The organism is Collinsella aerofaciens (genome assembly GCF_005844325.1).
Lineage (GTDB): Bacteria > Actinomycetota > Coriobacteriia > Coriobacteriales > Coriobacteriaceae > Collinsella > Collinsella aerofaciens_G.
In genome coordinates this window covers 57672-115342 of record NZ_SPFY01000003.1, presented here as the reverse complement: position 1 = coordinate 115342, position 57671 = coordinate 57672, and the positions used below count along the sequence as shown (strand labels likewise).

Genomic DNA, 57671 nt, shown 5'->3' with positions numbered 1-57671 from the left:
CGCAGAACAGCTGGGCATCGGCGTTTTGGAACACGAAGCCCACGCGCTGGTGGAACTTCTGAGCAGCAGCAGAATCCTTCAGATACGCCGCATCGACCACGTGCCCGTCAAACAGGTATGCCCCTGCGTCCGCGAGTTCAAGGCCGTTAATAAGACGCATAATCGTCGTCTTGCCGCAGCCGTTGGGACCGAGCAGGGCAACGAGTTCACCACGATCGACCTGCAGCGACACGCCATCGACAACCGTATGCCCCGCATAGGAGAACACCACGTCGCGCAGCTCGATGAGCGGAACGACCTCGGCGCCGCCCACACCGTTCGTGCCCGCCGCACTATTCATATCGATCGTCAAAACGTCGCCCTTCCCCATTTGCATCCCCAGTCGGAACCAGCAGCGCCTACAGCACGGCGCACAACACTGTCAGCAGCGCCACGCCGGCCGCATAGGCCGCATCGCGCCAGCCAAACCTGGCGCGCGCGGGAGCCGGATACGCACCGGCAAAGCCGCGGCAAAGCATAGCCTCGTCCATCGCGCGGCTGCATTTCATCGCCTTGATAAAGGTCATGCCCATGATACCCGCGATCGAATCGGTACGCGAAAATCCCTCGGGCGCACGGCCAACGCTGCGCAGCATGACCGATTCGCACAGATCGTGCGCCGTACGACCCAGCACCTCGATGTGCTTGAGCGCCATATCAAACGTAAAGATAACTTCGTCGGGTAGATGCAGCATCTTGAGCGCCGCCGACATGCGGCTCCACGTGAGGGTCCACGAAGCGCCCAGCACCAGCGACACATTAATGAAGGTCTTGAGCGCAATCTTGAGCATGGCGCCCGTAGCGGAAGCACCCAGCAGCAGGGCAGGCAGCGCCAAAACCACTGCGAGCCCCGCGGCGCCAAGCGCCGGCACAAAGGTCGCGCGCAGCCCGCGTATGGGACGCACGGCAACGAGCACCAGCGCAATGGCCGCCATCAACATGAGGTACAGCGGGCTTTGTGTCAGGCACACGCACAGGACGCAAACGAATATCCCCACCAGGCGCACCGGAGCCGAAACGCAAGAAAGGGCGCGGTCGACCATCGACCCGCCCTCGTGCGCGCCTCCACCCAGGCGAACCCGCTCAAGCAGGCTCGCCAGGTGCAGGACGTTCTTTTGCATCACGCGATGACGAGCGCCCGTGGGCTCGTATCGCTCCTCGGCCGCAAGCCAGCTAGGCAGCTCGACCATCGCCATGGGCTCCGCTTTCCTTGACCGTCAGCGAGATCAGACGGAATGCGATGGTGAGCACCGCCACGCCAATCACGCCGGACAAGATATACATGGCAGCCTGACCGGCAAAGCCGAGACCCTGCTCCTCGGAATAGGCCTGCAGGTAATCACCCGTAGGCAGAGCGTCGGCAAAGGTCGGGGTGTCGAGACCGACCGAAGCCTGCAGGCTGTCGTCGCCAGCCTCCTGAACGGCGGTCGCGGCGCCCTCGGCGTCCCACTCACCCCAGGCGTCACCCGTGGCCAGCAGGCCCAGCGGCGTGGCCACGACAAGCACGGCAACCAAGATGAGCGTGGGGACCAGCGAGGTCTTCTTTGCAGCAGCGCCCTCGGCAGCAAGCTGTCCATCGGCGGCTTCGGGGCCGACGATAACGCTCGGCGCCGTCTTCTTGATAAAGCCGTAGATCGCGGCAGTCGCCACGCCCTCGACCACGCCGGCTACCAACATATGCGGGATCATCATGGCCGGAATGGCAATGGACAGCGGGAAGGGGCAGTACAGCGGAGCGCCCGAAGCATTCGTGAAAAGCATCGGCTGAATACCAAACTCGATTGCTGCGCACAGGGCCGCCAGGCACAGGCCGACCCAGCCGCTTACGATGGCCGAAACCGAGGTGCCCCAGCTCTTGTCGTGCAAACGGCTGTTAAGCGCGCGGAACACGATGGCTGCGGCAAACGGCAACACGAAGGCCATGTTAAAGCAGTTAGCGCCAAAGGACAGGATGCCGCCGTCGCCAAACAGCAGCGCTTGCAGCGCCAGCGCGACCGAAACCGCGATGGCAGCGGCCTCGGGACCCAGCAGCAGTGCGATGAGCGCACCGCCGACGGCGTGACCCGTGGTGCCGCCGGGCAGCGGCACGTTGAACATCATGAGCAAAAAGGAGAACGCGGCGCAGATGCCCAGAAAAGCCATGTGCTCGCGATCGAGCGTGGCGCGCACCTTCTTGATGCAGTGAACCCAAACGGGCACCATCGCCACCGCCATGACGGCATCGGTCTGCGGGGACAGATAATTATCTGGAATGTGCATGTATGCCTCCCGATTGTCGGCACGCAATCGCAGCACCGTTTGAATCACCTTGATAGTGTTACGTATTGATAGATTCGTAACACGCCGCCGGCTATCATAGCAAACGGCGCACTGCCAACAAAGCAGTGCGCCGTTTTGCAATACATTCGTCACAGACGCAAGCGATCTTAGCCGCGGACCTCGCCGTTTACGCCCTTGCACACCTTGGTGACGATCTTCTGGTGCGCCTTCTCGACCTCTTCGCTGGTGAGCGTGTGATCGTCGGAGCGATACGTAAGCGCAAAGGCCATGGACTTCTTGCCCTTGCCAATGCGGACCGGATCGCGGTAGACATCGAACAGGCGCACGCCCTCGAGCAGCTTGCCGCCGGCACTGGTAATACGGCGCTCGAGGTCCTCGCAGGTCACGGAGTTGTCGACCACGATTGCAAGGTCGTGCTCAACAGCCGGGTACTGCGAGAACTCACGGTAGTTCTCCTGGTTGCGGGCACCCTTGATCAGCTTGTCCAGATCGAGCTCAAAGGCAACGACGACCTCATCTATGCCGCAGGCCTCGCGCGCCTCGGGGTGAATCTCGCCGACCCAGCCCAGCACGGTACCGCCCGAGAGTACCTCGGCAGCACGACCCGGTTGCAGGAAGGCATAGCTCTCGCCCTCGGCGGGACGGAAGCGCACCTTCTCGATGCGCAGCTGAGCGAGCAACTCCTCGACAATGCCCTTACCAAAGAAGAAGCGCAGCTTGCGATACTTCATGTTCCAGGACTGCTCACTCCACTGGCCCGAGAGCACACCCGCCACGGACTTGGTCTCCTTGGGCAGGCTAGCGTTCTCGCGGCCGTGGAACAGGCTGCCGACCTCGTACAGGTGCACGTTGGGCGTGCCGTGGGCCTCGTTGTAGGCCACAGACTGCAGCAGACCCGGCAGCAGCGAGCGGCGCATCTCGGTCTGCTCGGCCACCAGCGGGTTCATGAGCACCACGGGGCAGCCACGGCCCTCGGTGGACATACCGATCTTCTCAAGGTCGCCCGGGGCGGCAAAGCCGAAAGTCGTGGTCTCGTTGAGGCCGCAGGCGCGCAGGATCTCGCCGACCTTACGGGTGAGTTTCTGCTCGCGGGTCAGGCCGCCAATATGGTTCTTGGCAGCCGGGATGGTCGCCGTCACACGGCCCATGCCCCATAGGCGCAGGACCTCCTCGATCAGATCGATCTCGCGCGGCAGGTCGGGACGGAAGCTCGGCGGGGTAACCATAAAGTCCTCGCCGTCGCGCTCGACGGTGCAGCCCAGGCGAGTGAGCGAACGCTCGATAAACTCGGGCTCGATGTCGGCACCGCAAATGGCGTGCACGCGGGCCAGGCGCAGCTTGATGCTGTCGATGGTCTTGGGCGCGGGGAACACGTCGACGTAGCCGGGAGCGACCTCGCCGCCGGCGATCTCCTCGATCAGCGCGCAGGTAACGTTGGCGACATCCACGCAGCCGGTCTCATCGACCTGGCGCTCAAAACGGATGGAGGCATCGGAGATCAGCGACAGATCGCGGCTGGTGTGCGAGGTGCGACCGGCGTTGAAGCAAGCACTCTCGACCATCACGTCGACGGTGTCGTCCTCGATCTCGGAATCCATGCCGCCCATAACGCCGGCCAACGCCACGGGGCGCTCGCCGTCGGTGATAAGGCCCATGCCGGCGTCGAGCGTGCGCTCCTCGCCGTCGAGCGTCGTGAACTTCTCGTCCTGCTGGGCGGCGCGAACCACCACGCGGCGATGACCGTCGCGCTCGGCAAAGGTGTCCAGGTCAAAGGCGTGCAGCGGCTGACCGGTGAGCATCATCACATAGTTGGTGATGTCGACGATGTTGTTGTGCGGACGCACGCCCAGGGCGTTGAGGCGCTTGACCATCCAGTCGGGCGACGGGCCGACCTTGACGTTGCGCACGATGCGGGCAACGTAGCGGTCGCACAGGCCCTCGTCAGCGATCTCGACGGAAAGCTCGTCGTCGGTCGCGCGGCCGGCCTCGGCCTTAATGGCGGGCAGCTCAACGTGGAAATCGCGGTCGAAGATGGCGCCGGTCTCGCGGGCCATGCCGATCATGGACAGGCAGTCGGGGCGGTTGGGCGTAATCTCGCAGTCGAGCACGGTATCACTCGAGCCCACGTACTCGGCAAACGGCATGCCGCAGGGCGTATCCTCGGGCAGGATCATGATGCCGGAGTGGTCGCCGCCCAAGCCGAGCTCGCGCGCGGAGCAGTTCATGCCCATGGACACGACGCCGCGAAGCTTGCTCTTCTTGATCTTGACGTCGCCGGGAAGCACGGCGCCAATCATGGCCGCGACGATGTGGTCGCCGGCCTCGAAGTTCTGCGCGCCGCAGACGATCTGCAGCGGAGCGGGGTTGCCGTCGGCGTCGAGGTTCTTGTCACCCACGTCGACCGAGCACACATACATGTGGTCGCTATCGGGGTGCGGGGTCTTGGTGAGCACCTTGGCGGTCACCACGTGGTCGAAGGACTCGCCCACGGTGTCGATCGCCTCGACCTCGGTGCCGGTACGGATATATTCGTCCGAAAGGGTCTTGGGATCCTCCGGAATATCGATCATGGTCTTGAGCCAGTCGTAAGAAACGCGCATCTAACTGGTCTCCTTTCATAAATGCGGCTTTGAGCCGGAAACTGCAACTAAGAAGAAAGCGTTCTAGAACTGGTTCAAGAACCTCATGTCACCAGTCATCAACGTGCGCAGGTCGGGCAGGTCGTAGCGCAGTGCCGCGACGCGCTCGGCGCCAATACCAAAGGCGAAGCCGGTGTACTTCTCGGGGTCGATGCCGCAGTTGATCAGGACGTTGGGGTCGACCATGCCGCAGCCCAGGATCTCGATCCAGCCGCTGTGCTTGCAGAAGTTGCAGCCCTTGCCGCCGCACACGTGGCAGCTCACGTCCACCTCGCAGGAAGGCTCGGTGAAGGGGAAGAAGTGCGGGCGATAGCGCGTCTTGCGATCCTCGCCAAACATGCACTTAACAAAGTAGTCGAGCGTGCCCTTAAGATCGCCAAAGGTGATACCCTCGTCGACGACCAGGCCCTCGATCTGGTTGAACTGCGGCAGGTGGCAGGCGTCGGCCGTGTCGGGACGATAGACGGTGCCCGGGCAGATCATGTAGATGGGCGGCTTCTGCGACTCCATGGTGTGGATCTGCACGCCCGAGGTCTGGGTGCGCAGCAGCACGTCGGACTCGCCGTGGGCGTGAGCCTCGGGGTGTGCGACGCTGCCGGGGTTGTTGTCGACCACGTAGAAGGTGTCGCGGGCCGAGCGGCTCGGGTGATCCATGGGGGCGTTGAGCGCGGTGAAGTTGTAGTAGGAGGTTTCGACCATGGGACCGGACTCGACGGTGTAGCCGATGCCGCAGAAGATGTCCTCGGCCTCCTCGATGATCTGCTTGATCAGGTGCTGGTGACCGATCTGCGGACGGATGCCCGGCAGCGTGATATCGACGGCCTCGCGCTCAAGTGCGTGCTTGAGGGCGGCGGCCTTCATCTCGGTGGTGCGCTCGTCGAGCATGCCCTCGATCAGCTGGCGCATCTCGTTGGCGCGCTTGCCCATCACGGGACGATCCTCGGGGGCGAGCTTGCCCATCATACGCATCAGGCCGGTAATACGACCCTTGCGGCCGAGCAGCTCAACGCGCGCAGCCTCGAGCTTGGCGGCGTCGTCGGCGCCTGCGACGAGCTCCTTGGCCTCTTCCTCGAGTTTGACCAGATCATCAATCAGACTCATGTCTTCCCTTTCGTCTCTCGCGCATTCGCCTGCCGGGACGACCGATGCCGCTTGGCGCTGCGAAAACGCGGCCCGGTTCGGTAACAAAAAACCGCCCTCGGGCATGTGCATTGCCCAAGGACGGTTGAATTCCGCGGTACCACCTTGTTTGACCCGGCGGATGTCTGGCCCGCCGCGCCCACTCTGCGCCCCTTGTCGCGAGGCTCACGGCTTCCCTACTGGGGCTTCGCCGCCGCTGGCCGCGCGCCCGTTGAGGTCGCTGCTCGGGAGTGAACGCTTGGCCCTTGCCACCGCAGGAAGGCTTGCAGCCCATGACCTTCCCTCTCTTGCCGGCGACGCGGCGGGCAAACCCTCTCCGTCAACGCATTGGGCTATAGGATAACACATTCTGCGAGCATATCGCCGCGTTCCGTTTTGTTCGCACTGGGTACAAGACGGGTAGCTGTGCAAACTGGCCGCACGCCTACCCGTGGCGTCCGGTCTGCGAGATCAAGGATATAGGTATGGGAAAGAAACTCGATAAGAAGGCCAAGGCCGCCGTGGCCAAGGCCTCTAAGAGCGCCAAGGCGGGCAAGGGCATCAAGAAGCTCCGCAAGCTCGAAGGCAAACTGTGGACCCGCGAGTACCTGCTCAAGATTGCCGAGTTCGATGGCGCGACGATTGCCCCCGCCAACGGCGCCGCGGCCCGCGCCGATGCTATGGGCACCCTTGCCGGCGAACATCACAAGCTCCTGACCAGCAAAAAGTCCGTTGAGCTCGTGCGCTCTCTCGCGCGCGAGACGGTCGCGGGCGAAAAGATCGACGACCCGCAGCTGCTCGACGAGATTCGCGTGCTCGGCCGCGACCAGCGCGAAGCGAGCGTCATTCCCACCGAGGAGGCCGAGGCCTGGACCAGGCTCACCTGCAAGGCCGACGCCGTGTGGCACAAGGCCAAGACGGCCAATGACTGGGCAAGCTTTGAGCCCTATGTGGACAAGATTGTGGGCCAGCTCAAGCATCAGGCCGAGCTTATGGACCCCAAGCGCGACCCATACGACGTTTGGCTCAACCAGTACGAGCGCGGTCTTTCCGCCAAGAGCTTCGATGCGTTTTGTGACGAGGTCAAGGCAACGGTCGTGCCACTCGTGCACGCCATCGGCGAGCGCGGCCAGCAGCCCGCTGCCGACTTTTTGCACGCCCGCGTGCCCGAGGCCGCCCAGCGCGCCATGAGCTTCGACCTTATGAAGCTCGTCGGCCTGAACCTGAACGACACCACGCTTGCCTTTACCGAGCACCCGTTTAGCGAGGGCTTTGCCGTGGGTGACGCGCGCATCGCGACACACATCTACGAGGACGATTGCATCTCCAACGTCTACAGCATCATCCACGAAGCGGGACACGCCATGTACGAGCTGGGCGTCAATCCCGCCTATGCGCGCACCTGTCTTGAGGGCGGCACCTCCATGGGCATCCACGAGAGCCAGAGCCGCTTTTTCGAGAACACCGTAGGTCGCAGCCGCGCCTTTATGGGACCGCTGCTCGAGGTGCTGCGCCGCCACGCACCCGAGGTCTACGGCGACGTCGACGAGGACACGCTCTACCACGCCGTGAACATCGCGCAGCCTTCGCTGATCCGCACCGAGGCCGACGAGCTCACCTATCCGCTGCACGTTATGGTGCGCTACGAGATCGAGCGCATGCTGTTTGCCGGCGAGGCCACGGCCAAGGATATCCCTGCGCTTTGGAACCGCTTCATGGATGAGTACCTGGGCATTCCCGTTCCCGACGACACGCACGGCTGCCTACAGGATACGCACTGGAGCGGCGGCTCGTTTGGCTACTTCCCCACCTATGCGCTGGGCAGCGCCTACGACGCCATGTTTGTGCCGGCCATGTGCCGCGACGGTGTCGACCTCAACGGCGCCTGTGCGAGCGGCGACCTGACACCCGTCCGCGCCTGGCTGGGCGAGCACATTTGGCAGTGGGGCCGCGCCAAGGACGCGCCGGAGCTCATCAAGGGCGCGTGCGGCATGGCGTTCGATGCCCGCTACTACTGCAGCTACCTGCAGGACAAGTTCACCACGCTCTACGAGCTGTAAGGCATAACCGACACGTCAACGCAAAGGGGACGCCGCGGAACCAATCCGCGGCGTCCCCTTTCCACCTAGTTGTTTAAGAACGTCCCCAATGACTACCTTACAGAGCTTCCAGCGCGGCGGCGATGCGCTTCATGGCGGCATCGGCGGATGCTTGGTCGGGCGCCTCGGCCAGCACGCGGATAACCGACTCGGTTCCGCTCTTGCGCACGAGCACGCGGCCCTCGCCTGCCAGCGCAACCTCGGCCTCGGCGATGGCGTTCTGCACGCCCATGTTCTCGAGCGCGGCGTCCTTGTCCGCCACGCGCACGGCCACCTGCGCCTGCGGCAGCAGCTTGCACGGAGCCGTGAGCTGCGAGAGCGTCTCGCGCTCGGCACGAATCACTTCCATCACGCGCAGCGAGGTCATAATGCCGTCGCCCGTGCGCTCGATATCGCCAAAGATCGTATGGCCCGTCTGCTCGCCGCCCAGGCTGTAGCCCCCCTCGCGCATCTTGGCATACACGTGACGGTCGCCCACGCCGCTGGTCACGGCGCTCAGGCCGGCAAGCTCCAACGACTTGATCAGGCCAAAGTTGCTGGCAATCGTCGGCACCACGGTACCGCCCGAAAGGCGACCGTGCTTGTTCAGATACACGCCGCACACGTACAGGATCTGGTCGCCGTCTACCACGCGACCGCGCTCATCCACGGCCAGGCAGCGGTCGGCATCGCCATCGTAGGCAAAACCCACGTCCAGGCCCTGCTCCACCACATGGCGCTGCAGACGCTCCATATGCGTGGAGCCGCAGTCGACGTTGATGTTAAAGCCATCGGGCGCGGCGTTGATCACGCGCACGTCGGCGCCCAGCGCGCCGAACACCGGCTTGGCCACCGAGGAAGCCGAGCCGTTGGCGCAGTCGATACCGATCTTGACGCCCTGCAGCGAAAAGTTCGCACTTGCAATGAGCGAAGCAATGTAGCGGTTGCGGCCCTGCATGTAGTCCACCGTGGCACCGATGTGGTTGCCCGTGGCCAGCGGCACCTCGCTCTTGCCATCGATGTAGTCCTCGATGAGCTCCAGTACGTCCTCGTCCATCTTAAAGCCGTCGCTGTTGACGAGCTTAATGCCGTTATCGCAAAACGGGTTGTGGCTCGCGCTGATCATGATGCCGCAATCGAAGCAGCCTTCCACGGTCTGGTGCGCTACGCCCGGCGTGGGGATCACGTGCAGCATATAGGCGTCCGCACCGCTCGCGACCAGGCCGCTCACCAGCGCCGCCTCGAACATGTAACTCGAGCGACGCGTGTCCTTGCCCACGATCACGCGCGCCTTAGCACTGCGGTTGACGCCGTAATACCAGCCCACAAAACGGCCAATCTTATAAGCGTGCTCTACCGTCAGCCCAACGTTGGCCTCACCGCGAAAGCCGTCGGTGCCAAAGTACTTCATGCGCTCTCCTTACAAAATAGGGGCGAACAGATTGCCTGTCCGCCCCAAAATGGTACTCGATTATCTGCGCTACCAGAAAAACCCTACGCCGACGCGCTGTCGCGAGCCGCCTGGCATGTAGGAGTCTGACGCAGCGTAAGCGGCTTGTCCCCCGCCTCGGCCGACGTGGTCAGCGTATACGTGATCGTCGTCGTCTCGCCAGCATGCAGGTCAACGGTGCCCGAATAGAAGGGGATTCCATGCCACGTAGCGGCGCCAAGACCAAACTGGGTGCCCTCGACGGTCAGATCAGTAATGTTGCCGCCCGTCGGGGCAAACAACGAGACATTCAGACGCTCGTCGTCACGCGCGGCATCGGGTGCGCTCGCCGCAACGTAGTCGGGCAGCTTGCCAGCCTCCTCCTGCGTCATGATGTTCGTCAGGGTAACGGTGATGCGATAGGAGCACGTGCCGTCACCGTTCTTGATGCCCTGGCCAATCTGCGTATCGGCGTTCAGGTACCAGTCGAGCTTGGAGAAGCTCAGGTTGTTAAAGTAAACGCCGGCAACGGGATCGGCACTCGGGTCATCCGGATCGGGCAGCGAAGCGTCAATGCCCGTCTCTTTGATGGCATTCTGCTCATCATCGTTTCTCATCCACGCGATCAGGCGGCCCTCTTCGGCACCGCGCTCAACGGCGCTGACAAGCTTCGTAACATCGACATCGCCGATACCGCCAAGGATCTTGTCGAAGGCAGCGCTGGCGACGGATGCAAAGATGCCGTCAGACTCCTCGACCGGATAGTTCCAGTACACATCGTGCATGAGAACCTTTGCGGCGTTGGTGCCGTCGACAACCGTTCCGTCGGGCAGCGAGACATTACCGACCAGGCCCAGCAGATACTGCAGGAACACCGGGTCGATACCGATGACGCCATCAACGTCCTGTCCATACTGGGACTTCCACAGCGCGGCGACACGCTGCGAGTTGCGGGGCCAATCAGGCGAATAGGTATTGCCCGAGTTGTACAGGTTACTGTGGTTGCCGAACAGCGCCTCATCCTCTTCGTCGACGCTCTCGACTGCCTCTTCCTCGCTGAGTCCAATGCGGGGAACAAACTCGCCAATCGACATCTGGCCGTCAGTGACCGAAATCAGGCCCTGCGAACCGCCAAAGCCGCCGCAAGCACGAATCTCGACGTTGTTCATGGCGTACATAAGGTAGTTGCGCGTCTGGCCGTTGGCGCCGAGCATCTGGGGAAGGACGGGGGCGACCTTCTCCGCCGCGTCAACCGCACCGTTGAGGGTGGCAAAGCCGTCCTTGGCCTTATCGACCAGCTCGGTCACCTGGGAAATATGAGTATCGCCAATGCCCTGGACCTTCTCGTTGGCGCTCTTGAACACCTTCGAGCTGCTGGAAAGCGAATCGGCGACCGCCTGCAGCGCGGACACGTTAATCATGCCGTCCTGGAACAGCTTGCCGGGCGTAGCCTGCGAAAGGTTATCGGCCATGGGAACCAGCGCATTGCTCGAGACATCGGACAGGGCGTCAATCATGGTGCGGGCCGCATTGATATCGCTGCCATACACCGGGATAAACGAAGCCGCCGCCCACAGCGGGCTCGAGGTCTCCGCCTTCATGCTGTTACAGAGCTCATCGATCTTCTTCGCGTCGTCAGGCAGCGTCGAAAAATCGCCCGACGTGACCTTGCCCTTAAGGCCACCGACGATCTCGACAGCCTCCTTCGCTTCGCTCTTTACGGTCTTTGCCGAGTTAAGCAGCATAAAGCCGCCTGTGCCAAGCACAACGAGAAGCACTGCGACTACAGCGGCAATAATGGCGCCGGTGTGACGCTTTTTGCGCTCGCCCTTGCGATGGCGATGACGGACCAGACCGTCAGAGATCGAACTCGACGAAGCATCGCTACCGTAGTTCAAGCCAAAATCGTAATAATCTTCCTTGGAACCCGAGCCCGCAAACTCGGCACCGCTATCATCCAGGCGGGCGAACGTGCCAGTCTCGGAGGCGCCGGTGTAAATCGTGCCAAGGTTACCCGTAAGCCCCGCGCCACCGGCAGGGGGAGTATTGTTGGCGGCCTTGCCGGCATTAACGTTGCCGGCAGCATTCGCGGCGTTGGCAGCACCTGCGTTGTTCGCAGGCACCGAAGGAGCCCCGCTCGGCTGCGACGCGGAGGTTGCACCGCCCGCAAAGACATTCCCTTTTGCACGGCCGGTCTTTTTTGCCTTTTGAGACTGCTCGTACAGAGCGGTAAACATCGCCGTCTCGCCCGGGGACACGCGCTTACCGGAACTGCCCTGTCCAGCGCCGCCCGGCGTGCCGGCCTTACCAGCCCCGTTCGGACGCGGCGGAACTGCAGGACGGCCGCTATCGCTGCCCTTAAAGTGATTACCAGCCATAAAGAAATCCTCGCAATTGAGTCGCAATGAAAATGTCCATAACGTTACTAGTTTATGGCATTTTGAGCATCGACAGCTAAACTCCAGACACGGACATCAATTGGCGAAAATGCGGCACAACACCTTTTCCGTCTTGGCGTCGGCGCCAGCTACACCGTGAGGAACATCATCACGATGATCATGGCAAAGCCGATAAGGTCGGTCGGCAAAAACACCGTGCCCAGCATAACGGCGCTGGTGATGGTCGCCGAAACCGGCTCCACAGTTCCGATGAGGCTCGCACGCACCGAGCCGATGTCCTTAACGCCCTGCATATAGAGCATGTAAGCAAAAAACGAGCCGATAACCACGAACACCGCAAGCGCCTCGACGCCGGCGGCGTCGAGCGCCGGCATATGCGCCCAAGGCTGCACGAAGACGCACGAGACCACGCCCGCCGTGAGCATTGCCGAGCCCGTGACGATGGGGCTGCCGTATTCGGGCAGGATCTTGGCGGGAATCACCGCCATACACGCGGCGCTGACCGCACACATAAGACCTGCTGCCAGGCCAAGCGGCGAGATATTCAGGCTGGTGGGGTCGCCGCCGGTGGTGATTAAAAAAGTACCGCCGAGGGCCAGACCAATGCCGATCGCCTCGCGAACGCGCGGCCTGCGGCGATCGACCACGCAGGTGTAGCCCATGATGATGATCAGCTGCAGGCACTGGAGCACCGTCGCGGTTCCGGCATTGGTCAGGCGCACGGCCGAAAGATAGCAAAACTGGTTGAACAGCAGGCCAAAGGCGGTAAAGAGCAGCAGCTGCTTGCAATCGGCGGGTGTGGTCCAGAGCTTAATCAGGCGCTCGCGGTCGCGCGTAACAACCACGGCCATAAAGAGTAGACCGGCGAGAATCTGACGCACGCTCATAAGCCACAAGGTATCGACGTGGTAGGTATCGAACAGAAAACTCGCGCTGGTGCCCGAGAAGCCCCAAAACGAACCGCCCACCAGCGTAGCCAAGACGCCCGTGATCATCTTGCGCGTCGAAGCGCTGTTCAGACGCCCGCGCCAGGCGCGGCGGGTGCTACGGCTGAGCTCGTCGGTGCCCTCGGGCACATCAATGTTCGATATATCGGTCATCGGCACCGAAGCCCCTGCGCCTTCGACCTGCTCGACACACTCTTTGCTCATTCCACTCCCCCGAAACAGTCTGGAAACAATTCGGCTTACCTTACCACGGCGAAGTCGCCAGCTGGAGGCTTGTCCGCTTATCGGTAGGACAATTCCGCAGGCGTCTTTCCATAGCTCGATACCGCAATGGCCTTGCATTATGCGACAGCCAAATCGCGGCAGCAGGCTCTTTTGAAATGGATACGACAAAGCCCCCGAATTCCACAATGTAAGCGATTTTTAAAAATGTTCTTGCCACCGAGTTCAGGCTCCGTTATATTATCCCTTGCGCGCTTGCGCATCCTTGATCGGGCGTTTAGCTCAGGGGGAGAGCGCTTCCCTGACACGGAAGAGGTCAGAAGTTCAAATCTTCTAACGCCCACCAAATGTTCGCAGCTCAGAGGCTATGTCCTCTGGGCTGTTTTGTTTTATGTCGCCAAATCCGCTGGCTGCTCCAACCGCCCAAGCAACCACCCTGCCCATGCACAAAACCGCGTCAATAGCCACCGAGGCCGAGGCCAACGCGTCTCGAACCCATCCAAGCCGCAACTCCTCAGCAAAACGCCGCGATGTCTGCGCCCTGCGGTATCCTTGAGCCACTTACACCTGCAGCACCAAGGAGCCACCATGCGCACCGAGCTCGATGTCCCCTTTTCACACAAAGAAGAAGCCAAGGCGCTGGGCGCCAAATGGGACCGGACCAAGAAGATCTGGTATGTGCCCAGTGGCGTCAACCCCGAACCCTTTGCCGAGTGGCTGCCCGGTGTTGACCGATCCGACCCCTCAGCACCGTATATATATCTAGTACTGGGCAAGCACGAGTGCTGGAAGTGTCACAAAGAAACCTCGGTCGCGGCCTTCGGCATTCCCTATCGAGCCGATAACGACGAGAGCATCGCCATCGCGCACGCGCCCAACGAAGCCGGGCACATTGCCATCGACACGGCCAACGCCAACGCACTCGCCATCGTGCCCGCTCTTGGCTGCGTACCGGGCGAGATCCGCGACTACCTTCATAAGCGCTGCGGCTACAAGCCCGTAGGCGCGCGAGCCTCCAAAGCCCCGTCGCTCGGCAACACGTGCACCAGTTGCGACGCGCTGCAAGGCAGCCGCTATCTGTTCGAGGAGCCCTCGTCCCCGTTTGCCCTCACTGCCATCAACAAGCTGCCGGCACTGGAGTTTATACGCGTCGAAGTTGCCGGCGTCTTTGGCGTCCCGGTCACGCGTACCGACTTTGACCAGGCGCTCTTTACCTGGGCACGCGACCATCACGCCGAGTTCCACAAGCAACTCGGTGAGGGGATTTATTTGTAGAGGCAAAAGACACTCACAGCCAACTCCTCCGCATCACCTATCCCTCGTCGCCGGCGTCGTACACGATATCGAGGCCACAAACAGGGCATTTCTCCGGATACACCGGCATATGAACGCCTGTCCGTTTTCTCACTTCGTCGCTGAGTCTGTCGCGCGCATCGATAAACCGAATGTCGAGACACGGTATTTGCGAGCCGCAGCAAGGGCAGGTGACGACAAACGACGCGCAATCAACCTCTACGCTCGGAAACATATTGTTGTCTATAAGGGCACACGGCAGTTTTCCGTACTTCCCCATCGCAATATCGCCTCGCCAGCTCATATACGCTCCCCTCTCGCTATACAAATCAGGAAGAGCATGCACCGGCGGGCGTGCGCGAGATTGCATCGCCACGCGATCCGATCAAACAACACGATCGTCAAAGAATGCCAAAGCCAAATACGCTAATACGGCAGAAGCCCCGCCTTTTCACGCTTCTTTTCCGAGCGATCGAACTCAATGCGATGGGCCTCAAGAAACACCGTATCGGGTCGCCACTGACGCTCATCCGGCTGCCTTAGCGTCGCACCCGCAAAGGAAGCGTAGTCGGTCTTATCCAGCAGGTACGATCCGCACAGCCGATATTCGCCGCAAACAGGCTCAAACGAAATCAGGTGAGCATCAAATAGGGAATGAAGATCGCGCCGAAGCAGAATACCGTTGCTGGCAACCTGCGATTTGGGTCCCGAGTAATTCTCGATATGTGCAGCCTCCAGAGCTTCACTGACGCCGCAGTCCGACACCGCGCAACGGCCATCATAGGCGGCAACGAGCTGCTTGCGGAACCATTGCTGCCCCAATCGCTCGCGCCTTAACGCATAGCGGACCTTTTCGTCGTCGGTCGCACCCTGTCCGGCAAACTCAATATCGACGGGTATGTGCTTCAGATAACTCATGTCGGGCGCAAAACGAGGGTCCGGTCCGCCTTTATGAACAGGACCGTGCAGAACAAACCATCCATTTTCGGGCTCGAACCGCTCAACAAACGCAAGGCCGAGCACCTTATAGCCCACCTCGGTTGCAAATATGACTCCGACTGGGACGCCACATTCCATGCAGTTGAGCATTTTACGGTTGTAATTCTGGTCTCGAGAACCAACGGCTCCTGGCGCTTGGACCGAATACTTAATGACCCACGTACCGTCATCCAAATAGAGCGGAGGCACATCGGTGTAGAAGCTCTTTTTAGAGTTATGGACCGAAAGCGCAAAGATCTTATTGGGATCTTGCTTCACCCGATCCTGGCCCGGCCAGAAGATCCCTGAATCCCGCGTTACGGGAAAGAAGTCCGAGCCAATTCTCAAACGGTACTGATACTGAGGACTATCTTCCTTGGTGTGGTGCGGAAGGCTGGTCCAAACGCCGCCGCGCTGTTCCTCACCCAGAAACCACTCCCATGCCTCAACGTATTCGGAAGGCACGAGACTGCAGGCGCGGTCATAGCTTGGTCCATCCATCAACGGAACAGCAAGGTCAATGTCGTTCATCGCCAGCACCTACAACCATACGAACGCGAGTCATGCCCCTCAATAATATGGCCGAGAGTCAATTATTACGAGATCTCATTCCGCGATCGGCACATCGTTGATGCTCTCGGTTTGCCGCTGGCGCGCTTGTACCCCGCTACCCCACTTCCCTGTATACTGATGTAGCACGTGTTTCATCCGGGCTTGTTGGGCCGGGTCGTTCATGGGAGGTTCTTGTGGCTGTTTCGAATCCGCCTAAGGGAAGCGTTTCTTCTTCGTCCATCAAGCCGGTTACGCGCAAGGCTGTGCGTTGCCAGCGCGAGGTCGCTTGGCTTGTCACGCAGGCGGCGGGCAGGCTTGTGGCGACCACTCAGGACGTCAATGCGCCTACGCCGAGCTTTGTGTTAGCGGCGGCGCTGGATTTTGTGCGCCAATTGGAGGTTGCCGCGCAGGATGCCAACGGCCACCTCGACTACCAGAACGTTATGGCGCCCGACCTGCAAACGTTCTGCCACATGGCCAAGTTGCCTGCCGCGCCCAATGCGCTTTCGGACGCAGGCTACATGTTTACGCTCTCGGGCGCGGACCTTATCCGCGACATCTATGCATACTGCAGCGAGCTCGCCGAGCGCCACGTCTTTGACGCGGCAGAAGTCAAACCGGGAAATGTCATCAAGCTGGTTCTTAGGCTGTTCCTGATAGACGGGTTCGGGGCCATGCCGGCGTAAGCCGAGTCTTTAGCATCACCGTCGACTGGGCAACAACCGCTTTACCTTAATGGACGCCAATCGAGGGTCGATTATTGGGTCGCCTCGTCCACTAACGCATCTATCCCACGCGCTCCGACAGTCGATACTTGCGGTTGCGGCTCGTCGCCGGCGCCGTGGGCTCAAGCTCGCCTTGAGCAATGAGCGCGTTGACGCGCGACCTAACCTGGGAAATTGTGAGCCCTGTGTGCTCTGCCAGCTCGCGCGTCCCCAGCTCGCCGTAGTGTTTGAGTGCCGTCACAATTAAGCCCCCGCCATGATCGACCGGCTCGATCTTTGAACGGTAAAGTACGACCTTGAACCGATCGAATCCCGGGCAGAACAGGGGCCCGGCCAGACCATGCGCGCGCATGGCATCGATCATCATCGGGATGCCCGAGCCATTGCCCTCAGCCGGCGAACCTGCGCCATCCGGCAGCGGGACAATCGACATGAGCTTCACAAGCGTCGCGTTACGGCATCGGGAGCTGCCGTCAAACAAGTTCTCGCGAGTCTTTCCCCCGTAAAGGCCGCCAGGATTTGTCACCTCGACACGATCATCAAAGACGTCGACGGCAATCGATTGTCCACAGAACCGATCCCCGTATTCTCGATGGATTACGGCGTTGGCGATTGCCTCGCGCAGAACCTCCTCGGGAATCTCAAGCGAGTCGACACGCGAGACGCCTTGGACGGTCGAGGTTCGCCGCAAATTCTTGGCGACGGCTGCGACGGCATCCGAGATCATCTCGCCCAACGTTCCCTCACAGATTGTGCGGTCCATGAACCTCAGCGACCCCGCCATGCCCTTCTGAGTTCCCGCATGGACAGCCACGTCAATGAAGAGCTTGGGATAGAACTGCTGAGGGTAGGTGCCCACAACTAGGAGTCCAGCCTTGGTGACATTGCCCTGGGAATCAAGGATATTTAGGCGCTCCAGCTTCGTTTGTTTGTCCGGCGCGCCGCGCATTGCCCGGGGCGTCAACGAGAAAGCCCGATCTATCGTACGGTCGACCAGCGTCTCGTCGAGATTGTCCGCGCCCGCACCCGCCACCGCGTCCCGATCGCTCGGAGTCGCTCGACCGTATGACGCCAATGCGAGCACCTCGGTCGATGAAAGCGGCACATCTTTGTCATCGATGCGCTTGTAGCTGCCGCCCTGGGCGCCCCGCTCTATGACATAGCAGGGCTTGCTCGACGGATCGAGCTCCTCAATCGTAATGACGAGAACGATGACGTCCTGAAGCTCCACTCGCTCGATCGTGTATTTAGGCGGATTGGCCAGCTTTCCTCGACCGCCCGCATCACCCATGCCTGACACAAATTGGTTGAGCACTTTCTCGGTCTCGAAGTTCTCAACCGGGACAAAACCTGCGCGCTCACTCACTCCGAGCACGATGATTCCGCCGGCAGTGTTCGCGAATGCGCTCACCGTTTCCCACACATCGCGGGAAAGCGTCGTGGCGCTCTCCTTCACTTCGACGTTAAGATCATCCGAGCCCATACGCCTTAAAGACTCAAGCAGACCGGTCAGCTCGTTTTCGTTCATCTGCACGTCCTTTCGCTCGGTCCTGCGGAGAATGCCGCGGATAGATTTCCCTCGTCTCTCAGTTATCTCTCGAAATTATCTCTCATCTATCTCTCTATCTCTCGGCTTAGAGATAGAGAGATAGATGAGAGATGGAATGTCTACCATTTGCTTCATTTATACATATTTTTGCTGGTAGAACAATTGGTATTGAGACAATACCATGATTGCCTGTCTCTTTGCTGCTCAGTTATCTCTCATATTTTTCTCTCATCTTCCTGTCATCTCTCATATTAGAGACGAATGAGGGACGAGAGATACGCGAGTGATGGACGAGCGAGGATTTTCGGACGGTCGGATATCGAGAGTGGATATTTGGACGGTTTTTGGGGCTTTTGCGGCAAATTCCGTCCAAATATCCACTCTCGTTCGATAGGTATCCGGAAATCCTCGCTCGTCCGTCCGAATATCCACTCTCGTTTGGCGAGTGTCCAATTTTCCACGCTCGTGCGGCGGGCACGCGAGCCCTTCGCCCAATCCGCTGGCATCGTCTCCAGTTCGCCGCAGGGTCGCGGCCCCATATGGGTATACTCTCGAGGATTCGACTCGATTCGCCCCCGCTGGGGCGTCAAAGGAGACTGCATATGCCCACCACCTCAACCGACCCGCGCGCCGCAGCCGCTGCACTGCTGGTGCCCGGCACTACCTGCCACGGCTTTGCCGTCGAGCGCCGCGAGACCGTGCCCGAGCTCGACTCGGACGCTTACGTGCTGCGACACACTGCCTCGGGCGCTCGTCTGCTGTACCTGGCGTGCGACGACGAAAACAAGGCCTTTGCCATTGGCTTTAAGACGCCGCCGGCCGATTCCACCGGCGTGTTCCATATTCTTGAGCACTCGGTGCTGTGCGGATCGGCCAAGTTTCCCGTCAAGGAGCCGTTTGTCGACCTGATCAAGAGCTCCATGCAGACGTTCCTCAACGCCATGACCTACCCCGACAAGACCATCTACCCCGTTGCCACCACCAACGAGCAGGATCTGTACAACCTGATGGACGTGTACCTGGACGCGGTGTTCAACCCGGCCATCTATACCAAGCCCACCATTTTTGAGCAGGAGGGCTGGCACTACGAACTGGACCTGCCGGAGGGCGACGGCGACAGCAGCGCCGCGAGCCTGCACGAGGGCACGCTGCGTTATAACGGCGTGGTGTTCAACGAGATGAAGGGCGCGCTGTCCGATCCCATGAGCGTGCTGGACGATGCCGTCAACGCCGCGCTCTATCCCGACACCGCCTATGCGCACGAGAGCGGCGGCGACCCGCGCGCGATTCCCGCGCTCACCTACGAGCAGTTCCTGGACACGCACGCGCGACACTACAATCCCTCCAACTCCTACATCACGCTCTACGGCGACCTGGACGTGGACCGCGCACTGGCCTTTTTGGACGAGCGCTATCTGTCGCAGCCGAGTGCCGCGAGCCGCCGCATGGACGCTGCCGTTGCCGCCGGCGAGGACCCGTCCACGCTGGCGCCCAATCCGTTGGACGCGCAGGCGCCCGTGACCTGCGAGTACAAGCGCATCGAGATGGCCACCACACCCGAGAACGCCCTGGTGGGCCTGGGCCTTGTGCTGGGCAGCGCGCTCGACCGCAAGCGCACGATCGCGGCGGATATCCTGTTCGAGGCGCTGCTGGGCTCCAACGAAGCGCCGGTTAAGAAGGCCATTCTGGCCGCCGGCCTGGGCGGCAACGTGGTGAGCTACACCGCGGCCGAGAGCCTGCAGCCCTACGAGCTCATCATGCTGCAAAACGCACAGCCCGGTGTGGCGCGCGAGCTGCGTCGCGTGTTCCAGGACGCCTGCCGCGACCTGTGCGAGCACGGAGTTCCGCGCGAGCGTCTGGAAGCCATCATCAGCAGCAACGAGTACGACCTGCGCCAGCGTGACTATGGCATCGCCGACGGCGTGGCCATTGCGTGCGACGCGCTGAGCACCTGGCTCTACGATGACGACGCCGCGACGCTGGCGCTCAAGTACGGCCCGGTGTACGAGGAGCTGCGTAGCGAGCTGGACGGCAGCTATTTTGAGGACCTGCTGCGCGAGCTGGTGCTGGAAAACGACCACATGGCACTGGTCGAGCTGGTGCCGGTGGACGCCGCCGAGGGTTCGGAGGGTGCCGAGGCCGCCGAGCTGGCAGCCAAGCGCGATGCCATGACCGATGCCGAGCTGACCGACGTGGTCGAGCGCACGGCCGCGCTGCGTGCCGCGCAGGAGGCGGAAGACACACCCGAGGCCAAGGCCACGCTGCCGCGCCTGCGCGTGTCCGACATTGGCGAGGCGCGCCCCGAGCCGCCACTGATCGTGGACACGACCGTGCCCATCCCCTGCCTGCGCCACGGCATCCCCACCAACCGTCTGGCCTACGCCATGCAGTATTTCGACCTGAACTGCGTCGCGTTTGAGGACCTGCCCTATGTGACACTGCTCTGCCGCCTGCTTAAGCAGCTGCCCACGCGCGAGCACTCGGCCGAGGAACTCGACAACTTGCTCGCTGGCAAGCTCGGCTTTTTGAGCTTTACGACCGAGGTCATGACGCAGCCCGAAGTGGACGGCGTGCGCCCCTACCTGCTGGTGAGCGCCGGCGCCCTGTCCGAGAAGATCGATGCGCTGGCGAGTCTGCCGCGCGAGGTATGGTCGAGCACGCTTTTGGCAGATGCCGACGCCGACCGCGTGCGCGACGTGCTCACACAGATTCGCATTGGGCTTGAGCAGGGCTTTATCAACAACGGCCACTCGGCGGCGCTCGGTCGCGCGATGAGCTACAGCTCGCCTTCGGCCGTGGTGCGCGAGCAGCTTTCGGGCGTGGACTTCTATCTGTTCCTGCGCGACCTGCTCGACCACTTTGACGAGCGCGTGAACGGGTTGCGTACCAAGCTTGCCGAGCTGGCAGGCCGCATCTTTGTGGCCGATGGCTGCCTGGCGAGCTTTACCGGCAGCGACGAGGACTTTAACGCATACTGGGCCGCCGCGGGCGACCTGGAGCTGGGCGCTGGCGACGGCGCCGATGCCGGCCGCAACGCGCTCGTGGTGCCGACGCCGTGCGACCGCCACGAGGCCTTTGTCATCCCCAGCGACATCTGTTTTGCGGCAAGCGCGTGCGACCCGCGTCGCTTGGGCATCGACGTGACGGGCGCCTGGGCGGTTGCCGCCAACGCGCTCTCCTACGACTATCTGTGGAACGAGATCCGCGTTAAGGGCGGCGCGTACGGCTGCGGATTCCGCGCGGCCGGCGAGCGTCAGGCGGCGTTCTACACCTACCGCGACCCGGCAATCGACCCCTCGATTGAGCGCGTGGCGCGCGCGGGCGAATGGCTCGGCAGCTTTGATCCCGACGAGGCCGCCTTTGAGGGCTTTATCGTGAGCTGCGTGAGCGGCATGGACGCGCCGGTGAAGCCGTACGCGCTCACCAAGCGCCGCAACACGACCTACCTGGCCGGGCTCGATCCGCATGCGCGCGAGGAGCGCCGCGCCCAGATGCTCGCCGCCACGCCCGGTGAGCTTCGCTCGCTCGGCGCCGACGTAACGCGCATCGCAGCCGAGTCACCCACCTGCGTCTTTGGCGGCCGCGACGTCATCGCCAAGAGCAACGCCGGCTTCAACGTCATCGACCTGCTGGGCTAAGGCACGGCAAGCAAAACTACCACGAAGGGCGCAGTTCACAGGCGCCCTTCGTGGTAGTTCGAACATTTGTTCTATACGCACACATGTTCTATAGTAGAGGTGCTTGCATCGAACTGAAATTGCAACTAGAATATAGTTGCAGAATGTGAGGCGGGATGACTCGATCCGATAAACTCATCGCCCAGCTGCTTAGCTGTCCTTCAACGTATAGATTTGCTGACTTTCTTAAAGTTATGGCTTCATATGGCTTTGAAATGGACAGCAAAGGCAAGACGTCCGGATCGCGCGTTCGCTTCTACAGGCCATCAGATGGCAGGATGTTCGTAATGCACGCGCCTCATCCATCTGACGAATTGACAGCGGGGACCATTCGAAACATCGTTCGCTTTCTGCAAGATGTCGGAGGTAGTCATGAGTAACGTTTTGGCATACAAAGGTTATTTCGCCCCGGTCGAGTTCAATGCCGAACAGCATGTGCTAACAGGTATGGTCGCCGGCATTAGGGACGCAATCGTATTTGAAGGCTCCACGGCTGAAGAAGTGGAGCAATGCTTCCACGACGCCGTCGACGATTACCTTGAGTTTTGCGCCGAGAAGGGCAAGGAACCCGAGCGGGCTTTTAAGGGCTCGTTCAACGTAAGAACGGGCTCTGAGCTCCACAAGCAAGCAGCGCTGGCAGCAGCAAAGAAGGGTGAGTCACTCAATAAGTTTGTGACTGAAGCGATCGCTGCGGCGCTGTGAAGCCAACGTCGAGTCGAAGCCGCCACACAGGGCGCCTTTGTGGCGGCTTCGACGTTTGCCCAGATAAAACCCGCCAAAATAAACCTGTCCCTTTTTGGCAGGTTTGCTAGAGGAGGCTGGGATGGACAAGGCTGAGTTGCGGCGGGCAATGATTGCTCGGCGCGACGATCTCGATTTGGATGTACGGGCGGCGAAGTCTGCTGATATCTATGCGCGGCTGGTTGAGCTGCTGGGCCGCTTGGATGCCGCGGCGCCGCACACCGTTGCCGTCTATGCCGCGATGGGTTCCGAAGTCGACCCAGCCGCGTTTGCCGCAGCTGCCGCCAAACGCGGCTGGCGCGTAGCCTATCCGTGCATGCTCTCGGCAATTGATGCCGCAGCTTGTGGCCAGCGCATGTGTATGCGGGCAGTTGCCGCCGACGATGCGTCCGCGGCTCCGTTTATCGCCCACCCTACGCGGGCCTTTGCGGCCACGGACATCGACAGCAACCACTTCCCTATCGTGCCTGCCGAAGCTCTCGACATGATCGTCGTGCCGCTCGTGGCCTTCGACCAAACCGGAGCGCGCCTGGGCTACGGCGGCGGTTGCTACGACCGCTACCTGCCCATGCTCTCGCCCGCATGCCAAATCATCGGCATCGCCTTTGACGAGCAGCGTGTCGACCGCGTTCCCACCGACGCTCACGACCTGCCGCTACCCCACATCATCAGCGCCTAATCGCCGCCATATCAGCCACGGCTACAGCAGTACCATCGCAGCCTAGTGCTCCTCGCCGGCGCGGGCCAGGTCGTAGGGCGTGGTCTGGTAGACGTAGTAGTTGAGCCAGTTGGTGTAGAACAGCTGAGCTTGGCTGCGCCAGACGTTGCGCGGCTCGGCGGAGGGGTCGTCACCCGGAAAGTAGTGCGCCGGCACCTCCGGGTTGAGCCCGCGCTTCACATCGCGCTCGTACTCCAGGCGCAGCGTATCGGTGTCGTACTCGGGATGGCCAAAGACAAAGAAGCGACGGCTGTCGGTCGACTTGACGATGTACAGGCCCACCTCGTCGGACACGGCCACGACCTCAAGCTGCGGCTCGGCCTCCACGTCCTCGCGGCGCACGTCGGTGTTGCGCGAATGTACGGCATAGAAGCGGTCGTCAAAGCCGCGGACCAGCGGGCTTTTCGGCTTCACTAGATAATGCTCGAACACGCCGCTCGCCTTTGCCGGCAGATCGTACTTCTGGATACCGTAATGATGGTACAGGCCGGCCTGCGCGCCCCAACAAATGTGCAGCGTAGAGTGCACGTGCGTGGTGGACCAATCCATGATCTGGCAGAGCTCGGGCCAGTAGTCGACCTCCTCGAACGGCATCTGTTCCACCGGCGCGCCCGTGATGATCAGGCCGTCGTAGTGGATGTCGCAGATGTCGTCGAACGTGCGGTAAAACGTCTCCAGATGGCCGGCGCTCACGTGCGTGGCCTCGTGCGTTTTGGTGCGCAGCAGGTCCACCTCCACCTGCAGCGGCGTGTTGGAGAGCTTGCGCATGATCTGCGTCTCGGTGGCAATCTTGGTGGGCATGAGGTTGAGGATGAGCACGCGCAGCGGACGGATGTCCTGGTGCAGCGCGCGGTACTCGGTCATGACAAAGATGTTCTCGCTCTCGAGCTGCGCGGCGGCAGGGAGGGCGTCTGGAATGCGAATGGGCATGGATGCTCCTTACGAGTCAGTTGCAGCTATGGTACAACGAGCGGCCCCATTCGCGCGAGCACATCGCCCAGCGATGCCGCCAACGGCCCAAAACGCCCCAAAAGTAGAAATTAAGGCATGTCTCTAAAATCTGCTGCACTTTAGCCTAGCAAAGTAACGGCAGGACGCTACAATGTTTCAACGCGAAAAACTCGGCCGAAAGGATACTCATATGTACCAGACGCGTAAGATCGGTGTGGTCGGCCAGGGCCACGTAGGAGCACATGTCGCCAACAGCCTGCTTATGCAGGGCATTGCCGATGAGCTGTACCTGTGCGATATCAACGAGGCCAAGGTGACGTCCGAGGTCCAGGACCTGCGCGACTCCCTTTCGTTTGTCCCGTATAACACCAAGATCGTCAACTGCTACGACCACTACGAGGAGCTGGCCTGCTGCGACGTCATCGTCAACGCCGCCGGTAAGGTCGCACTGGCCGCCGGTAACCGCGACGGTGAGCTGTTCTTTACCACCGACGCCGCCCGCACCTTTGCCAAGCGCATCGTCGACGCCGGCTTCGACGGCATCTTCGTGAGCATCTCCAACCCCTGCGACGTCGTGTGCACCGAGCTGTGGCACCTGACCGGCTACGATCCCAAGAAGATCATCGGCTCGGGCTGCGGTCTGGATTCCGCACGCCTGCGCACCGAGATCTCCAAGAAGGTCGGCGTGAGCCCCAAGTCCATCGACGCCTACATGATCGGCGAGCACGGCTTTAGCCAGCTGGCCGCCTTTAAGGCCGCGACCATCGCCGGCAAGAGCCTGACTGAGCTTCAGGCCGAGAACCCCGACAAGTACGCCTTCGACCACATGGAGGTCGAGGAGCTCGCGCGCAAGGGCGGCTATGTGACCTACCAGGGCAAGCAGTGCACCGAGTACGCCGTCGCCAACTCCGCCGCGCGCGTCTGCGCCGCCGTGCTGCACAACGAGCACGCCGTGCTTTCCGCCTCCACGCTCATGACCGGCCAGTATGGCGAGGAGGGCATCTTCACCTCCCTGCCGTGCGTGATCGGTGCCGAGGGCGTCGAGGAGGTCTACACACTCGACCTGTCCGAGCACGAGCTCGAGGGCTTCCACAAGAGTTGCCAGCACATCCGCGACAACATCGCCCAGCTCGACTGGTGGGATACCGAAGCCTACGACGCAAAGTAGGGCACCGACTGCCGCAACCTTGCGAATCTAAGCACGATCCCAAGCGGGCCGCGCCGGAAACCCCCGGCGCGGCCCGCTTTTTTGACTCATGCGGCACGCTTGCAAATTTAGGTCTAATACTTTTCCGACCGAACAAATTCGGCCGCCACAACGCAAAACGGGGCCCGCGCTCAGCGCAGACCCCGCCAAAAAAGATAATTCCCGTTACTTAGTACTGCTCGATGCCCATGTAGCGGCGGTACTCGGGGCTGTGGTCGAAGACCTTGCCGCGGGCGGCGCGCAGCTCGCAGCTCATTGCGTAGAAGAAGATCGGCTCTAGGAACGAGCGCACGCTAGCGGGCACCTCGCCCACGCCGTACTCGAGCGCATCGAGCACCATGAGCGTGTCGGTATGCGTGTTGAGGAACGCAAGCGCGCGCTCCTCCATGGGGCGGCACTCGCCTGCGCCGAGCTGCACAAAGTAGAACACGCCGGGCTCGGTGGCCTCGAAGGGGCCGTGGAAGTACTCACCGGAGTGGATGTAGCAGCAGTGCTGCCACTGCATCTCCATGAGCGAGCAGATGGCCATGGCGTAGGTCTGGCTAAAGTTGGGGCCGGAACCCAGGATGTAGAAGAACTTGTGCTGTTGGCAGAGCTCGGCAAAGCGGGCGCCCAGCTCGGCGTTGACCTTCTCGCGGGCGGCAGGCAGCAGCGCGTCCATCTGCTTAAGACCCTCGTACATGTCGGCGAGCGCCTCGTAGCCCTCCTGCTGGTCGAGCAGCTCGGCGGCAATCAGAGCACCGATGCCCTGCGGCACCTCGGCCTGCGACACGCCCTCACCCCACGGGTAAACCCAGGTGGTCCACTTGCCGCTATCGATCTTGGAGCCCTCGCAGTCGGTCATGGCAACGACCTCGGCACCGGCAGCCAGCGCCATCTCGCAGCCGTCGACGACCTCCTGTGTGTTGCCGCTGTGGCTGCAGGCGATGACGAGCGACTTCTCGCCGAGGCTCTTAGGGGCCATCAGGCAGAACTCGCGCGCAGTATAGACCGTGGAGGTAAACGTGGTGGCCTCGCGCTTGAGCAGCTCGTTGGCCGGCATCAGGTCGATCATCGAACCGCCGCAGGCGATCCAAAAGACGTTCTCGATCTTACCCTTGCGCTCGATGATTTCCTGAACCAGATCATGTGCGTTCATACTGATGTTCCTCCTTGTGTGGCAACTTTAGACGACAGCTCGTACCTGCGGTCGTTCTATGTTGTCCTATTTATACCACGCAAGCAATCGCTCGGAAAGTCATTTCGGCAAATTTGTTCTATGTTGTTCTATCTATGAACGTTAGATGTCGAACACGTAGCGCGAGCCCACGATCTTTTGGCGACCGAGCAGCAGAGGTTGCTCATCAAAATCGGTAAAGTACGTCTCCATGTAGAAGAGTGGCTCGCCGATCGGAACCTCGAGCAGCGGGGCCGCCTGAGCATCGGCAAGCGCAATCTCCACCGTGCAGGGATCGGATTTGAGCGGCGAACGACCCGAATGCTCGGCAACAAGCGCAAAGATGGAATTGTCCGTGAGGTCCTTGTCGGCAAGCGTCTGCAGATACGGATGGTCGGCAAGCACAAAGGCGTTGTTCTCGAGCATGACGGGGACGCCGTCGGCCGTACGCACGCGCTCGACCACGATAAGCTCGCAGCCGGGCTCCACGCCAAAGAATGCCGCATCCTCGTGCGTCGCCGCGACCACCGTGCGCGACACCAGGCGCGCGCCCGCCACCATATCGTTGGCGGCACAGCCCTCGGTAAAGCTCTGAACATCGCCTTTCTGGACAATCTTGCGCTTGAGCTTGGGAGCGCACACAAAGGTACCCCTCCCCTGCTGGCGGCTAAGATACCCCGCGCGCGACAGCTCCTCGATGGCGCGGCGCACGGTGATGCGCCCCACGCCGTAGGACTTCGCGAGCTCCATCTCGGATGGAATGCGCGAGCCGGTCGGATACACGCCACGCGCGATCTCGCCCTTTAGGTCATCCATAACCTGCTGGTACAGCGGCACAGCGGACACCTCAGTGCGCTCGGTTTTATCGTCGGATGCCATCGTTATGCTCCATTCCGTGCATGCTCGGACTCAAACTCTTCAATCGCCGCCATAAACTGCTCGCCAAAGGCATCGGCCTTTTTCTCGCCGATGCCGTTGACCTGGATAAGCTCATCGCGCGTCTGCGGGCGTAGGCGGCACAGGCCGCGCAGGGCCTTGTCGGAGAAGACCATGTACGGCGCCATCTCCAGCTCGGTCGAGATCTCCTTGCGCAAGGCGCGCAGGCGTTCGAACAGCTCGGCGTCGTCGCCCACGCGCGGGCGCTGATCCAGCTCGGCCTCCTCGCGCAGCAGATCCACCGCACGGCGGGCGCGGGCCGAGGCCTTGCGCTTGGACGCGCGACGCTTAACGGTAAAGGCGAACGCCTCATCCTCGACCTCGACGGCACGCGGGCCCAGCCCAACGACCGGGTACTGCCCCTGCGAGGTGGCCAAATAACCGCGGCCGCACAGCTGGCCGATGATGTCCTTGATGCGCCCGACCGATTCGCTTGACAGCTCACCGTAGCCGCGGTCCTCGTCCAGATGCATCTGGCGAATGCGCTCGGTGTTGCCGCCGTGGAGCACGTCGACGATCAGCGACTTGCCAAAGCGCATGGGACGCGTGGCCACATAGCGCACGGCAGCGCGGGCCATATCGGTGACGTCCTCGACATCAAACTGCGTGAGGCAGTTGCTGCAGTTGCCACAGCCCTCGGCGTCGTCCGTGGCGGCGCCGCCCGCACCAGTCGCTGACGCATGCTCGGCCGCGGCCTCGTCGCCAAAGTAGCGCAGCATGTATTCGCGCAGGCAGCCGGTGGTATTGCAGTAGCCCTCCATCTGGCTGAGCAGTCGATATCGATTCTGGAGCGCCCACGCGCGCTGCTCGTCGTCGAGCGCCTCGTCGGCAGCATCGCCGCGGTCGATCAAAAAGCGGCGCATGCGAAAATCGTTACCGTTCCACAGCAAGTGGCAGCTGGCCGGATCGCCATCGCGGCCGGCGCGGCCCGCCTCCTGGTAGTAGGCCTCGATGCTCTCGGGCACGTTGTTGTGAATCACGTAGCGCACGTTAGGCTTGTCGATGCCCATGCCAAAGGCGTTGGTGGCAACCATCACCTGAATATCGTCGTCGATAAAGGCGCGCTGGCTTTGACGGCGGGCGTCGTTGCCCATGCCGGCATGGTAGCGGCCCACGCGAATGCCGCTAGGTCCCAGCGCCTCGGCAAGCTCGCCTGCCAGCGCATCGACCGTCTTGCGGGTCGAGCAATACACGATGCCGCTCTCGCTCGAATGCGCGATCACATAGTCACGCACCCACGCGGCCTTGGCCTTGTCGCCCATCTCCTCGCAGCCAAAGTAGAGGTTCTTGCGATCGAAGCCCGTCACCACCGTCGCGGGGTTTTGCAGGCCGAGCATCTGCTGAATGTCCGCACGCACGCGCTCAGTCGCCGTAGCGGTAAAGGCCGCCACGATGGGGCGCTGCGGCAGCGAATCGATGAACTCACGAATCTGCAGGTAGGCGGGACGAAAATCCTGGCCCCACTGGCTCACGCAGTGGGCCTCGTCAATGGCCACGAGCGGCACGCCAATGCCGCCTTCGGCCGCAGCTTCCTGCGCAAAGGCCAGAAAGCGCGGCTCGAGCAGGCGCTCGGGTGCCACGTACATAAGCTGGTAGCGGCCCTCGCGCGCCCGCTTGAGCACGGTGTTTTGCTGGGCCGGAGTAAGGCTGGAGTTGAGATAGCTGGGTCGCGCGCCCGCCGCGAGCAGCGCGCGGGTCTGGTCCTCCATAAGCGACAGCAGCGGACTCACCACAAAGGTGATGCCGGGCATCATGAGCGCGGGCACCTGGTAGCAGATAGACTTGCCGGCACCCGTGGGCATAACGCCGAGCGCATCGCGACCGGCAAGGATCGCATCGACCATGCGGTCCTGGCCCGGGCGAAACGAGGTGTAGCCAAAATAGGCGCCGAGCGTGTCGAGCGCCATCTGCTGCATGCTATCGGTCATGGTTTCCTAACGTCCAAGTCATCTGCCGCCGATTATACGCCGCCACGCGGACCGGCGTCGCCCGGCTGTCAGCCACGCTCATTCTGCGGGTAATCATTGGAGACGTTCTTGAATGACTAGTCGTTTAAGAACGTCCCCAACGACTAAGGAGTGTCCCCAGGTGCCGGCACAAAAGGAACGTCCCCAAGTGCCGGCCCGGCAACGTCAATGTTTTGGCAATGTCAGCGAAAGCCCACCAGAGCGAGCAAGGTGCCTTGAAACAAGGCGGCATTGATCTTTTGATCATGCCGCCGAAGTTGAAAGGCAGATTGCCGCTCTGGCGGGCTTGCAGCGTCGATCGGTCCGCCGTTCGTAAGAACGGCGGAACCAACCCTACATGACCATAACGTAGCGCGATCCCACGTAGTACTGCTTACCCATCAGGACCGGCTCGCCATTGGGGCCCGTGAAGCCGGCACGCAGGTTGAGCAGCGGATCGTGCGGAGCAATGCCCAGCTCGGCCGCCTGCTCGGTATTGGCACGAACGGCCTCGACCGTGCGGTAGCCAACCGAGACAATCGGCGTTCCGCCAACACGCTCGACCTCGGCAAAAATCGACTTGTCCTCAAGATCGGCCGTCAACAGCTCACGGTAGGCGTCAAACGGCACAAAGATGTTCTCCTCAAAGATGGGCTCGCCGTCGGCCGTACGCACGCGCTTGATATGCAGCAGCAGCGCATCCTTCTGCAGGCCAAAGAACTCCATCTCGTTTTGGCGCGCCGGAACGATCTGGCGATCGATCACGTGCGCACCGGCCTTCATGCCGTTGCCGGCACACAGCGCGGTAAACGTCTGCAGCGTCGAGGCGTGAAACTGGCGGTTGATGTGCGGCGTGGAGACAAAGGTGCCACGGCCCTGCTGCTTAACCAGGTAGCCATCGGAGCACAGCTCCTCGACGGCGCGGCGCACCGTAATGCGGCTCACGTCGTACTGCTCGGCTAGCTCAAGCTCGGACGGAATACGCTCCTTGGGTGCATAAACACCTTTCTCGATCGCATCCTTGATTTCGTCGTAAATCTGCTGGTAAAGCGGTGCATTTTTGGGCGCAGGCATATCTAATCACTCTTATCGAAATATCGAAATAACTAATACGTATATAACGTCTAGTTTCATATTACCTCATAATGATAAAACGATACACCCTCCCTACCAAAAAGCGACAGCTTCATTTTGGTAGGTTTTATCTGGGCAAACGAGAGCCTCTCGAAAGCAACGGGGCTTTCGGGGGGCTCGTTCGGATGGGTTGCGCAGGACCGGCAAAATGCCAATACCCTACTTGCCGTCGTCCTGCTGCAGGCTGTCCTGTTCGCTGAGGCGCGCCTGCCTGCTGGCCATGCGTGCGGGCTTGTCGGGATCGGGAACGGCCGTGGGCATGGGCTCGTCGACATGACCGCCCCACCAGCCGCCCACAAAGTTGAGCGTGTGGAACACATTGATCACGGCGCCGGAATCAACGTCGCACACCAGCTTGATAATGTCCTGACTCTCGTAGGTCGAGACAACGGTGTTCAGCAGGTACATCTTTTCGCGGCTATATCCGCCGACGACCTCGGCGCAGCTAATGCCGTGCTGAAAATGGTTTACGTAGGCAGTCATGACCTCGTCTGCCCTACGCGTCGTGATCTGCAGCGTCACGCGATCGTAGCGACGATAGAAACTGTCGATGGTCTTGGTCGAAATAAACTGGAACACGATGGAATACGCCGCCTTGTCCCAGCCAAACATAAAGCCAAAGATCGCCAGGATAAAGCAGTTGAAACCAAAGATGACGCCCCAGATGGTCTTGCCCGTGTGGTTGGAAACCCACAGCGCGATAAAGTCGGTGCCGCCGGTGGATGCGCCGGATTTAAGCGCGATGGCAGCGCCCAGACCCGAGACCACGCCGCCAAAAATGATGAGCATGATCTTGTCGCCCAAAAACGGCGCGAAGTGAAAGACGTTGAGGAACAGCGATGAGAGCACGACCTGCATCATCGAGAAGATGACGAAGCGCTTGCTAATGCCGCTCCAGCATAAGAGCGCCACGGGGATGTTGAGCGCGAGCATGCCGAGCGAGATGTCGATATGAACGCCACCCAGCGAGGTAACGCGATCGAGCAGGACCGCGACGCCGGTAAGACCGCTCGGAAGCAGGTCGGCGGGCTGAATGAACGCCTGGATCAGAAATGTCTGGAGAACGGCGGAAATGGTGACCGCCACAGCAGTAATGGCGCGGCGGACGATGGTGAGGCGGCCGAGCACGAGCACTCGGTCCGTGAGCTGATCGATGGCGTTCGCCACGTAGGCTCCTTTCGAAGGCAGATGTGGTTGTGGGGCATGCCCGCGATTGTAGCATGGAGCGTGCGGGGGCGCTTCAATTCAACCTCCCTCGACAACCAAAACGGGACCAGCAACCCCCACGACCAAAGGGCAAAATTCCAAGTGAGTAGACTTTTTACGATCTGCCGAGCACACCCAAAACCGCCACCCCTGTGACCTGCGGTTTTACAAAGGAAGATATGCATTGTGCTCGGCCTGCGCCAAAAAGTCTACTCACTTAGTCCGAATCGAAGCCAAACGGATCAAAATCGAAACCAAATTGAGCCAGTCCACCGCAAAAAACGTTTGAACCCGTGCTTCTCGCGGCGGATTGACACTACAAAGCGGCCAAAATGTCGGTCAGATTATCAATAACGGCATCGGCTCGCGATTGATCGAGGTTGACGCCCTCGTGCGGACGCAGTGCCAGGACGCGGGCGCCGGAACGTTTGCCAGCCTCGATCCCCAAAGGCGAATCCTCGATAACCAGGCACTCGGCAGGCTCCACCCCCAGCGCCTCCATGGCACGCAGGTAGATCTCGGGGTCGGGCTTAAACGCACTGCACTCGTGACCGCTGATGGTGTAGTCCAGCACATCGGCGATACCGGCAATCTCTACCAGCTCGTCAATGAGCTCACGATAAGACGAGCTCGCGATGGCACACTTCACGCCGCGCTCGTGCAGTGCGCGCATCACCGGCTCCGTCTGCTCGTTGAGCAGCTCGGCATACGGAACGGGGTGGTCCGGGCTGTAGACCTGCTTGTACTCCACGCGAAGGCGCTCGCGCAGCTCAACATCGTCGGGCACCAGCGCCTCCCAAATGGCCGGCTCGTTAGACCCCGAAAGATCGGGGATCTCGTCAAAGTGGAACCCCTTCTCCTCCATAAACGCCACGCGACGACGGTTGTAGAACCACTCGGTATCGACCAGCACGCCGTCCATGTCAAACAGCACTGCTTTGATCATACGCATCTCCTCCCACCTGCCAAATAGAGACAGGTTTATTTTGGTAGGTTTTATCCTGGGTTTTGCGACGCGACAGGCGTGCCCTCCCAAGAGCAAAAAAGGGGACGGGGCGCAAACCCCATCCCCTCTCAATCAACCCGTAAGGTCTACTTACTTGTGATTAGTAGGAAAGCTTCCACATGTAGCGACGCATGGTCAGCGGGTGCTGACGGGCCTCGGCGATCTGGTTGCCGTACTCGCGCATAACGGCGAGGTGCAGCAGCGGGTTGAAGTAGGTGACGACGCTCGCGGGCACGGCGTCAGCCAGGCCGTAGTCCTTGGAGTCGATCAGAGCGACCTTGGCGCCCATGCGCTCAAGGAAGGTGAGGGCGCGGGCGTCCATCGGACGGGTAGCGCCATCGGACATGAAGAAGACGTAGGGCTTACCCTCGGTGGAAACCTCGAACGGGCCGTGGAAGTACTCGCCGGTGTTGTAGGCGGCGGCGTCGATCCACTGCATCTCGGTGAACAGGAAGGCGGCGTGAGAGTAAGCCATCTTCTCGGAGGCACCAGAGGCCATGAAGTAAATCATCTTGTCGTCCTTGAAGTCCTCAGCGAACTTCTTGGCGAGCTTCTTGCAGGACTGAGCAGCGTTCTCGCAGAGATCGAAGACGTTGGTGAGGCCGGTGATCATGTCGTCGTACTTGTCATAGCCCTCGGTCTGCTGAAGGATCTCGAGAGCAAGAGCGATGGCATAGCCGGGCTTCTCGCACTTGGCAGCGAAGTTGGCGTGGAAGCCGTGAACGATGACGTAGTCGGCGTCGACGGTCAGAGCGGAGCCAGCCTTGTTGGTGAGGGAGACGACCGGGCAGTTGTGCTTCTTGGCGGTCTTGTTGGCCTCGACGGTCTCGGGCGTGGAGCCACCGAGGGAGCAGGTGATCACGAAGGTGTGCTCGTTGACCCAGGAAGGCGTGTCATAGTTGAACTCGTTAGCGGTGAAGATCTGAACGTTCAGCTTGTCCGTGTTGTTGGCCAGGAAGTACTTGGCGGGGTACAGGTCGGACATGGAAGCACCGCAGCCGACGAAGGCGACACTGTGGATCTCGTGGTTGGACAGGACGTCAGCGACGATCTGCTTAGGGAGGTTAAGGTCGATCTCGTACATCTGACACATTCCTTTCGATTTTTGCGGCGCCACATTGCCGGGCGCTCGCAGGGTTACCGTGATTTGGACCGAGTCGCCGGCCCGTTGAGGATGCGACAAAGGGACTGTCCCATTGTCGCATTTTGGGGATGGAAGCCTGCCTGGGGTATGGGATGCCAGGCAGGCCCCCGGGGGAAAGCGGTTAGGCGCTTGGTCGCGACTAGGCCAGAATGCCGGCCGCGGAGAGGGCGATGCCGCCCACGATGGCGATCGCGAGAAGCCAACCGGTGTTGACGTTCTTCTTGATGAGCCAGTACATAAGGCCGGTGAGGCCGAGGGAGATCATCTGGGGCATCATGCCGTCCAGGATGTCCTGGATAACAACGGTGCCCTCAGCGAACTGCAGCGGGGTGGTGGCGCCGATCAGCGTAGCGATCATGCCGCCCACGGACATAAGGCCCACGATGCCGCAGACATACATGAGCTTCTCCATGAGGTCGCCGCCCTGAAGCTTGCTCAGGTACTCGTGGCCGCCCTGATAGCCCATCTTGGCTGCGAACCAAGTGATCAGCACAGAGGGGACGATGGAGATGAGCATGGCCAGGATCGGGCCCATGATGGAGCCCTGCTGAGCCAGCTGAACGCCCAGGCCAAAAGCGATAACGCGGATGGTACCCTGGAAGAAGGAGTCACCGATGCCGGAAAGCGGACCCATGAGGGAGGTCTTGACCGCGTTGATCGAATCGGGATCGAAGTTCTCGGGATCCTTGGCGTACTCCTCCTCCATGGAGGCGGTGAGGCCCAGGATAAAGGCGCTCGTCTGCGGGGTGCAGTTGTAGAACGCCATGTGACGGTGGTAAGCCTCTTTCTTAGCAGCGAGCTGCTTGGGGTCGGACTCGTCCGGATAGAGGCGGTCGAGCGTGGGAACCATGCCGTAGAGGAAGCCCATGTTCATCTGACGCTCGTAGTTCCAAGAGGCCTGGATGGCCCAGGAGCGCCAGAAGAACTGGCTGACCTTCTTGTTCAGGGACACGTCCTTGGTTGCGGTTGCCATAGTGTGTTCCTCCTTAGTCTTCGTCGTCTTCGAGCGGATCGTAGTCGGAATCGACACCGGCGGCTGCATGGGAACCGTTGAACTTGAAGCCCATGAAGACGACAGCCAGGCACACACCGATCAGAGCGACCGCGATGACGGACAGGTTGAGGTAAGCGGCGAGCAGGAAACCGATGAACAGGAACGGAGTCATACCCTTCTTGATCATCATGGTGAGCAGCAGGGCCAAGCCGTAGGCGGTCATGATCTTGGTCGAAACGTTAAGACCAGTGGACAGCCACTCGGGAACCATGTTGACGATGGCCTGAACCAGGTCGGTGCCAACAAAGACGGCGAGGAAGATCGGCAGGAAGTACATGATGGCGTACAGACCGGAGCCGGCGCAGATGTGCATACGGTAGGCGGTCTTGAACTTTCCGTTATCGATCGCGCTATCTGCCACATGGGTGAGGGCGGCGATGATGGAACGGAACACGATGCCGAGGAGCTGACCCAGGACGGCGACCGGGATGGCGATCGTCATGGCGGTCTCGGCGGAAGCATCGGTCAGGCACGCAAAGGCAGCGGCCACGATGCCGCCCAGGACCATATCGGGCGGAACGGCGGCGCCGACCTGCACCAGGCCCATGGACACGAGCTCGACGGCGGCACCGACGGCAAGGCCGGTGGGCACATCGCCCAGCAGCAGACCGACGAGCGTAGCGCCAACGAGGGGCTGCTCGAAGTTAAGACGACCGAGCAGGCGGGAGTCCCACATGCAGAACACGCCGACGAGGCCGACGAGCACCGCACTGATGAACGTATTCATACCCTTCTCCTTTCAGTCAGGCAAAAGCCTGGTTGATTACAGCTTGGCGTCGATGTCGACGCTCTGATACGTAGGGGTCTGCTGGACATAGAGCTTGATGCCCATGTCGAGCAGCTGGTTGACGTCGGCCTTCTGGGTGGCGTCGAGGAAGACGGAGCTGTCCTTGCCGCCGACCTGATCGGCACCGTCGTGGTTGGCGGTGGCGCCCAGGTTGATGGCGTCGAGCTTGTAGCCCTGACAGAACTGCAGCATCTCGGCAGTGTTGCCAAAGACGAACATGACGCGCTCGCCGAGGGTGTTGAGCTTATCCATCTTGGCGAGGGCACGCTCGACGGTGAAGACGTTCAGGCGCACGCCCTGGGGCTTGGCCAGCTTAAGAGCGCCCTTCTTGATGTCATCGTTGGCGGCAGCGTTGTCGACGACGATGATGCGCTCGGCCTGAACCTTGGTGGTCCAAGTAAAGACGACCTGGCCGTGCAGCAGACGGTAGTCAAGACGTGCGAGGACGATCTTGGCGGGACCGGAGCTGTGACGGGACGCCTTGGCCTTCTTGGCGGGAGCCGCGGCGGCCTCGACCGGTGCGTTGGGGTTGGTCAGACCGGTGCGGGCCTCGTTGATGAGGGCCGCGAGCTCGGCGCCCTTGACGGGGGCGGGGCTCATAGCAAGCGTGAGCGCCAACGGGATGTTGAAACCGCTGACAACCGTGAACTTCGTGCCGTTCTTGGAAAGCTCGACCATGTTGTTGTTGACCGAGCTGCCGAGCATATCGGTCAGCACATAGACGGTGTCGTCCGCGTTGAACGTGGCGATCATAGCCTCAACCTTATTGGTGATGGGCTCCTTGTCGTCACGAGCAAGCGACACGACGTGGACGTTCGACACGTCGCCGAGAACCATCTCGAGCGTGTCTTTGGCGCCTGCGGCCAGGCCGCCATGAGATGCGAGAATGATCTGATTCATCTTGCCTCCTCCTTTTCGTTATGGTCATTATAACGTCTTATACGTTGCTTATATTGCTAATTAGTATAAAGACCGTTCGCGGGTGAAAATCGACCGTTGACGGGTTTAACGTACTCGAAACGTTGGGCTGGGTAGGCCGGCGCTAGCTGGATAACCCCAGGTCAGACCCTGCGCGCAATCCCCTATCGCACGAAGTACCAGGGGCTTTCCTGTACGGTGGGTTCCAGCGCAATGCCGGTGCGTTCTTTAAACAGATCCATGTCCTGAGATTTTTCGGTCCACCACGCGTTGGGCTTAAAGGTCATGCTCTCAATGACATGACCGACAAACACACTGTTGCGCAGCTTGGAGAAGTCGGTGTTCATAATCAGGATGGACGCGAGCACCAACACGATGCCCAGGACTTTAATCGCGCCGGCGGGCTCGGCGTAGACACCAATGCCCACCAGTACGGTGACGACCGTCTCGAAAGACATTACGACGGGAACTTTCGATGTCTCGAGCCCCATGGACAGACCCTGCATATATAAGATGTAAGCAACGGCTGTGGGGATGAGTCCAAAGCCAAGGAACAGCAGCAGCAGCTGTGGCGACATTGCCGCGGCGACATCCGGCCACGGAGCCGCGATAGCTGCCATAACCGCACCGCCAAAAACAAAGCCCCAAAACGTGACAGCCAGCGGGTGGACCGTCTTGGTTGCTATTCGGCTAAACACCGCGAGCGACGCACCACAAAGGCCTGCAATCACGCCCGACGTGACGCCCCAAACCGAAAAATGAAAACCGGAAAGGTCGCCATTGGTCACTGCAAGCACGCAGCCTACGATGTTAAAGACAATGGCAACGAGCTTGTTGGGGGTCACGTCCTCGCGATAAAGCACGCGGCCGAGCATGACGCCAAACACCGGCGAGGTGTAGAGCAGCACCGAGGCCGTGGACATGCCCACCTCGCCCATGCACTCGTAATAGCAGGTGTTAGCGGCGGCCAAACCGACGATGCCAACAAGCGCACAAGGAACAAGCTCTTTAGGGCTTGCCTTGAACAGGGCCAGCGGACCCTGAGCCACGGTAGACCCCTCACCCGGACGGCAGCCCATAAACATCAGGACCGGCGCCAAGATAAGCGCTCCGACCAACAAGCGAAAGGCAGCCATGCTCTGGGACGAAACGCCCATGGCCGAGATGCCGTTTACAAAGATTCCGATGCTGCCCCACATAAGCGCGGCGATCAGCACCAGCACATAGCCCAGATTGCTCTTCTTCAACGCAGCCTCCTCGGTATTGCTTCCAATATGTTTCGTACTACGTTATAGTCGTTATATACATTTTTCAAGACACAAATCGGCGAGCGGATAAGTGATCCGTTTTCCTCCGCCCCCAGCGGATTACTGGGCGGTTGCGGTGAAATAGTTCCTAAATAGAGGCTTCAAGCCCCCAAGCAGGAACTATTCCACCGCAACTTATGAGGACATCGAGCTGTTAGGCCGCTCTATCCCCTAGTAGTCCAGCTTCCACATGTAGCGGCGCGTCATGTAGTCCTTGTGGGTGACGGCAGAGAGCGCACGCATGTACACGTTGTTGAGGATCGGGGCAAAAATCAGGTGATTGAAGTACTCGCTCACGCTGTCCTTGACGTCGTTGAGGCCGAGCTCCTTGGCGTCGAGCTGATAGACGCGCTCGCCACCGTACTGGTTGACGAAGCGGATGCCGCGCTCGTCGTTGCAGCGGCTGCGGCCGACGCTGATGAGCTGGAACAGCGAGGTGCGCTTGTCCAGGATCTCGAAGGGGCCGTGGAAGAAGTCGCAGGTGTTGATGGTGCAGGAGTCGATCTGCAGCATCTCCTGCACGTTGCAGATGCTAAAGACGTAGGCGGCACCAAAGAGCGGACCCTGAGCCATCACGTTGATGCAGGGCTTGTCGGCGTTTTGCTCGGCCCACTTGGCGGCGAGCGGACGGGTGTACTCGACGGCCTTGCGATAGATGGGGTCAACCAGGTCGAAGGCGGCCATAGCGGTCTCATACTCGGCATAGCCCTCGGTCTGCTGCGTAAGCTCCATGGCGATCATGGTCACGACGGCGGAGTTGGTACGGCCCATGCAAGACTCGTCGACGGCCAGGCTGTCATACTGAATCTTGTAGTCGCAGACCTCGGTGAGGCCGGACTCATCGACATAGATGGCGATGGTGCTGGCGCCGTGGTCCTTGGCGACCTGGGCGGCGACGATGGTCTCCTTGGTGCCGCGCATGGACACGACGACGGCCAGGGTGTTCTCGTTGACATAGGCGGGCGTGGCGTGCACGAACTCATTGCTGGTGTAGCTGGAGCTCACGACCTGCGTGGCCTCGTGCTCCATAAAGTACTGGGCAGGATAGTTGCCGCCGTTGGATCCGCCGGCGCCAATCCACACGACGCGCTTGATGCCGCCCTTGTCTGCCTTGTCGGCCAAAACCTGGGAGACGACGTCCTTAACCTGTTCCTGAGTAGTCATCGTGCATCAGCCTTTCTTCTCGTTTGATGCTCTCGATGGCATACAAGTTACATACATGTTTTGGTTATGTCGACTAGTTGTATGCTATATTTGTCTTAAAAAATTTGCTGATACGGTTTTCGATAACTTGATACCAGCGGTTTTGTTGTTGTATTGAATACATGCTTGATTAGATACGCATACAGGTTAGATACAGGTTGATCGCATGAACGCTTCATCTAAAAAGAGACTGACCCAATACGAGCGCTTGGCGGGCATGCTGCGCGACCGCATCGCCTCCGGCACCTACGCGCGCGGAGACAAGCTGCCGTCCGAGATGGAACTCATGGACGAATCGGGGCTGTCGCGCAGCACCGTACGCCACGCCCTTAAGGTGCTCGTTGATGAGGGCCTGGTGCGCACCGAGCGCGGGCGTGGCGCCTTTGTGGCCGACACGCCGGCGCTCCACGAGAACAACCTGGTGTTTTCGAGCTACACGACACAGGTCCAGGGTCAGGGTATGAAGCCCACCACGCGCACGGTGGACTCGGGCTTTGCCAAGGCCGCGGGCAATGCGGCCAAGTTCTTCGATGTCGCCGTGGGCAGCAAGCTCGTCAAACTTGTCCGCCTGCGTTATCTGGACGATGCGCCGCTGTGCCTGGAGACCACCTATCTACCACCGAGCTTTGAAGCACTCATCGATCGCGATATCAACGGTTCGCTCTACGCCACGCTGCGCCAAGAATTCCATCGCGCGCCGGCAGAGGGGCACAAGACCTTTGAGGTGTGCTATGCCTCGCAAAACGAGGCGTTTTTGCTCAACGTTGAGCGTGGGCAGGCGCTGATCCTGATCACCGACTACGTCTACGACACCGACGGCCGCCCGCTCCATGTCTCCAAGCGCATCCAACGCACCGACCGCGCCAAATACACCGAGCCCATCGGCTAACCTGTCCCTAAAAGGTAGGTTTGGGGAGGTCGGGGAACCAGGTCGGTTTGGGTTGGTTGGGCGTGCGCTCGGCTAGGACCAACTCCATCCAGCACATGTCGTACCAGCGGCCGAACTTTTGGGCGCAGCGATCGAAGGCGCCCACCAGGCGATACCCCATATGGGCATGGAAGTCCTGGCTGTTGTGCGTCAGGTACTCGTCGTCCTTATCGTGCGGCACGGCGATGAGCGCGCACATGTTGGTGATGCCCATCGCAATCAGGCATTGCTTGAGCGTATCGTGCAACTTGCGACCCAGCCCGCCATGGCGCACATCGCGTGCCAGGTAGATCGACGTCTCGACCGACCAGTCGTATGCCTCGCGGCTGTTGAGCGGACTCACATAGGCATAGCCTATCGGACGCCCGTCCAGCTCCATCACCAGGTACGGATAGCGCTTGAGCGTACGCTCGATGCGCCCGGCGAACTCCTCAACGCTCGGCACCTCGTATTCGCAGGTAATCGCCGTCTGGCGCACATATGGCTCATAGATGGCAAGCAACGCCGGCGCGTCTTCGGGCGTCGCCAGGCGAATCGCCGGCTCGGACATCTCGGTCATACAACTCTTCTCCCCCAAAAGCAAAGGCCGCCCTGCGCCAAACCCAGCGCAGGGCGGCCCCTCGTCATTACATCAGGCTACAGGACAGCCGCCAGCGCGTCGATGTCCTCCTGCGTCGTGGCCCAGCTGGTGCAAAAGCGCACTACCGTATGAGTATCGTCGTACTTTTCCCAGTACTCGATCGCCGCATGCTCGCGAATGCGGGCCATATCCTCGTTGGGCAGAATCACGAACTGCTGGTTCGTGGGCGTCTCCAAGAAGAACTGGTAGCCGCGCTCGTGCAGCACACGACGAAGCGCCTGAGCGGTCTCAATCGCCTGGCGACCAATCTCAAAATACAGGCCATCGGTAAAAAGAGCCTCGAACTGCACACCCATCAGGCGGCCCTTGGCGAGCAGTGCGCCATGCTGCTTAATACGCGGAATGGGGTGCGCCGGGGCGTGCATGCCACAGAACACCACAGCCTCGCCGCAGAGCGCACCACACTTGGTGCCGCCGATGTAGAACACGTCACACAGCTGCGCCAGCTCGGGCAGGGTAATGTCGCACTCATCGGCCGCCAGCGCATAGGCCAGGCGAGCACCGTCCACAAACAGCGGAATCTCGCGCTTCTGGCACACCGCGTGAATCGCCGCGAGCTCGGCCTTGGAGTACAGCGTGCCGTACTCGGTCGATAGGCTCACATACACGGCACCCGGGAACACCGTGTGCTCGTAGCTCTCGTTTTCGTAGAACACCTGGATATAGTTCTCGAGGTCCTCGGCGTGCATCTTGCCCTCGTAGCCGGGGATGGTGAGCACCTTGTGGCCGCCAAACTCGATAGCGCCCGCCTCGTGACAGGCGACGTGGCCAGTCTCAGCAGCAACGACGCCCTCGTAGGGCGCAAGCAGCATGTCGATCACCGTCGCGTTGGCCTGCGTGCCGCCCACCAGAAAAAACACGTCGGCATCAGGGGCCTGGCAGGCCTCGCGAATAAGTTGCTTGGCGCGCTCGGTGTGCGCATCGGTACCGTAGCCGGGCTGCGGCTCCATATTGGTGTCGACGAGCGCCTGCAGCACTGCCGGATGTGCGCCGTGGGAATAATCGTTGTTAAACGCGAGCATGGCAATCCTCTCTTACCGGGTATCGGCCAGATGATTCAAACGGAGCTATTGTACGCCGTTGGGATAGGCAATGCGCGCGGCAAGGCACTCAAGTGCCAGTACCAGGGCAAAACCGCAGCTCACGTCGCTCAAAAAGTGTGCACCGATCACGATGCGGCCAAGCGCGACGAGCGCCGCGACCACAGCCGCCGCCCAAAAGATCACGCGGCGACGCGAAGATTTTTCCTTAAAGGCTGCCGCGGGAAGCCCGGCGAGCATAAGGCCAATCGCCGCATGCGCCGTGTGTCCGCTCGCAAACGACTTAAAGCCGTCCTTGACTACACCGGCGGCAATATAGGCCCACTTGTCAGGGTTGCCGATCACCCACCACGGCTGAAACTCGAGTCCCTGCGTCACCTCGATCACGCGCATGCGTGGGCGCGACCACAGCGGCTTGACAATCACGTTGAGGATGATGGCCTGAGCGACCCACACGACAAGCACCATCAACGCCCAGCGCGTGAGCTCGTCGGGCTCGGTCGTGCGCGTGAGACGATAGACGATAAGATTGGCGGCGATGACCAGCACAAACGTCAGCACCAACTGAGCCGCGATGAGTTTGCCGCCAACCCTCAGGGACGAAACGATCTCGTAGCCGAGCAGGCCCACGTTGATGAGGATGCCGAGCACGGCGAGCCATTTGCTCCCCCTGGAGTCGGGACGCACCGCGCGCACGAGCATAACGCCCGCGATGCTCGCCGTCAGCTCAAACGGCAGCTCGCCGGCCGCCTCGATAAAGCGACCGTACATGCTGCCGATATTGAACAGCGCGCTCGAGATCTGATAATCGAAGAAGCTGCCCACGCCCAGACAAAGACACAGGACAACCGCGATAATGGCGACATCTTTCTTATAGATGTATCCGAACATGCTTTCCTTTCGATGGAGCCAGATTGCCCAAATGGGGCGTTTGCAGCGTCGACCCGTTAGTCGTCGTCGCTGGCACCCAGCTGTTGCAGCAGCATGAGCGCGGCCGCCACGGGGCCGGTGCCGTCGTTGGCGTCGAGACCGCGACCCAGGCCGCTGCCCGCGCCGGCGCCCGCCTTGTAGGGCACCGATAGCTTGCGGCTCTTGGGGAAGTTCACCGCGCCATAGCGATTCTTGAACTCAAAGGCCACCTTCTTGGGAACGTCAACCCCCAAGAAGGTAATGCGTCCACCACTGAGCGTGACGCTCTCGAGCCCCAGGCGCTCGCCGCGAATACGGATGCGCGCGCGGTTGAACAGGTTGAGTCCCGCCAACGGCAGTTCGCCATGCGCGGCCTCGGTCTCCTCCTGCACCTCGTCGATACTCTCCAGGTCCTCAGCCGCAGCGAGCTTGCGGTACACGAGCACGCGCTGGTCCACCGCCGGCATGTACTCCTCGGACAAGAAGTAGTCGGCCGGCAGGTTAATGCCCACGCTCGCCGCCTCCACGCCGGCATCGTCGTCGCCGCGCGCCTCGGCCACGGCCTGCCCCAGCATCTGCGTAAACAGGTCAAAGCCCACACTCGACAGGTTGCCGTGCTGCTCGGCGCCCATGAGCGAGCCGGCACCACGGATCTCCAGGTCACGCATGGCGATGCGCATGCCGCTGCCCAGGTCCTGAAACTCGGAAAGTGCGGTCAGGCGTGCCGTAGCCTCCTCGGTAAGCGGCAGCTCGCCCGGGAACATAAAGTACGCATAGGCCTGCGTGGCAGAGCGGCCCACACGGCCCTTGAGCTGGTAGAGCTGCGCCAGACCTAGGCGCTGCGAGTCCTCGATGATCAGTGTGTTGGCGGTCGAGTTGTCGATGCCGCTCTCCACGATGGTCGTGGCGATGAGCACGTCGATCTTTTTGGTCGCGAACTCGATCATCACGTCCTCGACCTCGCGCGGGCTCATCTTGCCGTGTGCCACACCCACGCGCGCCTCGGGCGCGGCCTCGTGCACGCGCGCCACGGCGTCGTCGATAGTCTTGACGCGGTTGGACACGTAATACACCTGACCGCCGCGGCCCACCTCCAGGCGAATCGCCGCACTCACCACGTCGGGGTCGTACTCCCCCACGTGCACGATCACGGGACGACGCCCGGTCGGCGGTGTGGTGATCAGGCTCATGTCGCGCACGCCGCTCGTGGCCATCTGCATGGTTCGCGGAATCGGCGTTGCCGAAAGCGTGAGCACGTCAATCTGCTCGCGCAGGTTCTTGAGCTGCTCCTTGTGCTGCACGCCAAAGCGCTGCTCCTCGTCGATGATCACCATGCCCAGGTTCTTGGGGTTCACATCGGCCGAAAGCAAGCGGTGCGTGCCGATGAGCACATCAATCGTGCCCTCGGCAAACGCCTTAAGCGCACGCTTCTGCTGCGCCGGGGTGCGGAAGCGGCTGAGCACTTCGACCTCGAGGCCAAACGGGGCAAAGCGCTCAAAAAACGTCTCGTAGTGCTGCTGGGCCAGAATGGTCGTGGGGCAGAGCACCATGACTTGGCGGCCGGAGTCCACGCACTTAAACGCCGCGCGCAGGGCAACCTCGGTCTTGCCGAAACCCACGTCGCCGCACAGCAGGCGGTCCATGGGCTTGGGCGCCTCCATGTCGGCCTTGATGTCGGCGATAGCCTCCAGCTGGTCGCGCGTCTCGTCGTAGGGGAAGCTCTCCTCCATCTCGATCTGCTCGGGCGTATCGGGCGGGCAGGCGATGCCTGCGATCGACGAGCGGCGCGTATACAGGTCGACCAGGTCAAACGCCAGCTTTTTGGCATTCTTGCGCGCCTTATTGGTGGCACGCGTCCAGTCGGCAGTGTTGAGCCTGGTCAGGCGCGGCTTGTCGCCGTCGGGGCCAACATAGCGTGTGATGCGGTCGACCTGCTCGAGCGGCACGTAGAGCTTGTCGCCGTCGGCATATTCCAGCAAAAAGTAGTCGCGCTCCTTGCCGCCCACTTCCTGGCGCGCGATCTCGCTAAAGAGCGCGATGCCGTGGGTAGCATGCACCACGTAGTCGCCCGGCTTAAACGGGAAGGTGATCTGCGTAATGTCAACCTTGCGGCGGCTGCGCGCGCGGTTGGCATCCATGCGGGCATTGAGGTCGGCGATCGAGAACACGGCCAAATTGGCGTCGGGCACCACCACGCCCTGCGGCAGGGCAGCGTCCACAAAGGTCACGCGCCCGCGCGAGATGGTGGGCACGGCAGCGCCGGCGGCAGCCTGCGCGGCGCCCGCCTCGAGCGAGCGGGCGTTGAGCGCGTCGGCCTTACGCTCGCGAATGGAAGCATGGGCCTCCTGGCGTGCGGCACGGTCGGCGGAATCCGCCGCTGCCACGCGAACGCGGTCGCCGATAGCGCCGACATTTTCGGGCGCCGCGGTCAGCGATTCCTCAAAGGTAATGCTCTCGTCGCCAAAGGTGAGCTCCATCGACTCGCGCGCCCCGCGGTCGGGAATGGCAAACACGCAGGCGTAGCGCTTGCCCACGACCTCCTGGATGCGCGTCATAAAACGGTTGTCCGATCCTGCGATGGCAGGCTGCTCAATCTTCAGCTCGGCCGTCACCGCACCACCGGCGCGAATCAGGCTCACATAGTTCAGGCGCTGCTGAGCACCAAAATCGAGCTGCTGGGCACGTACATACAGGCCATCCAGTCGGTCAATCCCCGCCTCGCCGGCACGCGCCTCGATATCCTCGTAGGCGCGCAGGCAGTCGTCGAACAGCGAGCGCGGCTCGGACAGAACCACGAGCGCCTTGCCGCTCACGTGTGCCAGCGGGCTCACGGTCTGGCCGTACATCACCGGCAAAAAGCGGTCGAGCTCGGGCGTGACGATGCGTGCATCCACCATCTCGAGCAGCGCCGCCAGTTTGCTGTCGTCCTGGCTGGCGCGATAGAGCGCCACATGCATGTTGTGGACGGCTTCGTCGGTAAGCGCCAGCTCACGGCAGGGGAAGATCTCGATACTGTCCTCGTTGCCGATGGTCTGCCCCGTTGAGCTCACCATGCGGCGGATGCGGTCAATCTCGTCGCCAAAGAACTCAATGCGCACGGGCGCCTTCTCCTGCGCGGGAAACACCTCGACGGTGTCGCCGTGCACACGGAACAGGCCGGGCGCGTCGGCGGCGCCGGCATTGGTGTAGCCCATGCCCACCAGGCGCTGCGGCACCTCGTCAAAAGGAATCTCCTCGCCCGCCGCAAAAGTGGTGGACTCCCAGTAGTGGCTCTCGACCGGCGGCACGCAGCGCAGCAGCGCACGGGCTGAGGCAACCATGATGCAGTTGTCCCCACGCACGATGCGCCCCAATGCCTCGCAGCGCTGCGCCACCACGGCGTCGTCGGGCGCCTGCTCGCGCCACGGATAGTCCTTGCGCTCGGGAAAACGACACACGTGCGCCAGGCCCACGTAGGCGGCAAGGCTACGCGCGGCGCGATCGGCCGCATCCTCGCCGCTCACGATATAGACCGTCGGGCGCGGACGGCGCGCAAACTGGGCGGCCGCCATAAGCGTGCGGCCCGACTGCGACACAGCCAGCGTCACGTCCTCGCCAGCATCGAGCCCGGCCTCGACGGTCTGCAAGGCCTCGGCAGTGTAGAGCTGCGCGGCTATACGGTGAATGAGCATGCTGTTCCTCCGGCATTGCAACGCCAAAAGCCCGCCGGGGCAAGCTCGGCGGGTCGTACGTCAAATACATTGTCTGTCATGGTAACGCATGGAGAGGACTCCGGTTCAAGGGCAAACCCAGCCCCGCAAAAAACGCCAGACGAAAATGCGTTCCGCCCTACCCCGCCACGCGCACGCTGGGGCACAAATCCGCCAGCGGGCACTCGTCGCACTTAGGTTTGCGGGCGTCGCAGATCTCACGGCCAAAGGTAATCCACTGGTGGTTGACCGACTCCCAATACTCGTGCGGCAAAATCTTGAGCAGATCTTGCTCGGTCTTGAGCGGCTCCTTGGCATGCGTCTTGGGGCTCAGCATCAGGCGGTGTGCGATGCGGTTGACGTGTGTATCGACCGCGATGCCCTCGACAATGCCAAACCCCACGTTGAGCACGATGTTCGCCGTTTTGCGTCCCACACCCGGCAGCCTGACGAGTTCCTTCATGTCGGCAGGTACCTCGCCGCCGTAATCGGCAACGATCATCTGCGCGGCCTCCACGGCGTGCTTGGCCTTGCTCTTATAAAAGCCAAGCGACTTGATGGTATCGGCCACATCGGCCACGCTTGCCTGTGCCATGGTCTCGGGCGTGGGCCACTGGGAAAACAGCTTCGGCGTCACCTTGTTGACCTGCGCGTCGGTCGTTTGCGCCGAGAGCAACACCGCGATCAGCAGGCGGAAGGGATTCTCGTGGTCCAAAAAGCACTCGACCGGGCCATAGCGACGGTTGAGGCGCTCACACACCTCAACGGCGCGCTCGCGTTTGGCGGCATTGGTCTCGCGTGGCATAACGACTCCTCGGCTCAACGGCACAATAAACTTATGGGCACAATTGTCCCACGTCCGAGACGCTTACACCTCCAAGAATGCGCCGGTCTGACGGCTCCACAGGCTCGCGTACTCGCCACCCGCCTCGACAAGCTGCGCATGCGTGCCGTCCTCGACAATCTCGCCATCGGCCAGCACCACAATGCGGTCGAGCGCCGCCACGGTGGACAGGCGATGTGCCACCACAATGGAGGTGCGGCCGCGCATCAGGTTCTCGAGCGCCTCCTGCACCAGCGCCTCGGACTCGCTGTCGAGGGCAGAGGTCGCCTCGTCGAGCACTAGAATCGGCGCGTCGGTTAGGATGGCGCGAGCGATAGCCACGCGCTGACGCTGGCCGCCCGAGAGCTTGACGCCGCGCTCACCCACCATGGTGTCAAAGCCACGAGGCAAGCGGTCGATAAACTCCAGGGCGTTGGCCAGGCGCGCGGCCTCGCGAATCTGCTCATCAGTGGCGTCGGGACGACCGTAGGCAATGTTTTCGCGAATGGAGCGATGGAACAGCAGCGCCTCCTGCGGCACGTAGGCAACCTGGCGGCGCAGGCTCTGCTGCGTGCAGCGCGAGACATCCTGACCGTCCACGAGCACGCGGCCGCCCTGAACATCGTCCAGGCGCAGCAGCAGCTTGGTAAGCGTCGTCTTACCCGAGCCCGATTTGCCCACCAGGCCCACGCGCTGGCCCGCCGCCACATGAAGCGTCAGGTCATCGAACACGCTCTCGCCCGCCGCAGCGTCACGGTACGCAAAGCTCAGGTGCTCAAAATCAATCGCGCCCTCGGTCACTTTGAGCTCAGGGGCGTCCGGGTCGTCTGCCACCAAACGTGGCTCGTCCAGCACGCGCGTCATCTCGGCCGCATCGCCCAAAGCGCGGTTGATGCGCTGCATCATGGAGCTTATGTAGTTCAAACGCATGGTGAGGTTATAGGTGTAGGTAAAGATCATGACGAGCGAGCCGGCCGAGATGCCAAACCACGCGTTGCCGCCCGCCACGAACACACTCACCACGGCCATGGTGATGACGATAAGGCCCGAGGTCGTAAAGTTGCGCTGCATCATGGCGTGCATCGAGACCGTCTCGGCATCGCGCGCGGCACGATCGGCGGCGTCGAACAGATCGCGTTCAAAGTCCTCGCGCCCGCAGGTCTTAACGGCCAAGATGTTCGTGACCGCGTCGGAGAGCACGCCCGAGAGCTTGTTCTGCGCGGCGGACGTCGCGGCCGAAAGCGGCATGATACGCTTGTACATAAGCCAGACAAACGCGATGTAGACGACCATGATGCACACCAGGATCACGGTAAACGTCGGCACCACCGGGGCGAGTGCGGCCACGGTGCAGATGACCGAGGTGATGGTGGGGATGAGCGAATACACCGTCACGTCCACCAGCCCCGTGTAGCCGCTCATAAAACGACTCGTCTGGCTCACGAGCGATCCGCCAAAGCGGCTGGTATGGAATGTCATGGATTGGCTGGAGAGCGTGTCGAAGCATAGGCGCGCCAGGTGATAGTTGCCCGCGATCTCGAGCTTGTAGACGGTGTAGTCCTGCAGCTTGGAGAGGATTTGGCCCACCAGGTTAACGAGTACGAGCGCCAGGATATAGGGGCCGAAGACCTCAAACACCTGGTCACCCGCCACGGGACCGGCTTGAACGCGGTCGACAATGAGGGCCATCACATAGGTATTGGCAAACGTCAGCAAAAAGATGTAGCCCGCCGACGAGAACACCGAGAGAAAGACAATCAGCGACTGCGTGCGCGTGACGCCCCAAAACCGCTGCAGCGTGCGACGCACGGTGGAGCGGCTGAGCGGGCTGGCGCTTCTCTGAGACATGGGCTTCCTTTCGCATCTGATTGGGCGAAACGCCATTGTTGCATACTAAAGCGCACTTCAGGCAAGTGCGACGCGAAAAGCGCCCGCGCCCCGCGCTTGCGCAGGCGCCCCGCCGTCTTGTTGCAATTAGTCCTCGTCTTCTTGGTCTGTGGGAAGGCCCGCGGACGTGAGTCCCAAGATCTCATCGGCTTGGTCGACGTCTTCCAGTGCGTCGATGTCCTTGAGCTTGCGCTCCATGACGTTGGTGCGCGTGGTGATGATGCCCTCGACCGTTTTGCCCGCGGTCTCGATCTGCTGCTGGGCGCGGCGCAGCGCCTTTTGATAGCGCGGCAGCTCGGCCTTGACGGCGGAGAGCACGCGCAGCACGTCGTCGGTACGTTTTTGCAACTTAAACGTCTGATAGCTCATCTGCAGACTGTTGAGGATGGCCGCCATGGTGCTGGGACCGGCAACGTTGACGTGATAGTCGCGGCCCAGGGTCTCGATAAGCCCGGGGCGGCTGACGACCTCGGCGTACAGTCCCTCAAACGGAACGAACATAATGCCAAAGTTGGTGGTCGCGGGCACGCTCAGGTACTTCTCGCAAATGTCCTTTGCCTCGCGCTTGACCATGGTGTCGAGCGTCTTGCGCGCAGCCGCCACGGCCTCCGCATCACCCGACTCCTGCGCGTCGAGCAAGTGCCCGTACGCGTCGCCCGGAAACTTGGAGTCAATCGGCAGCAGCACGGGGTCGCCCTCGTCCACCGGCAGCTTGACGGCAAACTCAACGCGCTCCGAGGCGCCGGGCTTGGTGGCGACGTTTTCCAGATACTGGTCGGGTGTAAGAATGTCCGCCAGAATTGCACCCAGCTGCACCTCGCCCAAAATACCACGCGCCTTCACGTTGCCCAGCACGCGCTTAAGGTCGCCCACGCCGGTGGCGATGGACTGCATGTCGCCCAGGCCCTTGTACACGGCCTCGAGCTGGTCGCTCACCTGCTTAAACGATGCCGACAGGCGATCGTTGAGCGTGCGGGAGAGCTTCTCGTCCACCGTCGCGCGCATCTGATCGAGCTGCACGTTGTTGTCTTCGCGGATGGCACCCAGCTGAGCATCGACCGTCTCGCGCACCTTGTCCAGGCGATGCTCGATGCCCTCGCGATTGGCGCCGAGCTGTTGGGCGGTCTCGCGGCGCAGATCATCCATCCGGTCACCGGCTTGCGAGAACTCGCGCGCGATGGTCAGGTAACGTTGCTGCTCTACGGCCGCATCGGTCGTCTGCTGCTGCGCGATGGCATTGGCCGTGCGACGGGTTTCGGCCAGCGCGACGTTCAGGGCATCGAGCGCTTTGTTAGCCTGCTCGAGTGCTGCCAGCGTTTCCGCGCTACTGTCGCCACGCTCCCGCAACTCGGCACGCAGGCTCTTGAGTTGGAGGGCGCAAGCCACAGCAACCCCCACCGCCACCAAGGCGATCACAACAAGCACAATATCAATAGCAGACATAAACTCCGCCCAACAAACCCAATCGAGCACCAATCAAAACCGCGATCAATCTTACCCCGCCACACGCACCGGGCGCTTCACGGCAATCGGGCAAATGGATTTGGACCACAGACATCAAAACGCTAAGTCTCCCAGCCGGCGCGGATGGTTGTTGCGACATCGCCCAGGCGCTGGCCGAGAGCTGCCAAGTGCTCAAGCACCTCGCTGGGCGAGGCGCCGTTGAGAATGCATGTGAGGGCATATGAGGCCAAGAAGATTGCCGCGAGCCCCAACGGGATTAGCACGATCATCGCCAGCGTACGCAGGCGCTGGGCCCAGCGACGGCGACGCGCACGACGTTTATCGAACGCGAGCTCCTGAGCATATGAATCCTGCTGTACGGAATAGGCCTCTGGGACCGCCCCGCCCGCAGGTGCGGCGTTTTGCGCAGGAGGCTGGACGGCCGTCCCTTGCATTTGCATCTCCATAAGCCGTTGCTGCTGGCGCAACATGCGCTCGGCTTGTTGCTGCGGGGTCTCAAGAAACAGATCCATGTTGGCCTCCTCAATAGGAGCATTCGACGCTTGCGCCCAGCATCCCGCACCATCGCGGCCGCGGCAACGAAATCCGCGGCAATAGCCGCAAAGATTCTTTTGTCAGAAAACTGTCAAAAAGCTCAACAACTCCCCTACCAGCACTTTCTTTGAGCTTTTTTCGTCAGCAATCTTTTGCCCTTTCGCCCTTGCGCCATCCGACCAAAACCTAACCAAAAGCTTGACGGAAATTGTGAAGACAGGGACCCCACACAAAAAGTGCCGCCCCAAAGGGGGCGGCACACAAACTTCTTATCAGCTTTTCTGTAGTGAGCACGCGACGACCCGAAGCCGGAGCGCAGGGCGGGAGGCCGGACTACCTTCCCTCAACGCGACCCTGCGGAGCCGTGAGCGGGGAGGGAAGGTAGTCCGGCCTCCCGCCCTGCGCTCCGCAGCAGCCAGCGCCACGCGCTAGTAGTTCACCACCTGCTCCTCAAAGTACGCCTTCGGGTGGTTGCAAACCGGGCACACCTCGGGCGCCTCGGCACCAACATGCAGGTGCCCGCAGTTCAGGCACTTCCACACCTTCACGCCCTCGCGCTCAAACACCTCGCCCGACTCAATGCGCTCGACAAGCTTGTTGTAGCGTTCCTCGTGAGCCTGCTCGACAGCACCGACGCCACGGAACTTTGCGGCGATCTCGGTAAAGCCCTCCTCCTCGGCGGTCTTGGCAAACTCGTCGTACATCGTGGTCCACTCGTAGTTCTCGCCCGCAGCGGCATCACGCAAGTTGTCCAGGGTGTCGGGAACGGCGCCGTCGTGCAGATACTTAAACCACAGCTTGGCGTGCTCTGACTCGTTGCCTGCGGTCTCGGCAAAGATATTCGAGATCTGAACGTAGCCGTCCTTCTTGGCCTTGGATGCATAGTAGCGATACTTAGTGTGCGCCTGGGACTCACCGGCAAAAGCGGTCTCGAGGTTCTTCTTGGTTTGAGAGTTCTCAAAATCCATAGGTGTACTTCCCTTCAACATGCCGCCCGTAGGCTTCGAGCGGCCTTGTCTTTAGGATGCCCTCAAGCCGAGAATTTAAACCTTACAATCCTCTTCTTCAGATTCGGGTTGGCTACACGCTTAGCCAGCGATCACCCTCGGAGCGGCAAAAGCCCTCGCGCTCCAAGTCGGCCAAAATGTCTGCGACAAGATCGTGATCGACCGGCTCTCGGCCGGCTGCCGTCTCCATCTCGTTAACGCCTGCAACGGCTTCATCGAGCGTAATGCCCGACGGCCGCCCATCGCGCGCAGCCAGCAGCATGCGCACAATATGGGCGCGCTTTTGGCGACGCGAGCCCTCAAACTTGGACTGACGGCTATAGCTCGCCGAGCGCCTGGACGGATTGGGCAGCGTCTTCTTAAGATACGCGCCATAATCCAGCAGCGCGTAATACCATGCGCGCGGCGTGTCGGCATCATCTCGAGGCGCGGCAAAGGGCGCAATCTCATCCGCCGTCGCACCAGGGGCCGCCGGACAGGCGGATTGGATCAGCGGCACCAGCTCGCGATCGGGAACGGCCGGCACATCGGGAAAGAAATGATGCAGAAAGACCGTGCGCACGTTGGTCTCCAGATACACACCCGGTAGATCGAACGCAAACGACCGAATGCCCTGCGCCGTCGCCGGGCCAATACCGGGCAGAGCAACCAGGTCGCGCGTCTCACGTGGAAACTCCCCACCCCAGTCTTCCATAACGCACTGAGCGGCTCTGTGAAGCGCCAGGGCACGCCGGTTGTAGCCCATCCCCTGCCAAGCATCCAAAACGTCGGAAGGAGCGGCCTGAGCGAGCGCCTGTACGGTCGGAAAGCGGTCGAGCCACGCGGGCATACGCGTCTCCACACGCGGCACCTGCGTTTGCTGCAGCATAACCTCAGAAAGCCAAATAATGTACGGGTCGCGCGTGCGGCGCCACGGAAGGTCGCGATAACGCAGGACCCCTTCCGAACGAATCATCGAACGAAAGGGATCCTGAATCATGGCTATGCTCCTTATGCGGCGTTATTCCTCCCGGCAAGCGCACGTACAGGTGGCGTACTCGGGAAACGCATCGCGGTCGGCGAACTTAGAATCGACGGCCGGAAACTGGCGGTGAGCGACGATATCGCCCAGCGAAACGGAATCGAAGTAGTCGCGCATCAGCGCTTGAGCTCCGGCCCACAGGGGATGATAGCAGCACGTACCCATGCGTGCACAGTCGCCATCGGGCGCGGTGCAATCGTTCATGACCATGGGGCCCTGAACGGCCTCGACGACCTGGCGGATGGTGACATCGTCGGGGCTGACCTTAAGACGCATGCCGCCATGGACGCCACGCAGGCTCTCCACAATACCGGCCTGAACCAAACCATGCTGGATCGAACGAGCAAACGAATACGGGACATTGACCTCTTCGGCGGCGGTGCGAACAGAAAGCAGACGCTCCGGGTCCTCGGCAAGCATCGCGAGCATGCGAAGGGCGTAATCAGTCTTCCTCGATATGTCCATTTTTCCCCTTTCAAGGAATAGGAACAGCTCGAACGAGCTCCGGGACCGAGCTTGCGTCGAGACACCAATGGCCGTATGGACGCCCAAATAGCAAAACGGGTGCCCACTGAATGCCGTGTTTGAAGCCTCTTGCATCAAAAACGGCATTCAGTGCAATTTAGTATAACCTAACCCCCTGCTTCGCTGAACAGGTGTTGTGCAACAAACGCTTTGTTTGAACACATGTCTCAAACGGAGCTTGTCCGGAAATTGGGAGGATTTGGTTTTGGGCGAAAGGGGCCGATGGGATCAAGGTCCTATCAAACGCAAAAAGCCACGTCCGAAGACGTGGCTTTAATTGCGTTGGCGGGAAGTACGGGGCTCGAACCCGCGACCTCCGACGTGACAGGCCGGCGCTCTAACCAAACTGAGCTAACTCCCCAGGCAGTCGTTCGCGTTTGTTTCCGCTCGCGTGCGCTGCGGGGATTAGTATACACAGAAGTCTGTCCGGTGCGCAACAACTTTTTTGAAAATATTTTTTGGGCCCTCCGGGAGGGTCTCCGGGGCCGGCTGGCGCGGGTTAAGTTTGCTGCTCTACAGTCCTGCGCAAGACGGAAAGCACATTAAGTGCTTTCCTTTGCGTGCGGAACTCGCGACAAACTTAACCCGCGCCAGCCGGCCCCGGAGACCCTCCCTGCCGTCACATTGTTCGAGCCGTTGTTGTTCCTCGCCGCTTCCGCGGCTCGGCGGCCCCGTTCTCCTCGGCGAGGTTGGTCTGATTATTCTTGTTGAACTTCGGCCTTTTGCTGAAAGAAAAACGGGAGATGCGATCTGCATCCCCCGTTTTTGTTGCGGTTAGTCTAAGTCAATAAATTTGGTGCTCAGGATCTTGCCGTCCTTGACGAGCATTCTGGCCATGGTGGGGCCTCGGGTGCCTCTGGGGTAGCTGGCGCTGCCGGGGTTGAGGACCAGGCAGCGGCCTACTTGGGCCTCTTTGGTTACGTGGGTATGACCGTTGATGGCTACGTCTACGGATCCCACCGGAAGGTCTTCGCGGTGGTGGGCTACGGCGAATTTGAGTCCTTCGTAGGTGAAGAGGGCCAGACGGTCTACATCCGGGCCGTAGTCGCGGTAGTAGTCGTTGTTTCCTAGGACCGCTCGCACGGGGGCGATGGTGCATAGATGCTCGTAATCCATCTCTGAGGTGAGGTCTCCGGCATGGATGATCAGATCTGCGCCCTTGAGCTCGTCCAGAAGCGCGGGCGAAAGATAGCCGTGGGTGTCCGAGATGATGTCGATGCGCTTGGCGCTTGCACTGTTCATGGGATCCCTTCTGCAAAACCGATTCGACGTATATACAAAAAGCCCCACGGCTCCGCAGACAATTGGTCTACAGGGCTGCGGGGCCAGTGTGCTAGAGGCTCAGGGCCTTCTTGAGCGGCACAACGCGGCGGCGCGAGACCGGCACGCGTTCGTCGACGCCCGTAATGCCCAGTTGGATAGCGCCCGAGGGCACCGTCTCGACATCTGTGACGCACGCCAAGTTGACGATATAGCGGCGATGAACGCGAAAGAAGCCAAAGTCGCAAAGCTTGGCCTCGAACTGCGCCAACGAAGTCGTCGATAGAAAACGATCATCGACGGTATAGATACAGGAGTAATCGTCCTTGGCCATGATGAAGCGAATGTCATCCACGGGAATGAGGACCTTACGGCCGCCCTTTTCCACCGGAATGCGCTCGATGGTGGCTTTGCTGTCCGTGACGGGCTTGGCGTGTTGCATGACCTTCTCGATCGCGCGATCCAGACGTGCCTCCTCAACCGGCTTCATTAGGTAATCGACGGCATCTACGTCGAACGCCTCGACGGCATGATCGCTATACGCGGTCACAAACACAATCGCCGGCGGATTCTTAAGCTTATGTAGCGCCTCGGCAAGCTGCAGACCAGAAGCGCCGGGCATCGAGATATCGAGAAAGACGACATCGACGCGGCTTTCCATCAGCATCTCAATGGCGGAGCGGACGCTCGACGCCTCAGTGATCGTGCCGATCTTGCCCGTCTGCTCGAGCAAGAAGCGAAGTTCCGAACGGGCCGGGGCCTCATCATCCACAATCATCGCACGCAGCATAGGGATTAAACCTTTCGTCAACAAACTACGCTGGGCATCCGCCGCTTGGCGTTGAGCCCATAGCCTTTTATTTTACTCTTGAATGTCAAAGATGCTCTCTGACAAATCAAGATGCAGGAGCACTTTGGTGCCCTTGCCCGGCGCCGATTCGACGCGCGTATAAGAGTGCGGTCCATAAAAGCGATGGATGCGCTCAGAAATATTGTGCATGGCCACGCCGGCGCCGCCGCCTTGCGGGGAACTGGCATCGGGGCGGGCGGAGCGCTCATCAAACAGCCTGGCGGCGGTGCCCTCGTCCATGCCCACGCCGTTGTCGGCCACGGCAATCAGGATTGCGTCGTCGCCGTCTTGATGGACGGTCACATCGATCTGCAGGGCATCGCCATCGCCCATGCCATGCCGCACGGCGTTCTCGACAATGGGCTGGATTACAAAGGCCGGGACCAACGTGTCCTCGACATCTTCGGAGACATCGAAGGTCGCCAGTACGCGGTCCTCGCCAAAGCGCGCCTTCTCAAACGTCAGGTAGCGCTTGGTCTGGGCAACCTCGCGCGAGACCGGGATAAGCGACCCCGAGTTGTCGAGCGTGGCGCGATAGAACGAGGAAAACTCGCGCAGCAGCTCGCGGGCACGCAGCGGGTCGGTACGCGTAAACGACGCGATGGTGTTGAGCGTGTTGAACAGAAAGTGCGGGTTGATCTGCGCCTGCAGGGCACGCACCTCGGCACGGGCCGTCAGTTCCTTTTGCACCTCGAGCTCGTGGATGGCGAGCTGCGTGGACAGGATCTCGGCAAAACCCGAGGCGAGCGCATACTGGGTACGGTCGACGGCACGCGGGGTCTTGTAGTAGAACTTGAGCGTGCCGACGGTGCGGTCGCCCACCTTGATGGGCGCGATGATGCCGGCGGGAACATGGTTGTGCGAGCCATCCGAACCCACCACGTCCACCACGCGGTTGAACGACTGCACGATGCCGTGCTCAATGACGTAGCGCGTGGCGAGCGTATGGATGGGCGAATCGGGCAGCAGCTTTTCCTCGAACTCGCCCGCGCAGGCCAGCACGTTGCTCTCATCGGTGATGGCAACGGTCATGGCACGTGTCTCGGGCAGAATACGCCGGCACACCAAAAGCGCCGATTCCTGCGTCAGGCCGCCCTTAATGTCCTCGAGCATGGCCGAGGCAACCGAGAGCGTCTCCTCGGTGTACTGGGAGCGTACCGAATCGGGGTTGAGCGTCAAATAGATAAAGATGCACAGGAAGATACACAGCAGCGCACAGGCGATCACCGTGGCAATCGGCTCAATGCCAGTCGCCAGGGCAAAGATAAAGTACACCAACACGCAAACGGCGCAGACAACGGCGATGATGCGAAAGATTGAAATTGAATTATCGCGCTGGGCGCGGCGGTCGATCATTCAGCCCCCTCCAGGATGCTAATCAGTTGTGCGTCGCGCCAAAGTTCATCCATGATCTTGGGCCAGAAACTCTGAAAACGCAGGTAGCTTGCGGCGTTTTGGCGGGCATAGGTCTTGGCCTCGTCAATACCATGACGCCAGATGCGCAGATACCCCTCGTGCTCGCGGGTAAACATGCTGCGAACCATGGCGGTCTTGCGCACGCGGTCGTCGAGCTCGCGCGAGATCCACGGACCCGGATAGGGCATGAGTGATGCGGCCGTAACCGGAATGAGCTCCTTTTGGTGCGCAGCGAACGTCAGCTTGGCCCGCTCGTAGTACCAACGGTACACGTCCTGCATAAAGCGCGGCGAGCGCTTCTCGGACTCGGGCGGCAGGTGGCGCACGGTCCACTCGTT

At 61.1% G+C, this 57671-nt stretch carries 47 protein-coding genes and 2 tRNA genes (2 of these 49 cut by a window edge); 10 read left to right on the top strand and 39 right to left on the bottom strand.

Translation table 11 applies throughout. The features are described 5' to 3' along the window. The 5 genes from FGQ61_RS01985 to pheS all read right to left on the bottom strand — a co-directional run. Positions 1 to 352: the 5' portion of an energy-coupling factor ABC transporter ATP-binding protein gene (locus FGQ61_RS01985; RefSeq protein WP_225094191.1), read on the bottom strand. 419 nt of this gene lie to the left of the window's left edge; only the first 352 of its 771 coding nucleotides appear in the window; the start codon lies at positions 350 to 352; its stop codon lies beyond the left edge, outside the window. A 46-nt stretch (positions 353 to 398) separates the two neighbouring features. Beyond that, entirely contained in the window at positions 399 to 1235 is an 837-nt protein-coding gene (locus tag FGQ61_RS01980; RefSeq protein ID WP_006235106.1) for an energy-coupling factor transporter transmembrane component T family protein, read from the bottom strand. Beyond that, a complete protein-coding gene (gene cbiM / locus FGQ61_RS01975; protein ID WP_138374406.1) occupies positions 1213 to 2298 on the bottom strand; it encodes a cobalt transporter CbiM in 1086 nt (361 codons plus the stop codon). Before cbiM ends, FGQ61_RS01980 begins: the two co-directional genes overlap by 23 nt. A gap of 167 nt (positions 2299 to 2465) precedes the next feature. Beyond that, positions 2466 to 4919 carry a phenylalanine--tRNA ligase subunit beta gene (pheT, locus tag FGQ61_RS01970; RefSeq protein ID WP_138374405.1) on the bottom strand — a complete coding sequence of 818 codons (2454 nt, stop codon included), beginning with the start codon at positions 4917 to 4919 and terminating at the stop codon, positions 2466 to 2468. Positions 4920 to 4982: 63 nt separating this feature from the next. Continuing rightward, a complete protein-coding gene (pheS, locus tag FGQ61_RS01965) occupies positions 4983 to 6059 on the bottom strand; it encodes a phenylalanine--tRNA ligase subunit alpha (RefSeq protein ID WP_138374404.1) in 1077 nt (358 codons plus the stop codon). 503 nt (positions 6060 to 6562) lie between these two features. On the opposite strand from pheS, the gene FGQ61_RS01960 reads away from it, so the two are divergent. Continuing rightward, positions 6563 to 8137 (top strand): carboxypeptidase M32, encoded by a 1575-nt coding sequence (locus FGQ61_RS01960; protein ID WP_138374403.1) that lies wholly within the window; start codon positions 6563 to 6565, stop codon positions 8135 to 8137. A gap of 97 nt (positions 8138 to 8234) precedes the next feature. On the opposite strand, the gene glmM is transcribed toward FGQ61_RS01960, so the two are convergent. From glmM to FGQ61_RS01945, 3 genes are all read right to left on the bottom strand, one after another. Then, complete coding sequence (glmM, locus tag FGQ61_RS01955; protein ID WP_138374402.1) at positions 8235 to 9566, bottom strand: phosphoglucosamine mutase; 1332 nt, start codon at positions 9564 to 9566, stop codon at positions 8235 to 8237. Between the two features lie 83 nt (positions 9567 to 9649). After that, positions 9650 to 11962 (bottom strand): DUF4012 domain-containing protein, encoded by a 2313-nt coding sequence (locus FGQ61_RS01950; RefSeq protein WP_138374401.1) that lies wholly within the window; start codon positions 11960 to 11962, stop codon positions 9650 to 9652. A gap of 149 nt (positions 11963 to 12111) precedes the next feature. Continuing rightward, positions 12112 to 13134, bottom strand: a complete 1023-nt coding sequence (locus FGQ61_RS01945) for a DMT family transporter (protein WP_171021476.1) — start codon at positions 13132 to 13134, stop codon at positions 12112 to 12114. A 289-nt stretch (positions 13135 to 13423) separates the two neighbouring features. On the opposite strand from FGQ61_RS01945, the gene FGQ61_RS01940 reads away from it, so the two are divergent. Further along, positions 13424 to 13498, top strand: a tRNA-Val gene (locus FGQ61_RS01940). Positions 13499 to 13740: 242 nt separating this feature from the next. Then, positions 13741 to 14427, top strand: coding sequence for a DUF5710 domain-containing protein (locus FGQ61_RS01935; RefSeq protein WP_138374400.1), 687 nt, complete (start codon positions 13741 to 13743; stop codon positions 14425 to 14427). Between the two features lie 444 nt (positions 14428 to 14871). On the opposite strand, the gene FGQ61_RS01930 is transcribed toward FGQ61_RS01935, so the two are convergent. Next, on the bottom strand, positions 14872 to 15954 hold the full coding sequence (locus tag FGQ61_RS01930) for an HNH endonuclease (RefSeq protein WP_006235116.1): 1083 nt from the start codon (positions 15952 to 15954) through the stop codon (positions 14872 to 14874). A gap of 215 nt (positions 15955 to 16169) precedes the next feature. Here FGQ61_RS01930 and FGQ61_RS01925 point away from each other — a divergent pair, with 215 nt between their 5' ends. Then, positions 16170 to 16661, top strand: coding sequence for a hypothetical protein (locus FGQ61_RS01925; RefSeq protein WP_035136794.1), 492 nt, complete (start codon positions 16170 to 16172; stop codon positions 16659 to 16661). Positions 16662 to 16761: 100 nt separating this feature from the next. Here FGQ61_RS01925 and FGQ61_RS01920 read toward each other — a convergent pair whose 3' ends face one another. Continuing rightward, positions 16762 to 18228, bottom strand: coding sequence for an ATP-binding protein (locus FGQ61_RS01920; protein ID WP_035136793.1), 1467 nt, complete (start codon positions 18226 to 18228; stop codon positions 16762 to 16764). A gap of 623 nt (positions 18229 to 18851) precedes the next feature. On the opposite strand from FGQ61_RS01920, the gene FGQ61_RS01915 reads away from it, so the two are divergent. From FGQ61_RS01915 to FGQ61_RS01900, 4 genes are all read left to right on the top strand, one after another. Continuing rightward, positions 18852 to 21887, top strand: coding sequence for an insulinase family protein (locus FGQ61_RS01915; RefSeq protein WP_035136792.1), 3036 nt, complete (start codon positions 18852 to 18854; stop codon positions 21885 to 21887). A gap of 155 nt (positions 21888 to 22042) precedes the next feature. Beyond that, positions 22043 to 22306 (top strand): type II toxin-antitoxin system HicA family toxin, encoded by a 264-nt coding sequence (locus tag FGQ61_RS09785; protein ID WP_084591735.1) that lies wholly within the window; start codon positions 22043 to 22045, stop codon positions 22304 to 22306. Continuing rightward, entirely contained in the window at positions 22299 to 22628 is a 330-nt protein-coding gene (locus FGQ61_RS01905) for a type II toxin-antitoxin system HicB family antitoxin (RefSeq protein WP_138374399.1), read from the top strand. Before FGQ61_RS09785 ends, FGQ61_RS01905 begins: the two co-directional genes overlap by 8 nt. 121 nt (positions 22629 to 22749) lie before the next feature. Further along, entirely contained in the window at positions 22750 to 23346 is a 597-nt protein-coding gene (locus FGQ61_RS01900; RefSeq protein WP_138374398.1) for a 5-formyltetrahydrofolate cyclo-ligase, read from the top strand. A gap of 42 nt (positions 23347 to 23388) precedes the next feature. Here FGQ61_RS01900 and metA read toward each other — a convergent pair whose 3' ends face one another. After that, positions 23389 to 24315 carry a homoserine O-acetyltransferase MetA gene (gene metA, locus FGQ61_RS01895; protein ID WP_138374397.1) on the bottom strand — a complete coding sequence of 309 codons (927 nt, stop codon included), beginning with the start codon at positions 24313 to 24315 and terminating at the stop codon, positions 23389 to 23391. A gap of 211 nt (positions 24316 to 24526) precedes the next feature. Here metA and FGQ61_RS01890 point away from each other — a divergent pair, with 211 nt between their 5' ends. Beyond that, on the top strand, positions 24527 to 25504 hold the full coding sequence (locus FGQ61_RS01890; protein ID WP_138374396.1) for an L-lactate dehydrogenase: 978 nt from the start codon (positions 24527 to 24529) through the stop codon (positions 25502 to 25504). Between the two features lie 208 nt (positions 25505 to 25712). Here FGQ61_RS01890 and FGQ61_RS01885 read toward each other — a convergent pair whose 3' ends face one another. The 12 genes from FGQ61_RS01885 to FGQ61_RS01830 all read right to left on the bottom strand — a co-directional run bounded on the left by FGQ61_RS01885 (position 25713) and on the right by FGQ61_RS01830 (position 39301). Then, on the bottom strand, positions 25713 to 26681 hold the full coding sequence (locus FGQ61_RS01885; protein WP_138374395.1) for an SIS domain-containing protein: 969 nt from the start codon (positions 26679 to 26681) through the stop codon (positions 25713 to 25715). Positions 26682 to 26822: 141 nt separating this feature from the next. After that, on the bottom strand, positions 26823 to 27578 hold the full coding sequence (locus FGQ61_RS01880) for a GntR family transcriptional regulator (RefSeq protein ID WP_138374394.1): 756 nt from the start codon (positions 27576 to 27578) through the stop codon (positions 26823 to 26825). A 2-nt stretch (positions 27579 to 27580) separates the two neighbouring features. Continuing rightward, complete coding sequence (locus FGQ61_RS01875; protein WP_138374393.1) at positions 27581 to 29563, bottom strand: RecQ family ATP-dependent DNA helicase; 1983 nt, start codon at positions 29561 to 29563, stop codon at positions 27581 to 27583. A 372-nt stretch (positions 29564 to 29935) separates the two neighbouring features. Continuing rightward, on the bottom strand, positions 29936 to 30655 hold the full coding sequence (locus tag FGQ61_RS01870) for a GntR family transcriptional regulator (RefSeq protein WP_055310102.1): 720 nt from the start codon (positions 30653 to 30655) through the stop codon (positions 29936 to 29938). A gap of 219 nt (positions 30656 to 30874) precedes the next feature. Continuing rightward, positions 30875 to 31882, bottom strand: coding sequence for a YitT family protein (locus tag FGQ61_RS01865; RefSeq protein WP_138374392.1), 1008 nt, complete (start codon positions 31880 to 31882; stop codon positions 30875 to 30877). Between the two features lie 355 nt (positions 31883 to 32237). After that, the gene (locus FGQ61_RS01860) at positions 32238 to 32867 is read right to left on the bottom strand and encodes an HAD family hydrolase (RefSeq protein WP_161115153.1); all 630 of its coding nucleotides are present in this window, start codon (positions 32865 to 32867) and stop codon (positions 32238 to 32240) included. A 160-nt stretch (positions 32868 to 33027) separates the two neighbouring features. Beyond that, entirely contained in the window at positions 33028 to 34011 is a 984-nt protein-coding gene (locus tag FGQ61_RS01855; protein ID WP_229025861.1) for an SIS domain-containing protein, read from the bottom strand. 199 nt (positions 34012 to 34210) lie between these two features. Next, the gene (locus FGQ61_RS01850) at positions 34211 to 35044 is read right to left on the bottom strand and encodes a PTS system mannose/fructose/sorbose family transporter subunit IID (RefSeq protein ID WP_138374389.1); all 834 of its coding nucleotides are present in this window, start codon (positions 35042 to 35044) and stop codon (positions 34211 to 34213) included. A gap of 13 nt (positions 35045 to 35057) precedes the next feature. Continuing rightward, complete coding sequence (locus FGQ61_RS01845) at positions 35058 to 35852, bottom strand: PTS mannose/fructose/sorbose/N-acetylgalactosamine transporter subunit IIC (protein ID WP_022095161.1); 795 nt, start codon at positions 35850 to 35852, stop codon at positions 35058 to 35060. A 36-nt stretch (positions 35853 to 35888) separates the two neighbouring features. After that, a complete protein-coding gene (locus tag FGQ61_RS01840; RefSeq protein WP_022095162.1) occupies positions 35889 to 36812 on the bottom strand; it encodes a PTS sugar transporter subunit IIAB in 924 nt (307 codons plus the stop codon). 182 nt (positions 36813 to 36994) lie between these two features. Next, positions 36995 to 38077 (bottom strand): DMT family transporter, encoded by a 1083-nt coding sequence (locus FGQ61_RS01835; protein WP_022095163.1) that lies wholly within the window; start codon positions 38075 to 38077, stop codon positions 36995 to 36997. 231 nt (positions 38078 to 38308) lie between these two features. Continuing rightward, positions 38309 to 39301, bottom strand: coding sequence for an SIS domain-containing protein (locus tag FGQ61_RS01830; protein ID WP_138374388.1), 993 nt, complete (start codon positions 39299 to 39301; stop codon positions 38309 to 38311). A gap of 205 nt (positions 39302 to 39506) precedes the next feature. Here FGQ61_RS01830 and FGQ61_RS01825 point away from each other — a divergent pair, with 205 nt between their 5' ends. Beyond that, complete coding sequence (locus FGQ61_RS01825) at positions 39507 to 40229, top strand: GntR family transcriptional regulator (protein ID WP_138374387.1); 723 nt, start codon at positions 39507 to 39509, stop codon at positions 40227 to 40229. A gap of 7 nt (positions 40230 to 40236) precedes the next feature. On the opposite strand, the gene FGQ61_RS01820 is transcribed toward FGQ61_RS01825, so the two are convergent. The 16 genes from FGQ61_RS01820 to FGQ61_RS01745 form a co-directional block, all read right to left on the bottom strand. Next, complete coding sequence (locus tag FGQ61_RS01820) at positions 40237 to 40827, bottom strand: GNAT family N-acetyltransferase (RefSeq protein WP_138374386.1); 591 nt, start codon at positions 40825 to 40827, stop codon at positions 40237 to 40239. A 77-nt stretch (positions 40828 to 40904) separates the two neighbouring features. Further along, complete coding sequence (locus tag FGQ61_RS01815) at positions 40905 to 41930, bottom strand: threonine aldolase family protein (protein ID WP_118226087.1); 1026 nt, start codon at positions 41928 to 41930, stop codon at positions 40905 to 40907. 45 nt (positions 41931 to 41975) lie between these two features. Next, positions 41976 to 42839, bottom strand: a complete 864-nt coding sequence (locus tag FGQ61_RS01810) for a phosphatase PAP2 family protein (RefSeq protein WP_006235143.1) — start codon at positions 42837 to 42839, stop codon at positions 41976 to 41978. 56 nt (positions 42840 to 42895) lie between these two features. Further along, a complete protein-coding gene (gene mfd, locus FGQ61_RS01805; protein WP_138374385.1) occupies positions 42896 to 46528 on the bottom strand; it encodes a transcription-repair coupling factor in 3633 nt (1210 codons plus the stop codon). Between the two features lie 157 nt (positions 46529 to 46685). Then, on the bottom strand, positions 46686 to 47351 hold the full coding sequence (gene nth / locus FGQ61_RS01800; protein ID WP_138374384.1) for an endonuclease III: 666 nt from the start codon (positions 47349 to 47351) through the stop codon (positions 46686 to 46688). A 63-nt stretch (positions 47352 to 47414) separates the two neighbouring features. Continuing rightward, positions 47415 to 49217 (bottom strand): ABC transporter ATP-binding protein, encoded by a 1803-nt coding sequence (locus tag FGQ61_RS01795; RefSeq protein ID WP_138374383.1) that lies wholly within the window; start codon positions 49215 to 49217, stop codon positions 47415 to 47417. A 126-nt stretch (positions 49218 to 49343) separates the two neighbouring features. Continuing rightward, positions 49344 to 50699, bottom strand: a complete 1356-nt coding sequence (locus FGQ61_RS01790; RefSeq protein ID WP_138374382.1) for a DNA recombination protein RmuC — start codon at positions 50697 to 50699, stop codon at positions 49344 to 49346. 122 nt (positions 50700 to 50821) lie between these two features. Next, positions 50822 to 51232 (bottom strand): hypothetical protein, encoded by a 411-nt coding sequence (locus tag FGQ61_RS01785; RefSeq protein WP_195211963.1) that lies wholly within the window; start codon positions 51230 to 51232, stop codon positions 50822 to 50824. 450 nt (positions 51233 to 51682) lie between these two features. Continuing rightward, on the bottom strand, positions 51683 to 52222 hold the full coding sequence (gene rbr / locus FGQ61_RS01780) for a rubrerythrin (protein ID WP_138374381.1): 540 nt from the start codon (positions 52220 to 52222) through the stop codon (positions 51683 to 51685). A 112-nt stretch (positions 52223 to 52334) separates the two neighbouring features. Then, complete coding sequence (locus FGQ61_RS01775) at positions 52335 to 53240, bottom strand: HhH-GPD family protein (protein WP_138374380.1); 906 nt, start codon at positions 53238 to 53240, stop codon at positions 52335 to 52337. Positions 53241 to 53261: 21 nt separating this feature from the next. Beyond that, complete coding sequence (locus FGQ61_RS01770) at positions 53262 to 53747, bottom strand: RrF2 family transcriptional regulator (protein WP_138374379.1); 486 nt, start codon at positions 53745 to 53747, stop codon at positions 53262 to 53264. A gap of 343 nt (positions 53748 to 54090) precedes the next feature. Then, a tRNA-Asp gene (locus FGQ61_RS01765) sits at positions 54091 to 54168 on the bottom strand. Positions 54169 to 54581: 413 nt separating this feature from the next. Beyond that, positions 54582 to 55049 (bottom strand): YfcE family phosphodiesterase, encoded by a 468-nt coding sequence (locus FGQ61_RS01760; RefSeq protein WP_138374378.1) that lies wholly within the window; start codon positions 55047 to 55049, stop codon positions 54582 to 54584. Positions 55050 to 55140: 91 nt separating this feature from the next. Further along, positions 55141 to 55857, bottom strand: a complete 717-nt coding sequence (locus FGQ61_RS01755) for a LytR/AlgR family response regulator transcription factor (RefSeq protein ID WP_118238181.1) — start codon at positions 55855 to 55857, stop codon at positions 55141 to 55143. A 72-nt stretch (positions 55858 to 55929) separates the two neighbouring features. Then, positions 55930 to 57273, bottom strand: a complete 1344-nt coding sequence (locus FGQ61_RS01750; protein ID WP_118238179.1) for a histidine kinase — start codon at positions 57271 to 57273, stop codon at positions 55930 to 55932. After that, positions 57270 to 57671, bottom strand: partial view of a glycosyltransferase gene (locus FGQ61_RS01745; protein WP_138374377.1) — the final stretch only. 786 nt of this gene lie beyond the right edge of the window; only the last 402 of its 1188 coding nucleotides appear in the window; its start codon lies off the right edge, out of view; it ends in the stop codon at positions 57270 to 57272. The genes FGQ61_RS01750 and FGQ61_RS01745 overlap by 4 nt, the downstream gene beginning before the upstream one ends.

Coding starts and splice junctions, on each gene's coding strand:
- FGQ61_RS01875 (WP_138374393.1), bottom strand. CDS start 29,563: ATGACCGATAGCATGCAGCAGATGGCGCTCGACACGCTCGGCGCCTAT.
- FGQ61_RS01795 (WP_138374383.1), bottom strand. CDS start 49,217: ATGTCTCAGAGAAGCGCCAGCCCGCTCAGCCGCTCCACCGTGCGTCGC.
- FGQ61_RS01885 (WP_138374395.1), bottom strand. CDS start 26,681: ATGAACGCACATGATCTGGTTCAGGAAATCATCGAGCGCAAGGGTAAG.
- FGQ61_RS01950 (WP_138374401.1), bottom strand. CDS start 11,962: ATGGCTGGTAATCACTTTAAGGGCAGCGATAGCGGCCGTCCTGCAGTT.
- FGQ61_RS01810 (WP_006235143.1), bottom strand. CDS start 42,839: ATGTTCGGATACATCTATAAGAAAGATGTCGCCATTATCGCGGTTGTC.
- FGQ61_RS01980 (WP_006235106.1), bottom strand. CDS start 1,235: ATGGCGATGGTCGAGCTGCCTAGCTGGCTTGCGGCCGAGGAGCGATAC.
- FGQ61_RS01755 (WP_118238181.1), bottom strand. CDS start 55,857: ATGCTGCGTGCGATGATTGTGGATGATGAGGCCCCGGCCCGTTCGGAA.
- pheT (WP_138374405.1), bottom strand. CDS start 4,919: ATGCGCGTTTCTTACGACTGGCTCAAGACCATGATCGATATTCCGGAG.
- FGQ61_RS01900 (WP_138374398.1), top strand. CDS start 22,750: ATGGACAAGGCTGAGTTGCGGCGGGCAATGATTGCTCGGCGCGACGAT.
- nth (WP_138374384.1), bottom strand. CDS start 47,351: ATGCCACGCGAGACCAATGCCGCCAAACGCGAGCGCGCCGTTGAGGTG.
- FGQ61_RS01880 (WP_138374394.1), bottom strand. CDS start 27,578: ATGGCATCCGACGATAAAACCGAGCGCACTGAGGTGTCCGCTGTGCCG.
- mfd (WP_138374385.1), bottom strand. CDS start 46,528: ATGCTCATTCACCGTATAGCCGCGCAGCTCTACACTGCCGAGGCCTTG.
- FGQ61_RS01830 (WP_138374388.1), bottom strand. CDS start 39,301: ATGACTACTCAGGAACAGGTTAAGGACGTCGTCTCCCAGGTTTTGGCC.
- FGQ61_RS01770 (WP_138374379.1), bottom strand. CDS start 53,747: ATGGACATATCGAGGAAGACTGATTACGCCCTTCGCATGCTCGCGATG.
- FGQ61_RS01815 (WP_118226087.1), bottom strand. CDS start 41,930: ATGCTCGCGTTTAACAACGATTATTCCCACGGCGCACATCCGGCAGTG.
- FGQ61_RS01905 (WP_138374399.1), top strand. CDS start 22,299: ATGAGTAACGTTTTGGCATACAAAGGTTATTTCGCCCCGGTCGAGTTC.
- glmM (WP_138374402.1), bottom strand. CDS start 9,566: ATGAAGTACTTTGGCACCGACGGCTTTCGCGGTGAGGCCAACGTTGGG.
- FGQ61_RS01960 (WP_138374403.1), top strand. CDS start 6,563: ATGGGAAAGAAACTCGATAAGAAGGCCAAGGCCGCCGTGGCCAAGGCC.
- FGQ61_RS01850 (WP_138374389.1), bottom strand. CDS start 35,044: ATGGCAACCGCAACCAAGGACGTGTCCCTGAACAAGAAGGTCAGCCAG.
- pheS (WP_138374404.1), bottom strand. CDS start 6,059: ATGAGTCTGATTGATGATCTGGTCAAACTCGAGGAAGAGGCCAAGGAG.
- FGQ61_RS01790 (WP_138374382.1), bottom strand. CDS start 50,699: ATGTCTGCTATTGATATTGTGCTTGTTGTGATCGCCTTGGTGGCGGTG.
- FGQ61_RS01840 (WP_022095162.1), bottom strand. CDS start 36,812: ATGAATCAGATCATTCTCGCATCTCATGGCGGCCTGGCCGCAGGCGCC.
- FGQ61_RS01870 (WP_055310102.1), bottom strand. CDS start 30,655: ATGCCTGCGCCCAAAAATGCACCGCTTTACCAGCAGATTTACGACGAA.
- FGQ61_RS01775 (WP_138374380.1), bottom strand. CDS start 53,240: ATGATTCAGGATCCCTTTCGTTCGATGATTCGTTCGGAAGGGGTCCTG.
- FGQ61_RS01825 (WP_138374387.1), top strand. CDS start 39,507: ATGAACGCTTCATCTAAAAAGAGACTGACCCAATACGAGCGCTTGGCG.
- FGQ61_RS01890 (WP_138374396.1), top strand. CDS start 24,527: ATGTACCAGACGCGTAAGATCGGTGTGGTCGGCCAGGGCCACGTAGGA.
- FGQ61_RS01935 (WP_138374400.1), top strand. CDS start 13,741: ATGCGCACCGAGCTCGATGTCCCCTTTTCACACAAAGAAGAAGCCAAG.
- FGQ61_RS01785 (WP_195211963.1), bottom strand. CDS start 51,232: ATGGATCTGTTTCTTGAGACCCCGCAGCAACAAGCCGAGCGCATGTTG.
- FGQ61_RS01860 (WP_161115153.1), bottom strand. CDS start 32,867: ATGATCAAAGCAGTGCTGTTTGACATGGACGGCGTGCTGGTCGATACC.
- FGQ61_RS01945 (WP_171021476.1), bottom strand. CDS start 13,134: ATGAGCAAAGAGTGTGTCGAGCAGGTCGAAGGCGCAGGGGCTTCGGTG.
- FGQ61_RS09785 (WP_084591735.1), top strand. CDS start 22,043: ATGACTCGATCCGATAAACTCATCGCCCAGCTGCTTAGCTGTCCTTCA.
- metA (WP_138374397.1), bottom strand. CDS start 24,315: ATGCCCATTCGCATTCCAGACGCCCTCCCTGCCGCCGCGCAGCTCGAG.
- FGQ61_RS01915 (WP_035136792.1), top strand. CDS start 18,852: ATGCCCACCACCTCAACCGACCCGCGCGCCGCAGCCGCTGCACTGCTG.
- FGQ61_RS01920 (WP_035136793.1), bottom strand. CDS start 18,228: ATGAACGAAAACGAGCTGACCGGTCTGCTTGAGTCTTTAAGGCGTATG.
- FGQ61_RS01820 (WP_138374386.1), bottom strand. CDS start 40,827: ATGACCGAGATGTCCGAGCCGGCGATTCGCCTGGCGACGCCCGAAGAC.
- FGQ61_RS01760 (WP_138374378.1), bottom strand. CDS start 55,049: ATGAACAGTGCAAGCGCCAAGCGCATCGACATCATCTCGGACACCCAC.
- rbr (WP_138374381.1), bottom strand. CDS start 52,222: ATGGATTTTGAGAACTCTCAAACCAAGAAGAACCTCGAGACCGCTTTT.
- FGQ61_RS01750 (WP_118238179.1), bottom strand. CDS start 57,273: ATGATCGACCGCCGCGCCCAGCGCGATAATTCAATTTCAATCTTTCGC.
- cbiM (WP_138374406.1), bottom strand. CDS start 2,298: ATGCACATTCCAGATAATTATCTGTCCCCGCAGACCGATGCCGTCATG.
- FGQ61_RS01930 (WP_006235116.1), bottom strand. CDS start 15,954: ATGAACGACATTGACCTTGCTGTTCCGTTGATGGATGGACCAAGCTAT.
- FGQ61_RS01845 (WP_022095161.1), bottom strand. CDS start 35,852: ATGAATACGTTCATCAGTGCGGTGCTCGTCGGCCTCGTCGGCGTGTTC.
- FGQ61_RS01855 (WP_229025861.1), bottom strand. CDS start 34,011: ATGTACGAGATCGACCTTAACCTCCCTAAGCAGATCGTCGCTGACGTC.